This is a genomic window from Bacteroidales bacterium (assembly GCA_016707785.1).
Classification (GTDB): domain Bacteria; phylum Bacteroidota; class Bacteroidia; order Bacteroidales; family UBA4417; genus UBA4417.
Window position 1 is genome coordinate 1 of record JADJGZ010000057.1, and the last position, 57,671, is coordinate 57,671.

The 57,671-nt window shown below is 42.1% G+C and carries 32 protein-coding genes and 1 pseudogene (1 of these 33 running past the window's edge); 13 read left to right on the forward strand and 20 right to left on the reverse strand.

Annotated elements, in window-relative coordinates; translation table 11 throughout:
* Positions 1-1,247: 1,247 nt before the first annotated feature.
* From IPH84_18855 to IPH84_18865, 3 genes and pseudogenes are all read right to left on the reverse strand, one after another.
* Positions 1,248-1,499: a nucleotidyltransferase domain-containing protein gene (locus tag IPH84_18855; protein ID MBK7175224.1), complete on the reverse strand. Its 252-nt coding sequence runs from the start codon at positions 1,497-1,499 to the stop codon at positions 1,248-1,250.
* A gap of 17 nt (positions 1,500-1,516) precedes the next feature.
* A pseudogene (locus tag IPH84_18860) lies at positions 1,517-1,899 on the reverse strand (nucleotidyltransferase substrate binding protein).
* A 205-nt stretch (positions 1,900-2,104) separates the two neighbouring features.
* Positions 2,105-2,986, reverse strand: a complete 882-nt coding sequence (locus IPH84_18865) for a DMT family transporter (protein MBK7175225.1) — start codon at positions 2,984-2,986, stop codon at positions 2,105-2,107.
* A gap of 653 nt (positions 2,987-3,639) precedes the next feature.
* On the opposite strand from IPH84_18865, the gene IPH84_18870 reads away from it, so the two are divergent.
* Genes IPH84_18870 through IPH84_18880 form a run of 3 tightly spaced genes read left to right on the forward strand, consistent with a single transcriptional unit; the run spans position 3,640 to position 4,928 of the window.
* Positions 3,640-3,921, forward strand: a complete 282-nt coding sequence (locus tag IPH84_18870; GenBank protein MBK7175226.1) for a PQQ-dependent sugar dehydrogenase — start codon at positions 3,640-3,642, stop codon at positions 3,919-3,921.
* Between the two features lie 12 nt (positions 3,922-3,933).
* Positions 3,934-4,653, forward strand: coding sequence for a PQQ-dependent sugar dehydrogenase (locus tag IPH84_18875; protein MBK7175227.1), 720 nt, complete (start codon positions 3,934-3,936; stop codon positions 4,651-4,653).
* A 29-nt stretch (positions 4,654-4,682) separates the two neighbouring features.
* Entirely contained in the window at positions 4,683-4,928 is a 246-nt protein-coding gene (locus tag IPH84_18880; protein ID MBK7175228.1) for a T9SS type A sorting domain-containing protein, read from the forward strand.
* 192 nt (positions 4,929-5,120) lie between these two features.
* Here IPH84_18880 and IPH84_18885 read toward each other — a convergent pair whose 3' ends face one another.
* The 12 genes from IPH84_18885 to IPH84_18940 all read right to left on the reverse strand — a co-directional run bounded on the left by IPH84_18885 (position 5,121) and on the right by IPH84_18940 (position 20,890).
* A complete protein-coding gene (locus IPH84_18885) occupies positions 5,121-5,579 on the reverse strand; it encodes a hypothetical protein (protein ID MBK7175229.1) in 459 nt (152 codons plus the stop codon).
* Between the two features lie 168 nt (positions 5,580-5,747).
* Complete coding sequence (locus IPH84_18890) at positions 5,748-6,377, reverse strand: hypothetical protein (protein MBK7175230.1); 630 nt, start codon at positions 6,375-6,377, stop codon at positions 5,748-5,750.
* Positions 6,378-6,797: 420 nt separating this feature from the next.
* Entirely contained in the window at positions 6,798-8,411 is a 1,614-nt protein-coding gene (locus IPH84_18895) for an ATP-binding cassette domain-containing protein (GenBank protein MBK7175231.1), read from the reverse strand.
* A 419-nt stretch (positions 8,412-8,830) separates the two neighbouring features.
* Positions 8,831-10,252, reverse strand: coding sequence for a D-xylose transporter XylE (xylE, locus tag IPH84_18900; GenBank protein MBK7175232.1), 1,422 nt, complete (start codon positions 10,250-10,252; stop codon positions 8,831-8,833).
* A 232-nt stretch (positions 10,253-10,484) separates the two neighbouring features.
* Entirely contained in the window at positions 10,485-11,810 is a 1,326-nt protein-coding gene (gene xylA, locus IPH84_18905) for a xylose isomerase (protein MBK7175233.1), read from the reverse strand.
* A 23-nt stretch (positions 11,811-11,833) separates the two neighbouring features.
* On the reverse strand, positions 11,834-13,324 hold the full coding sequence (locus tag IPH84_18910) for a carbohydrate kinase (GenBank protein MBK7175234.1): 1,491 nt from the start codon (positions 13,322-13,324) through the stop codon (positions 11,834-11,836).
* Positions 13,325-13,352: 28 nt separating this feature from the next.
* Complete coding sequence (locus IPH84_18915; GenBank protein ID MBK7175235.1) at positions 13,353-14,105, reverse strand: NUDIX hydrolase; 753 nt, start codon at positions 14,103-14,105, stop codon at positions 13,353-13,355.
* Positions 14,106-14,591: 486 nt separating this feature from the next.
* Positions 14,592-15,356 (reverse strand): DUF4190 domain-containing protein, encoded by a 765-nt coding sequence (locus IPH84_18920; protein ID MBK7175236.1) that lies wholly within the window; start codon positions 15,354-15,356, stop codon positions 14,592-14,594.
* Between the two features lie 329 nt (positions 15,357-15,685).
* On the reverse strand, positions 15,686-17,224 hold the full coding sequence (locus IPH84_18925) for an acyl-CoA carboxylase subunit beta (protein ID MBK7175237.1): 1,539 nt from the start codon (positions 17,222-17,224) through the stop codon (positions 15,686-15,688).
* A 241-nt stretch (positions 17,225-17,465) separates the two neighbouring features.
* Entirely contained in the window at positions 17,466-17,975 is a 510-nt protein-coding gene (locus IPH84_18930) for an acetyl-CoA carboxylase biotin carboxyl carrier protein subunit (GenBank protein MBK7175238.1), read from the reverse strand.
* Positions 17,976-18,014: 39 nt separating this feature from the next.
* Positions 18,015-19,541: an acetyl-CoA carboxylase biotin carboxylase subunit gene (gene accC, locus IPH84_18935; GenBank protein ID MBK7175239.1), complete on the reverse strand. Its 1,527-nt coding sequence runs from the start codon at positions 19,539-19,541 to the stop codon at positions 18,015-18,017.
* A 161-nt stretch (positions 19,542-19,702) separates the two neighbouring features.
* The gene (locus IPH84_18940) at positions 19,703-20,890 is read right to left on the reverse strand and encodes an MFS transporter (protein MBK7175240.1); all 1,188 of its coding nucleotides are present in this window, start codon (positions 20,888-20,890) and stop codon (positions 19,703-19,705) included.
* A gap of 256 nt (positions 20,891-21,146) precedes the next feature.
* On the opposite strand from IPH84_18940, the gene IPH84_18945 reads away from it, so the two are divergent.
* The 3 genes from IPH84_18945 to IPH84_18955 are packed head-to-tail and all read left to right on the forward strand — an operon-like array spanning position 21,147 to position 25,394.
* Positions 21,147-21,698, forward strand: coding sequence for a YceI family protein (locus tag IPH84_18945; protein MBK7175241.1), 552 nt, complete (start codon positions 21,147-21,149; stop codon positions 21,696-21,698).
* The gene (locus IPH84_18950; protein MBK7175242.1) at positions 21,695-24,625 is read left to right on the forward strand and encodes a histidine kinase; all 2,931 of its coding nucleotides are present in this window, start codon (positions 21,695-21,697) and stop codon (positions 24,623-24,625) included. The genes IPH84_18945 and IPH84_18950 overlap by 4 nt, the downstream gene beginning before the upstream one ends.
* 4 nt (positions 24,626-24,629) lie before the next feature.
* Positions 24,630-25,394, forward strand: coding sequence for a response regulator transcription factor (locus IPH84_18955; protein MBK7175243.1), 765 nt, complete (start codon positions 24,630-24,632; stop codon positions 25,392-25,394).
* A 7-nt stretch (positions 25,395-25,401) separates the two neighbouring features.
* Here IPH84_18955 and IPH84_18960 read toward each other — a convergent pair whose 3' ends face one another.
* A complete protein-coding gene (locus IPH84_18960; GenBank protein ID MBK7175244.1) occupies positions 25,402-27,393 on the reverse strand; it encodes a hypothetical protein in 1,992 nt (663 codons plus the stop codon).
* Between the two features lie 253 nt (positions 27,394-27,646).
* On the opposite strand from IPH84_18960, the gene IPH84_18965 reads away from it, so the two are divergent.
* The 4 genes from IPH84_18965 to IPH84_18980 all read left to right on the forward strand — a co-directional run bounded on the left by IPH84_18965 (position 27,647) and on the right by IPH84_18980 (position 48,774).
* Complete coding sequence (locus IPH84_18965) at positions 27,647-28,099, forward strand: hypothetical protein (protein ID MBK7175245.1); 453 nt, start codon at positions 27,647-27,649, stop codon at positions 28,097-28,099.
* A 282-nt stretch (positions 28,100-28,381) separates the two neighbouring features.
* The gene (locus IPH84_18970; protein ID MBK7175246.1) at positions 28,382-28,936 is read left to right on the forward strand and encodes a YceI family protein; all 555 of its coding nucleotides are present in this window, start codon (positions 28,382-28,384) and stop codon (positions 28,934-28,936) included.
* 591 nt (positions 28,937-29,527) lie between these two features.
* Positions 29,528-37,750, forward strand: coding sequence for a PKD domain-containing protein (locus tag IPH84_18975; protein MBK7175247.1), 8,223 nt, complete (start codon positions 29,528-29,530; stop codon positions 37,748-37,750).
* Positions 37,708-48,774 (forward strand): PKD domain-containing protein, encoded by an 11,067-nt coding sequence (locus IPH84_18980; GenBank protein ID MBK7175248.1) that lies wholly within the window; start codon positions 37,708-37,710, stop codon positions 48,772-48,774. The genes IPH84_18975 and IPH84_18980 overlap by 43 nt, the downstream gene beginning before the upstream one ends.
* A 236-nt stretch (positions 48,775-49,010) precedes the next feature.
* Here the strand turns inward: IPH84_18980 and IPH84_18985 are convergent, their stop codons facing one another.
* The 3 genes from IPH84_18985 to IPH84_18995 are packed head-to-tail and all read right to left on the reverse strand — an operon-like array spanning position 49,011 to position 52,529.
* On the reverse strand, positions 49,011-50,288 hold the full coding sequence (locus IPH84_18985) for a hypothetical protein (protein MBK7175249.1): 1,278 nt from the start codon (positions 50,286-50,288) through the stop codon (positions 49,011-49,013).
* 28 nt (positions 50,289-50,316) lie between these two features.
* The gene (locus tag IPH84_18990) at positions 50,317-52,239 is read right to left on the reverse strand and encodes a cation acetate symporter (protein MBK7175250.1); all 1,923 of its coding nucleotides are present in this window, start codon (positions 52,237-52,239) and stop codon (positions 50,317-50,319) included.
* A gap of 17 nt (positions 52,240-52,256) precedes the next feature.
* Positions 52,257-52,529, reverse strand: coding sequence for a DUF485 domain-containing protein (locus IPH84_18995; GenBank protein MBK7175251.1), 273 nt, complete (start codon positions 52,527-52,529; stop codon positions 52,257-52,259).
* 143 nt (positions 52,530-52,672) lie between these two features.
* Here IPH84_18995 and IPH84_19000 point away from each other — a divergent pair, with 143 nt between their 5' ends.
* Together IPH84_19000 and IPH84_19005 are read left to right on the forward strand one after the other, a co-directional pair.
* Positions 52,673-53,362 carry a Crp/Fnr family transcriptional regulator gene (locus tag IPH84_19000; GenBank protein MBK7175252.1) on the forward strand — a complete coding sequence of 230 codons (690 nt, stop codon included), beginning with the start codon at positions 52,673-52,675 and terminating at the stop codon, positions 53,360-53,362.
* A 20-nt stretch (positions 53,363-53,382) separates the two neighbouring features.
* The gene (locus IPH84_19005) at positions 53,383-54,138 is read left to right on the forward strand and encodes a metallophosphoesterase (GenBank protein ID MBK7175253.1); all 756 of its coding nucleotides are present in this window, start codon (positions 53,383-53,385) and stop codon (positions 54,136-54,138) included.
* 17 nt (positions 54,139-54,155) lie between these two features.
* Here IPH84_19005 and IPH84_19010 read toward each other — a convergent pair whose 3' ends face one another.
* Complete coding sequence (locus IPH84_19010) at positions 54,156-57,017, reverse strand: cache domain-containing protein (protein MBK7175254.1); 2,862 nt, start codon at positions 57,015-57,017, stop codon at positions 54,156-54,158.
* Positions 57,018-57,152: 135 nt separating this feature from the next.
* On the opposite strand from IPH84_19010, the gene IPH84_19015 reads away from it, so the two are divergent.
* On the forward strand, positions 57,153-57,671 hold the 5' portion of the coding sequence (locus tag IPH84_19015; GenBank protein MBK7175255.1) for a carboxypeptidase regulatory-like domain-containing protein. Its footprint extends 3,054 nt past the window's final position; only the first 519 of its 3,573 coding nucleotides appear in the window; it begins with the start codon at positions 57,153-57,155; its stop codon lies off the right edge, out of view.

Here is a 57,671-nt window from a genome sequence, read left to right on the forward strand (position 1 = left end):
TTCTTCCTCCTGCCGCCAGGACGATTCCCTGATCAGGCGGATGATAAAGGCAGATGTGACTTCAAAGTAATTCATATAACAGGTTTTAAAGGATTAAATCCTGTCAACGGCCGGAAAGCAGGTGTATAACATAGGGTACAACAGGATAGATTTCCTGAAAAAGTAAAGAAATGTTGTATGGTGGTACATACGGACTTTTTGGTTGGCTACCCTCATCGTTTTACCACCGTGGCTCCGCGCTCGGTTGGTTCTCTTTTTGAGAATCAGGGACTGATGCAAAGATATTGAAATCCGGAAATGAAATTGAAATCATGTTAGCGAATTTTTGTATCGACTCAATTAGTTGAGATAGTTCGACTTCTGCATGACCAATGCAAAGGATAAATTTACATTGTGAGTGGGTTGTATCTTTATTGAAAGGAAGAAATTACAATTAAAACAATCATCCAATAAATCACAAAAGTCCCCATCTCTTCTGTTGTTTTTTGGACAGGCATACACCCTTCGGTAATACAACTTCCAATCCTCTTGATAACAAGTTCAAATCATATCGGAATAGTTCTTGCTTTTTATTAAAAATCCAGTGTTTATGAGACGTATCATGAATCAGAGTTTTCAGGAGATCGGCACCATCAAAATCACAGTTTATATCTCTTAAGTCTACTTCAAGAACAGACACATTTAATTTTCTGATTTTATGCTTTTTTCCTGATCAATTCGATGTGAAACTGCTATTTCAATGATCATTGGTTTATTGTTCTGATCAAGATAATATCTGGGACAATTTAACCAATTGTTTTTCAAGATATACATGGTCAAAGTAAACTGTTTGATGTTTGTATAGGGCTTCACTCCCTTCCAGTCTCAGATCATCAATACCTACTGCCGAAGCATAATTTTTATTCCGTTTTAGAAATTTCCTTTGCTGCAATATGCAAAGCTGTTTGTAATGCCCCTTGCATACCTGTTTTATTATGATGAGCAAAAGGATGTTGCATTCTTTTACCTTTTCTTGCAATCAAAGGTTTATTGCAGACAGGACAAACACAAGAGCACTTAAGACTCCTTAACATCCGAGACAGAAATATTGTCCCTCCTGAGACCGAAAGAAAGAAGCGGCTCCATAAGAAAAAAATAACTAATGAATATATTAATATCAGTAAAAATAAACTTTAATATGCCTTTGAATAAATCTCAACACTACCCTTTCAATATGTTGTTTAAAGTCCATCCCTCTGTTATACTATTCAAAAGACTAAATCAAAAAAATAGGGTTGATCCAGATCATCTAACCTATTTTGCATCGACAAAATATCCTTTAATTTCAGGTCCTGACCTTTCAATGCAATGTCAATATCTGATCCGGGTTTATTGGTTCCTTTTGCCCGTGAACCAAATAGAAAAGCTTTTTCAATGTGTTCATGCTCTTTGAATATTTGTATTATTTCAACGAACAATTCCTCATTAATTCCAAAAGGTATATTTAACTTACTAGTCATTCTTTTGCATCTCGGCATTAAAGGTTTGCAACAAATAATGCAAAAAGCGGATAATATTCCTTTATCACTGCTTTGGCAATCTCATTGGCTGTTTCCCTCATTATAGGTATGAGAAGATAATCGCCTGCTTTTCACCATTTCCATCCAGGTTTCTCCCGGGAGATCAATCCATTTTGAAAAGACAACGAAATGTGTCTTTTTGAACCTTGTATCCTGTATAACCCTGTTCCTCAAGAAAATCCTTTAATAGATTCCAGGCTAATTCAAATGTATATTCAAAGCGTTGAATTAAACCTTCTCTTTCTATCTCGGAAAGAGATGGCATCCTGACAGCCAATTCCAGCTGCCGGAAAGCTTTTCGATAATTAACTAATCTTTGTTGCCACCTGATGTCTTCCATAAATAACTCAGAAAGTTTTATCTGTTTATTATATACTCAATCGCAATGAATTTGCGGAGCAAGATTCTTGCAGATTGAGTTATGCCGAAGCACAAGTATCCTCCGCCAGCCGGCGGATCGCAAAATGATTTAGCAACGGTATAACAAAGTTAAGTCATTGCGTTGTATTTCCCAACTCATACTCATTCTAAAGGTTCAATCTGGTTCACTTCTTTCTCTTCCAATTGATAATATATACTCCTGCGAGGATAAGAGCCATGCAACCCAGATGGTGCAGGGTTATTTTTTCTCCGTCGATTACACCCCAGAGTATGGCGAATATTGGAATAATATAGGTTACAGAAGATGCTGCAATTGCTGAGGAATAGCGTATCAGGCTGTTCATGAGCAGCATAGCAACAGCAGTACCTACAATAGCCAGGGTAGCAAGGGCAAGAAGGTGCATTGGCCAGTCAGGATTTTCAAGCACCGGTTCAAACCTGGTGGTAAGAAGGTATATCAAAGCAACCGGACCAATAAACAGGAACGATAATGAAGTGATCTGAACTCCGGTAAGATGGGTAAGCTTAGCCTTGATCTGGTTAATATTGATGGCATAAAAGCAAGTAGCCAAAACGATATAAAGAGCATAACTGTTCACTTTTGAAAGCTGCAATTCGCTACCTGCCAGGATTAATCCTGCGGCACCGATCAGTCCAAGTGATAATCCAACAACCTGCAACCACTTGAATGATGACTTATGAAACAACAGCCCGATAATAAGTGTGAATACAGGAGTAAGCGAATTGAGCATTCCAGCTACTGAGCTATCTACCCGGGTTTCAGCTTTCATGAACAGGAATGCAGGGAAAAAGCTACCGATAAAGCCGGCAATCAGCAGGCTTTTCAAGTCTTTACGCTGCAGGTTTTTAAGTTCCCTTATTGATAGAGGAAGCAGGAAAAGAGAAGCAATCACAATACGGATAGCTCCTGCCTGGTCGCTGCTGAAGCTCTTCAATCCGATTTTCATCAGGATAAAAGAACTGCCCCATACGAAGGCCAGTAATAGTAAAATGCTAAGCTGGAACCAGCGTTTTTCCCAGATCATTGAAAGTGCATTTGAGGGGTGAAAGGGCGGGATGGGGTGAGGGGGTGATGAGGGGATGGGGTGAGGGCGGGACGGGGTGAGGGCGGGATGGGGTGAGGGCGGGATGGGGCGAGGGGGGGGATGAGGTGAGGGGCGGGATGGGGTGAGGGCGGGATGGGGTGAGGGCGGGTGAGAGGGATGGGGTGAGGGCGGGAGGGGAGGGCGGGATGGGGTGGGGCGGGATGGGTGAGGGGGGGGGAGGGGGTGAGGGGAGGGATGGGGTGAGGGGGGGATGGGCGGGGGGGGGGGGGAGGGGGAGGGCGGAGGGGAGGGGGGGGGGGGGGGGGGGAGGGCGGATGGGGTGATGAGGAGATGCCCCTAAGGGGAAGTATTTGGATGAGGATTTTCCAGTCCTCCTAACAATGATGTTAGGTAACTAATAGAACTCGAATGACTTAACGGGTTGAGAGGGGTTCAAACGGATGCATTGCCAACATATTCTTTTCCCGGTTGTTTTAAATATGAATGGATACTTCACTTCATTCCTCTAAAACTGCTACTATGAAAACTTACCATACTTTCTTATTGCCTTTGCTTCTTTTACTCACTCAAGCACCTGCTTTTTGCCAGGAATCTACCCCTTCTAACCTTCTGACCCTTTTGCTACTGGCCTCATCGAACCTGTTTGCATTGCAAATGCCGGTGACAGCCGACTCTTTGTAGTAGATCAGCATGGAATTATCCAGATTGTAGATTCGAATGGCATTGTTCTTCCACAACCATTCCTCGATATTCACGAGAGGGTATCATATGGTGGTGAAAGGGGGTTGCTCGGACTTGCCTTTCACCCGGAATTCAGTTCAAATGGGTATTTCTTTGTCAATTTTACAGGCAACGGCGACAGTACTCGTATTTCCCAATTCAGCATGAGCAGAGACAATCCCGGATCTCGCTGACCTGAAAGCGAAATGAACCTGATGACCATCTTCCAGCCCTTTCGCAACCACAATGCTGGTCACCTGAACTTTGGTCCGGATGGATATTTATATCTTGGCCTGCGCGACGGTGGTTCTTCCGGAGATCCAGGGAACCGGGCCCAAAACCCAATGGAATACCTGGGGAAAATGCTACGCATCGACGTGGATAGCGAGAGTCCCTATGGAATTCCTCCCACCAATCCTTTCAATGGGAGCCTGAATACACTCAATGAAATCTGGGCACTGGGATTGCGAAATCCATGGCGATTTAGTTTCGATCGTTTAACAGGAGATTTATGGATTGCAGATGTGGGGCAAAACGCTTTTGAAGAGGTTAATTATCAACCGGCAAGGAGCGCTGGGGTGAAAACTACGGATGGAGATGCTATGAAGGGAAATCAACCCTATAATACCACCGGATGTGCTGCATCAACTGAATACACTTCCCCGTACACACTTATCCCCATGATGATGGCTGTTCTGTTACTGGTGGTTATGTTTACCGTGGCTCAACATCCTCTCAATATTATGGCAGGTACTTTTTCGCCGATTATTGCTCCGACCGAATCTGGACACTCCATAATGTTGGTGGTACCTGGCAAAAGGAAGACTTCGGACAATATACCGGAAATAACTTCAGCACTTTTGGTGAAGATGCAGAAGGTCAGCTTTATATTGCAGGTGTTACCAGCGGGACTATATTCCGCATAACCACTGACTTTACAGGCCTATCAGATGAATTGTCAAGCCAGGTCACAATAATACGGGATCCTCTTACTGGAAATGTAAAGATTGAAACCTTGCAGGATCAGACCGGTGAAATGAAGATTTCCCTTACTGATATCAAAGGTATTCCCCTTTTTGCAAAAATATCAAAGGAGAAAAGCATAACAGTAGATACCCGTCTCCTACCGGCCGGTATGTATTTCATCAGGGTGTCAATAGGCTACAAAGTGCTGGATTACAAGTTTGTTAAAGTAAATTAGGGAATAATTTGTGTTTCCATCGACAGGCTTAATTTGATTTAAGCCTTTCTAATTAGAATTGTTACAAATGGTTACAACTGCTCAGTGAGTTGTCATTGGGTATTAAATCAAACGTTCTTTAGAGAAGCCCCATTCTTTGATAAGATTGCTATCCTTTCATTTCAAAGGAAATCATCTGTTGCACTGAAGCTTTTATACATGAGCAAGACCAGTAATGGTCTCATACGATTGAAGTCCTGCCTTCGCGGATTCGAGAGTTTTATACTTGTTAATTTCAAAAATCTCATGCTGTTCTGCATCGTACAGAGCAATCCTGAAATCGTGTTGTTGAGTGTCGAGTTGACGGTTTCCTGCACTAAATGCGCTCCAAACAACCCTGGATTCCTTGACACCTAGTTTCATTGAGGAGTCAAATGAAAGCCATTTCCCGATCGGGATAAATCCAAAAATATAATTCGAAAACCTTATCCGATGTTTTTCAGCGTCAATGAGGGTGCCGGTGGATGAGAACCCGACAAATGCCCCCAGGATCAAAAGGAGGAGGCCAAACCATGAAGATAAGAGAAGAATCAATCCGGCAACCACTAACACACTTCCAGCTGTAGCTCCAACCGGCCCAAAGGATTTGTCTAATCTATTCTTAGTAAGCATAGAAGATGATTTCACAAAAACCACATAAATAACTAATATTCAACAAGTAAAATTAGTTACAAATGCCTAATTCTGTCCTCTTCTTCTCCAATTAAACATACTCTTAGTTTCTGCCCTCATCAAAAGCAGCTATCAAGAAGATTACTCACGAAAGTTGGAGGAGGTAATCTAAAAATTCACCCCTAAAGAAATGTTGGTCACAGGAAGTTTGATAGCCCTTTCTTCCACCAGTGTTGCTGAACGGGAAGCATCGGGAAGAGATACCTCAAAATCATAGTTGTTAGATGTGAATTCACAGCCGATCATAAGGGCTTTCCAACGGATATTCAGCCCAAAAGAGGTGCCCAGTTTGAATTGATTTTCTGCAGTATATTTTACATCCTTCTGACCAACGATAAAGTAGTTGGGAAACACCTTGAAATAGAGGTCGGTAATAAATTCACCACCGGGATTATAAGAAAGGCATGGCCCTAGTTTAGCTCCAACTGCGAAGAAACTTACCGTTTCATTGTTTTCAGAGGCAGATTTTTTGTTAAAAAGTCCATTAAGACTTAGATAGGTTACATCCACTCCGAGTTTCAACTGATCGGGAAGTTTTAATGCATTAATATAGAAAAGTGTTCCTACTTCCAATTGCCCTCCAGCATTGATGACTTCATCAGTTTTCAAGGTTCCTCCGGGTATGGCATAGCCTAACCTGACGTAAGGAGCGTTATCGAATACGTTGTTATTACTATTCTGGCTGAATGCTGACAGGGTTATAAACAGGGTTACAGCGATAGAGAAGAATGTTTTCATAGAAGGATGATTGTTTTGGTTTTTGCAAATATATGGATGTATTTATTAAAAGCAAATTTGAGGGGGAAATGCAGGGTGAAGAATGAAAAATGAAAAATGAAAAACGTAAAATGAAAAATGAGCCGATAGGCTCCCCTTTGGGGCAAAATGAGCCGAAGGCTCCCCTTTGGGGAAAAATGAAAATTAGCTAAAGGCTCTACTTTAGGTTGCTGGCGATTATCAATGGAACGCAGATCCACCAGCTGGCGGACGGATTGCCTTACAGATTAAACCGAATTAGATTTTCTATGAAGCACAATTGAATTTGTGAATAAAAAAATGAAAAAGTAAAATGAGCGCAATACTCCCTTTCAGGGCACCCTGCACGGCAAGGCTCCGGGGCCAAAGGCTCCCCTTCGGGGCACTGGCACCCGGCACTGACTAAGCGTACATCGACTCCCGTTGTTCCTTGAGTTTAGGATCAGTGATATAATGGTCATAGTCCATCTTTTTGTCGATGATACCCTTCGGGGTGAGTTCAATAACCCGGTTACACACTGTTTCAATGAATTCATGGTCATGCGACGACATCAGGATATTGCCTTTGAAACCTGTGAGGGAATTGTTGAATGCCTGGATGGATTCGAGGTCCAGGTGGTTGGTGGGAGAGTCAAGTACCATAGCATTGGCATTGCGGAGCATCATGCGTGAGATCATGCAGCGGATCTTCTCCCCTCCTGAAAGGACTGAAGTTTTTTTGAACACCTCTTCTCCGGAGAAAAGCATCTTGCCAAGGTATCCCCTGAGGAAATTCTCGTGGGTATCACTGGAATACTGCCCTAACCAGTCGAGCAGTGTCATCTCCTTCTCAAAGAAACCAGCATTTTCGAGGGGAAGATAGGCATGGGTAATAGTGATACCCCATTCAAAACTACCCTTATCTGCTTCAGCATTACCGGTAAGAATGTCAAACAGTGCCGTCATAGCCCTGGCATCGCGGGACAGGAAAACAATCTTGTCGTCCTTATCAACAGTAAAATCCACTTTTTTAAACAACAGGGTTCCGTCGAGGGTTTTCTGCAGACCCTTCACTTCAAGGATAGAGTTACCAGGTTCCCTTTCAGGGGTGAAGATAATTCCAGGATACTTACGGGTTGACGGTGCAATTTCATCTACATTCAGCTTTTCCAACACCTTCTTCCTGCTTGTAGCCTGGCGCGATTTGGAAGCATTGGCACTGAAACGTGCAATAAATTCCTGGAGCTCCTTTTTCCTGTCTTCAATCTTTTTATTCTGCATTTGCTGCAACGACAAGGCCAGCTGGCTCGACTGGTACCAGAAGCTATAGTTCCCGGCCATCATCTGCATCCGGTTGTGGTCAATATCGACGATATGGGTGGCAATTGAATCAAGAAAGTGCCTGTCGTGAGAGACAACCAGGATGGTATGTTCAAAATTGGCAAGATATTCTTCGAGCCACATAACTGTTTCCAGGTCGAGATCATTGGTCGGCTCATCCAAAAGGAGGTTGTCCGGTTGTCCAAATAAAGCCTGGGCAAGCAGCACTTTCACTTTCTCTTTACCGCTGAGTTCTTTCATTGGCCGGTAATGGGATACTTCTGCAATCCCCAATCCTGACAGCAGGTTGGCTGCATCACTTTCTGCATTCCAGCCGTTCATATGGGAGAACTTCTCTTCGAGTTCTGAAACGCGTATCCCATCAGCATCAGAGAAATCGGGTTTGGCATACAAAGCATCTTTCTCCTGCATGATGGCCCAAAGGGTATCATAACCCATCAGCACAGTATCCAGGACAGAGTATTCATCGAATTCATTATGGTCCTGACGCAGCACGGAAAGCCTTTCCCCATGGCCCAGACTAATATTGCCTCTTGTGGAGTCCACTTCCCCGGTAAGGACTTTTAAAAAAGTTGATTTCCCGGCTCCGTTGGCACCAATAATTCCATAACAATTGCCATTGGCAAATTTCATGTTTACATCCTGGAATAAAACCCGCTTACCAAATTGCACTGCCAAATCAGATACTATGATCATTTTCTATTATTTATCTTGCTAATAATTATTGAGTTAATCCTTTTCCAAAAGGCCGGCAAAGGTACTCAATATGAAAATGAAAAATGAAAAATGAAAAATGAAAAATGAAAAACCTGTCTTACCGGGGAATCTCAGAAATAAATGAATGAATATTTATTCTAAAAGGCAGGTGAGCCAAAGGCTTCCCTTTGGGGTAAAATGAACCATAAGATTTAATTCGGGCTGTTGACTGTTTCAAATGGAACGCGGATGAAACAGATTATTCCGCGGATAAAAACAGGATAAATTTGCTAAAAAAAGCACAATTTATCACGTAGATATAGAAATGAATAAAGTAAAAGGACCACAGACTTCCCTTCGGGAAATTGCCGAATTGCCGAATTACCGAATTGCCAAATTTCTAAATTTCTAAATTATAACTACTTCTTCCAAAGCCCTTCCATCTGTTCGAGGGTTTTATTACGGGTTTCGGGGACTATCTTCCACATGAACCAGGCAGCAAGGAGACCCATGATTCCATAGATCCAATAGGAGAACCCCTGGTGGAAGATGGCATTGAGGGCGCTGCTCTTATCCATCATAGGGAAGGTCCAGGAGACGAGATAATTGGAAATCCATTGTGCAGCAACTGCTACAGCCATTGCTCGGCCACGGATTCGGTTAGGGAATATTTCGGAGAGGAGGACCCAGGTAACTGGTCCCCAACTTACTGCGAATGATGCAACATAGGTAAGCATGAAAATAAGGGCCGCAAAACCGACTTTTTCAAGGAAGAAAAAGAAGCCCAGGGCAATCATACTAACAGCCATTCCAATTGCACCAATAATCATTAATGGCTTTCTGCCGTATCGGTCAACTGTAAAGATGGCAACAACAGTGAAAGTCAAGTTGATAATCCCGACGATAATGGTTTGAAGAAGAGAGGCATCGGTATTATTACCCAGGTTTTTGAAGATTTCCGGAGCATAATACAGCACAACATTAATTCCGACAAATTGCTGGAAAATTGAGAGTAAAATACCTATGATTACCACCAGGAATCCGTAGGAGAAAAGCTTTGAACTGCCAACAGCATTTACAGAAGTTCTGATTTCTTCCATAACCTCCCGCGCCAGTTTTTCGCCATTGATCTTCGACAGAATACGGTTTGCCTTTTCTTCCTTGTTCTGCATTACTAGCCATCTCGGACTTTCAGGAACAAAGAACAGAAGAATAAGAAAAATAACTCCCGGGATAGTCTCTGAGAAGAACATCCAGCGCCAGCCAAAGGAATGAAGCCATTCTTCACTTCCCTGGAGAGAGATGGCATAATTAACGAAATAAACTACCAACATTCCGAAAATGATGGCAAACTGATTCCATGAAACCAGGTTGCCTCTTTTAGAAGCCGGCGATATTTCAGCAATATACATAGGGGAAAGCATAGAGGCGAGTCCGACCCCTACCCCACCAATGATGCGATAAATGATGAATGCTGTGAGGAATCCGGAAACATCATTACCAACAGGAGCCAACAATAATTCGGGGAATCCTGAACCTATGGCAGAGATAATCAATAAGACTGCCGCTACAATCAGGCCGTTTCGTCTTCCCATCTTCAGAGCAATCCAACCACCTAAAAGTCCACCGATGATGCAACCTACCAACGCTGCTGAGACGGTAAATCCCAGCAGGGAGTTTGCCGCGGTTTCCTGCAGGCCACGGGGGTCGATGAAATTGATTTTCAATGAACTTACTGTCCCGGAAATCACGGCTGTGTCATATCCAAACAGGAGTCCGCCAAGGGTTGCCACCAGGGTAAGGCTCCAGAGGTAAGTGGTGTTGATGGATGTTTTATTCATGATGTTTCTTATTAAATTCGGTATATATTTTTCTGGGATATTGCCATTGAGTTTAAAAATGCGACTGAGTAATTAAAACCACCACAAATTACACAAATGAACCACAAATGAGCTCAAATGCACCCATTATCCCGACATCACTCAGAGCCAAAGGCTCCCCATCGGACACTCAGCACTCAGCACCCGGCACCCGGCACTCAGAGCCAAAGGCTCCCCTTCGGGGCACCCGGCACTAAATAAAGGAATTGAGCAATTGTTCGTACAACTCCTGTTTCCCGCTGATCATCGAAGGTTCCCCGGTAGCTTTGGCAATATTCCTTAGGTCCTCAAGGTTCAACAATCCGTTTTCAAAGGATTTTCCTATACCTGAGTCAAAAGATGCATAACGCTGGCGACGAAGTTCAAGGTAATTCGATTCTCTGAGAATGGCATCAGCAATGATAAGGCTGCGTGCGAAAGTATCCATTGCAGCTACATGGGCAATAAAGATATCCTCAAGATCGGTTGAATTCCTGCGGGTTTTGGCATCGAAATTTATTCCTCCTGTTGTGAAACCTCCTGCTTGCAGAATCACTAGCAGAGACTCCACTGTTTCATAAAGATTGATCGGGAACTGATCGGTATCCCATCCATTCTGATAATCACCCCGGTTCGCATCTATGCTTCCCAGCAATCCGGCATCTGCAGCCATTTGCAGTTCATGCTGGAATGTGTGGCCGGCAAGGGTAGCATGATTTACCTCAATGTTCAGTTTGAAATCCTTATCCAATCCGAAATGCCTGAGGAAGCCAATTACAGTTTCAGTATCAAAATCATATTGGTGTTTTGTAGGCTCCATGGGTTTTGGTTCAATAAGGAAAGTCCCTTTGAACCCTTTACTCCTGGCATAATCGCGTGCCATGGTGAGGAAAGTGGCCAGGTGCTCTTTCTCTCTCTTTGTATCTGTGTTCAGCAGACTCATATAACCTTCCCGTCCACCCCAGAACACATAATTTTCACCCCCTAATGCAATAGTTGCATCCAGGGCATTTTTCACCTGGGTACCGGCATGGGCTATTACCTGGAAATCAGGATTGGTTGAGGCTCCATTCATGTACCGAGGATTAGAGAACACATTGGCTGTTCCCCATAATAGTCGGATTCCTGATTGTGTTTGCTTTGTTTTGGCATATTGCACCATTTCACCCAGGCGCTCTTCTATTTCAAAAACACTGCCATCACCGGCAACATCAGTATCATGAAAACACCAGAATGGAATTCCTATTTTGCTCATGAATTCGAAAGCGGCATCCATTCGGTCATAGTTGCGCTGCATAATGTTCTCCGATTGTTCCCATGGAAATTCTTTGGTGCCCGGACCAAACGGATCGCCACCACTTCCAAGCAGGGTATGCCAATAAGCCATTGAAAAACGGAAATGTTCTTTCATCGTTTTTCCTGCTATAACCCGGTTTTCATCATACCATTTGAATGCCAGGGGCGTCCTGGATTCCTTACCTTCGAAAATGATTTTCCCTATTCCAGGGAAAAATTCTTTATTGGAACTAGAATGATTCATGAATCAGATGTTGTTTTATATTGTTAAGATTGTTCAAGTTGTTTATTTAATAAGCCTGACCAATGGCTGTAAACTTCTTTAATTCTTTCAGCATTTTGGGTGCAGGGTTCAATAGTTTCCAGTTTTTCCAGTTTTTTAAAAGCCTCGCTGAATGAGCTGTAGAATCCGGCCCCGATCGCAGCACCCCTGGCTGCACCTAAAGCGCCATCGGTATCATACAATTCAATGACAACCCCGGAAAGATCAGCCAGGGTTTGACGAAAGACCGGGCTCAGGAACATATTGGCTTTCCCCGCACGTATCACCTTTGAATGAATCCCGACTTCTTCCATAATATTCATCCCGTAATAAAAGGAAAAAGCGACACCTTCCTGGGCAGCCCGCAACAGGTGATTCGTGGAATGGATGTTGAAATTAAGTCCGGTAACAGAGCATCCTTGTTCTTTATTCTGAAGCATCCTCTCTGCACCATTTCCAAAAGGAAGAATTAAAATTCCATCAGATCCGGGGGGAATAGAATCAGCCAGGCTATTTATCTCATGGTAGCTCATTCCCGGGGCAGCAATTTTCTTCATCCAGGAATTCATGATCCCGGTTCCATTTATGCAGAGCAACACTCCCAGTCGCGGAGCTTCAGCAGTATGATTCACATGAGCAAACGTATTTACCCTGGACAAAGGATCATACCTTACCACATCGGTTACACCATAAACCACCCCGGAAGTACCCGCTGTTGCTGCAATTTCTCCGGGTTCCAGCACATTGAGGGAGAAAGCATTATTGGGTTGGTCACCGGCACGATAGGTAACAGGAGTCCCCATAATAAGCCCGGTAGATTTTGCAGCCTCTGCACTCAGATTCCCCTGAAATCCAAAAACGGGTACCTGTTCAGACAGAATCTGCCGGTCGAAACCAAAAGTATCCAGCATGAATTGTGCCGGGCGGTTTTCGATGAAATCCCAAAGCATTCCTTCTGATAATCCCGTGAGGGTAGTAGTAGCTTCACCGGTAAGTTTTAAAGCAATGAAGTCGCCGGGAAGCATTATTTTAAAGGTTTTTTGATAGAGTGCTTCCTCATTGGCCTTGATCCATGCCAGTTTGGATGCTGTAAAGTTCCCGGGGGAATTTAACAGGTGTGAAAGGCACGCCTCATGTCCGGCTTCTTGAAAAGCCCGGTCTCCATATGGAACAGCCCGGCTATCGCACCAGATGATTGAGTTCCTGACAGGTTTCATATTGCTGTCAACACAGACCAGCCCATGCATCTGGTAAGAGATTCCAATGGCTTTGATCTCATCTGCAGCAGTTTGGGACTTCTCCATAACCAGAGGTATTGCCTTCAGCACATAATCCCACCACATCAGGGGATCCTGTTCTGCCCATCCGGACCTGATTGCGAGAATCGGCATCTCGATGGAAGGCAACTGAATACTGGACGAGCAGCTTCCTGATTCTACATCTAAAATTGATACTTTGATGGATGAACTGCCGATGTCTATTCCAAGAGTTTTCATTATGATGAGCTTTTTCTTTTATAAATACTCAGAAGAACCGGATGAAATTCATGGGCAGCTTACTTTTTTTGATCTCACGTTCATAGGCTGTATGGTCAAATTTATAGAGGCGGGCAGGCTTATGGGCAACATTTTTCTCTTTCTCCTCAAGGAGCTTCAGGAATGGAAATTTCAATACTTTCTTCCTGAAATTCCTGTTATCGATTTCAAACCCAAGTATCGCCTCATAAAGATTCTGGAGTTGCCTGATAGAAAATCTCTTTTGAAGTAACTCAAAAGCAATCGGCTCATTCAGCAATTGACGGGTAAGAACTTCCATGGCTTTCAGGAGTATGTATTTATGGTCGAAAGCCAGGCTGCGGATATCCTGAACCCTGTGCCATCCCACTTCACCTTCGGCCGTTGGCTGCAAGATACTTTTACCAATCTTCACCAGGGCATAATAAGTAATGGTAACAATCCTTGATACTTTGACATTATAAGTGGATTCGATCCATTTGAGGTCTTCATCCTTCCGAATACGGCCCGGATCGGAAAAAACACCAAATTGTCTCAAATATACATCTGATAAACCTGTCAATTCATAGAGTGTTCGGTTAGCAGCTGCATCAAGTTCTTCATTATCAAGGATAAGACTACCCGGTAGTTTTCTATCGGTCACCGGAGTCACTCCATCTGGCTGTTTTCGTTTGAAATCGATCAGCAATACCATAAGGTCGTTACCATCAAAACCGAAAACCACACAATCAACTGAAATGGAAGGATTAATCGGTGCAGGCATAAAGGAAGGATTAAAGAGTGAAATTACTGCATTAGAAAAGAGAATGCAAACATAACGTATAAATTACGCTAAGATATGTTTCAAAGAATAAAATTCACCGGATAAATACGTATATCCCATTGTTTTATAGCTGTTTAAATATAATAATCTCAATAATAGGCATCTTTACTACAGGCAGGCTTAGTGCCATTAGTACGCTATCAATATACAGAATGATATGGATAAAAAAAGAAAGTGGCAGCCTTCCTACTGCCACTCTTGTCCACCTATTATCTCTCTTATAAAGTTGCCGGCTAGAACAATCAAAAGTGCCGGGACTCTCCAAACCAAATCGTATCCAAGACTATAGAGAGAAAATCACTTCGGATGAATACCGGGCAAAGATAAAACAATGAATTCAGGGAGTTCAGGATTCGGTTTTACAGGCTACGTTCTGTCCATACGAATTCTGATAATTGAAGCTTTGTCATGGTAAATCTGTTCCCGCTAAATGAATATTATTGGGGTCCAGTTTGCAAGGATTACAATAATCAAAATGATTAGCAGAATAAGTAAGATAAGTTCGATAATCCCGATGATTAAACCAGCCATTGCCATTTTTCTTTTCGATGACCTGAGACCCAGTGCTCCAAATACAATAGCGGCAATCGGGAACAATATAATGCCGAATGTGACTCCCATTGCAGCAAAAATCAAACAAAGTAAAGCACTCACGAGTGATGCAATTGCCCAATACTCAGGATGTTTCTCGGGAGGGATCGTTTTTGCCTGCGTTTTTGCTTCATTATTGCCGATGTTAGAGGCTTTTGGTTCTTTAAGGCTATCGGGAACAGATACTGTAGTATCAGGAAGTGCACTATATGGAAACAGACAAGGCTGGTTATCAATGGATGCTGTAAGGGTGACCGGGGGATTTATGCCAGTTGTTCCTGCAGTAATTTCTTTGCTGGTGTTTACCTGTTCGCCATCCGGGAATACAATGTTACCGGCTTTCCCAGGCTCAAGCTTTCCTGCTTCCAAAAGGGAAGATTCCTGTTCAATTGAACCATGTGGCATGGAAATGTTGGTAACAGGATGATTGTTCTTCGAAACAGATGAGTTTTCCCAGGGGAGGGATAACTTATTCTTATGGAGATTGGTGATTCTGGGGTTCTCTGTGTAAGACCGCTCTGATACACAGGAAAGGAATACATTTGAAAGCAAGGATAACAAAGTAAAAACCAACAATAATAAACTTCTGGATGCTTTCATAGCTAACCATTTACAGTTGATCATATTTAACGGCGATACAATACAGAATAAAACCCCGGATAGTTGAACAATCCATTAAAAGATTGTTTCCCTTGAGATGTGCTTATTAAAGATACGAATATATTTCGATAAACCGAACGACTGATTAGTAAAAATGCACAGAAAAACTGAGACTTCAGGAACCCTCAACATGGCTAAATTTAAAGCCCAACATTGGAATCAATTCAAAGGATATTGTACGCTGAATTGGGATTTTAGGGGCAATTGCCGGAATCAGTGGACCTTCCCCGGGGATGATACTAAATCACAGCAGTAGGATTATTTTAAATCTACAGGGGTATATTCCCGTGTTTCTTCGGAGGATTGGTTTTCCTTTTATTCTGGGTCATTTCAAGTGCCTGTATGAGTTTGAAACGAGTTTGCTTTGGATAGATGATTTCATCAATATAGCCTTGTTCGGCTGCTTTATAAGGATTAGCGAATGTTTCGCGGTAATCATCTACAGTGTTTTTGCGCTCTTCTTCCGTCATTTTCTCACGGAAAATGATATTAACAGCCCCATCAGCTCCCATAACAGCGATCTCGGCAGATGGATAGGCAAAGTTTATATCGGCACCAATATGTTTGCTGCTCATCACATCATAAGCTCCACCATATGCTTTTCGGGTAATCAGTGTAATCTTGGGGACAGTAGCTTCGGCGAATGCGTACAATAGTTTTGCTCCGTGCTTGATAATACCGCCAAATTCCTGGGTTGTGCCCGGAAGGAATCCAGGGACATCCACAAAAGTGATGAGCGGAATATTGAATGCATCGCAAAAACGAACAAATCGTGCAGCTTTGATAGAAGAATTAATATCCAGAACTCCCGCAAGCATTGCCGGCTGATTGGCAACAATTCCCACACTGCGTCCGGCTAGCCTGGCAAACCCGACGATAATATTCTGGGCATAATAAGGCTGTATCTCAAAGAAATTATGGTTATCGACCACAATTTTGATGAGTTCCTTCATATCATAGGGTTTATTAGGATCATCAGGTACAATGGTTTGTAGCTTCTCATCTTCCCTGTTCAGATCATCCGTGCATGGCACTACCGGTGCATCTTCCATATTATTGGAAGGAAGGTAGCCAATGAGCTCCCTCATCATCATCATTGCATGCTCATCGTTATCGGCAGTAAGGTGGGCGACCCCGCTCTTACTGTTATGGGTCATTGCACCACCAAGCTCTTCTTTTGTAACCTCTTCATGGGTAACCGTTTTGATTACTTCAGGGCCTGTTACGAACATGTAACTGGAATCCTTTACCATGATGATGAAATCAGTGATAGCTGGTGAATATACTGCTCCACCGGCACAAGGGCCAAGGATAGCTGAAATCTGAGGAACCACTCCGGAACTCATTACATTCCGGTAAAAAATATCAGCATAACCAGCCAGGCTTTCCACACCTTCCTGTATACGAGCTCCACCGGAATCATTCAGTCCGATTACCGGGGCACCCATTTTAACGGCCATATCCATGATCTTAACGATCTTGTCGGCATTGGCCCGGCTCATCGTACCGCCAAATACTGTAAAATCCTGGGCAAACACATAAATCAGACGGCCATCTATCTTTCCATAACCTGTAACAACCCCATCTCCCGGGATCAGGTTTTTCTCCATTCCGAAATCACGGGAACGATGAACTACGAATTTGTCTAATTCAACAAAAGTTCCGGGATCTAACAGGTCATTCAACCTCTCACGGGCGGTTTTTCGTCCGGCTGCATGCTGACGGTCAATACGATCTTGTCCGCCACCTAGTTCAGCCTGGCGACTTTTTTCTTCAAGTTTTTGAAATTTGTCCTTCAATGTTGACATGAGGTATCTTGTGTATTTATTAATCGAGGTTATAGTTTCAGGAGAATATTAAATGATGAGTTATTGCTGAAGTCATTAGAGGAGAGAGAATTTAAAAGCCAAAAAAGCATCCACAAATTACACAAATCCGTCAGCTGACGGACAAATAATCACAAATATGATTGAGGTGTTGGGGTCACATTCATAATTTCCGGATTGCTTACCATACGTTTCCAATCTCTGTTAGCTGACATGCGATTCATTATTCAATCACTACCATCACCTGGTTACCATCAATGGTATCGCCTTCCTTTACAGGAATTTCAACAACGGTTCCATCTTTCCCTGCTTTGAATTCACTTTCCATTTTCATGGCTGAAACAACGATCACGGTTTGGCCTTTTTCAACTGAATCCCCAATATTAACAGGTATCCTGACCACCTTTCCAGGCATTGGGGAACGTATAATATTCCCGCCATGATGATCACCGGCATCTTCCCGGCTTCTCATGTAGCGTGTTTCTGCATCAATCACTTCTATATCATAGGAAAAGTAGAAAGTGTTGACAGCATAATGCTTGGGTTCTGCTGATTCTATCACTTCTATATTGTAGGATTTCCCTTTATAAAGTGCAGAATATTCCCCTTTGCCCAATTTCACCAGGTCAACTTCGTAAATCTTATCATCTACGGAAATTGTCAAAATGTTACCCTCTCGTTTGAGTTCTTTGACAATCGCATTCCTGTCGTTTACTGTTAATTCTAATTCCATGGGTACTTTGATGATGTTTCTTGAATGAATATCAGGTTCTTAGAGGCGATAGGCTGATTGACGGCGGCCGAATTGTTTCCAATCGGATCCATGACGGGCAGTAGCATTGTCGATAGTTATTCTAACTTTCTCCAATTTATCAGTATAATCAACAAACGTAGCGATTAATGCCAGGTCTTCGCAGTACATATCACATTCAGTCTGGGCCATCAGGAACTTCTGGTTCTTTTCGATGAAATGAGTGTTGTATTTCCCCTTTCTGAAATCATCAGCTTCCATAATCCGCTCCAGGAACCGAATGGAGGTTTTTACACCTGTGATCTTATATTCATATAGTGCCCGACGCATTCGCTGTATAGCTTCTTCTCTTGTTTGTGCCCATACAATCAGCTTACTGATCATCGGATCATAATAGATGGGGATTGTATATCCGGTATAAACATATCCATCACACCTGACACCCAGTCCGAGAGGCTCTGTAATATGCGTAATGGTACCAGGGTTCGGCATGAAGTTATTATCTGTATCTTCTGCATAAATCCTGCATTCGATAGCATGTCCTGATTGTTTCAGGTCTTCCTGCCTGAATGGCAGCGGATGACCTTCAGCAACCCTGATTTGTTCCTTAACCAGGTCGACACCAACAACGCGCTCAGTAATGGGGTGTTCTACCTGTAGGCGGGTATTCATTTCAAGGAAATAGAAATTCAGGTTATCATCCATGATAAACTCAATGGTTCCCGCACCTTCATAATTCACTGCTTTGGCAGCTGCAACAGCGTATTCCCCCATCCTGGAACGAACCTCAGGGTTCATGATTGGGGAAGGCGTTTCTTCTACCACTTTTTGATGGCGGCGCTGAACCGAGCATTCCCTTTCAAAAAGATGGACAGTGTTCCCCTGTTGATCAGCAAGAACCTGGAATTCAATATGATGAGGTGATTCAATATATTTTTCAATGTAAACAGAATCATCCCCGAAGGCTGTTTTGGCTTCAGACCGGGCAGAACGTAAAGAACTGATGATCTGTGATTCTTCCTTAACCAGGCGCATCCCTTTTCCTCCTCCACCTGCTGAAGCTTTGATCATTACAGGAAGGCCTATTTGCTGAATGATGGTCATGGCCTCATTTTCATCGGTTACCTTATCGGTAGTACCAGGAACAACCGGAACCCCTGCCGCAATCATTGATCTGCGGGCAGTAATTTTGTCACCCATCCCTTCAATAGCTTCAGGGGACGGTCCTATAAATTTGATTCCTTCCTGCTGGCACCTTCTTGAAAAAGAGGCATTTTCTGATAAAAATCCGTAACCGGGATGAATGGCATCAGCCTTGCACATCTTCGCAACTTCAATTATCTTATCCATGTTCAGATAACTCTCTGAAGAGGGTGAAGGACCTATATGATAAGCCTCCCCGGCATAACGAACATGCATGGCTGAACGGTCAGCATCTGAAAAGACTGCCACGGTATGAATTCCCATTTCACGGCATGAACGGATGATCCTGACAGCTATTTCACCACGATTAGCAATAAGAACTTTCTTGATTTTCCTTTGATCCATAGAATAATTATCTCAAATATTGCTTGTTGAATGAGCTTGTTAAAGGAAAGCTATTTTTTTTGCGGCTGCGAATATACATATTTTTCAGATATACATTCATAGATATGTAGATGAACATACTATGTTAAGGAGTGTAAAACGCAGGGAAATCTTATGAAGGTTTAGGTAATTCTGTATTTCGAATAATGCCTGATGGTAAAACCAATGAACAATGCCAGCGCCAGGATATTGAGCCCGGAACAAATGAGGAAGGCAATTCCAAGGCCTGTTTTGCCGGCAAGGTATCCTGTGATCATCATCCCTGCACCAATGCCAAGGTCAAGGACTGTAAAAAGGGTAGAATTAGCAGCGCCTCTCCTATTTGGGGTAACCATGTTATTGATCATAGCCTGGAAGGTCGGGAATAAGACTCCACCTCCAATACCCATGGCAAAAGCAGCTCCATAAAATCCGGGAGTATGATGATTGAGGGCTAATATTATGAACCCTGCAATGATCAGAATAAAAGCAATAATGGTAATCTGCACAGGCCCTTTCCGGTCAAAAATTTTGCCTGATGTTAATCGTGTAACTGCAATTCCTACAGCATATACCAGGAAAAAATAACCTGCATCACCCACTCCTGTCTCCTTCACATATATTGAAATGAAGGTTACTACCCCACCATAGGTGATCATATTGATGAATAAAATGATGGCCACTGGCAACGCAGATTTTTCCATGAGGTTCTTCAGTGCAAAACCTGATGTATGCTTGGGTATTTCCGGGTGCCTGATGCTTAAAGCAAACAGAAATCCGACGAGGCCCAGAATGACCGAAGCGAGAAACATCCGGTCGTAATTTCCATCCGACATAAGCTGCAATCCAAGAAATGGCCCGATAGCCATAGGAATAGTGCTTGCCAGTCCGAAATAGCCTAATCCTTCACCCCTTCTGTTAGCCGGGACAAGATCAACAGCAATGGTACTTCCTGTTGTGGTAGTAATTCCCCATAACAATCCGTGAAGAAACCTCAGCATTAATAAGCCTGCCAGTGTTATGGCCACCATGTATCCGGCAAATACCAAAGCAAAGAAGAATAAACCGGCAAGGTAAATCCATTTCCGGCCATGAATGTCAATGAGGTAGCCTGTTGCAGGGCGGATAATGAGGGCAGCGAACGTATAAATAGCCAGGATGATCCCAATTTGTCCGGGACCGGCTTTAAGCATTTTGGCCAGGTATAGCGGAAGAGTAGGTAGAAGGAGATAAAAAGCAGTAAAAACCAGGAGGCTTGCCATAAATATAGAAATGAAACTTCTGGTCCAGATAGGTTGTTGCGGATGGTTCATTTCTATGTTTGGGTTCACAAGGGCAAAATTAGTGTTATTCGGGAATTTTTGTATTTTCGTAATAGCTGAAATTCATAACAATCATTCTGTTTAACTGTTTTTCTGAAGATACAAACCTTAAAAACTTAGCAAATCACAGGAATCGCAAGGAAACTTTGAGATGCATCTGTCATCAGCTTAACCCGGCAAACAGACAATAGTATGCAATGTAAGGAAATTTCCAATTTATCTACCCAAACTTATGACTAAACCAAAGCATAGTAGTCTTTTTCCTATGAGCAAGCATTCCTTCCTGTTTATTATTGCCCTGAGTATATCATTGGCAGCTATGTCGCAGAAAGGACTTTTTGAAGCACGGAAAAGCCTTGTCAACTTTGTTTCAGATGCGCCTTTAGAATTGATAAAAGCATCTTCAAAGGAACTCAAAGGATTCCTGGATCCGGAGAAAAGAACATTTGCTTTTATTATTCCCAGTAAATCATTCGAAGGATTCAACAGTCCATTACAACAGGTTCATTTTTCAGAAAACTATATTGAAGCATCCAAATACCCTGATGCATCCTTTAAAGGGAAAATCATTGAACAGGTAGATCTTAATAATGATGGGGAATACCAGGTACGTGCCAAAGGAGCATTAAAAATTCATGGTGTTGAACAGGAGAGAATCATTCGTGTTAAAATAAAGATCGTAAAAGGGATTATGGTAGTAAGTTCTGAGTTTTCCATTTTACTTCAGGAACACAATATTACCATACCAAAAGTTGTCTATCAGAAAATTGCCGAGGAAATATTCATCAAGGTCAGTATGGAGATGGTGAGAAAATGAATTTAGCTATTAAAAATGATAAAATTTACCGGATTGCCATTCTAACCGGTATTCTTTTGTTCCAGGCATTTCAAGGGCTTTTTGCCCAATCCCCCTATTTCCGTAATGTCAGAATGCCTGAATCGTTAAAGGAAACTATTATCAATTGCTTGTACCAGGATCCTGAGGGCCCGCTTCTTATAGGCACCAACCATGGATTATACCGTTATGATGGCCGCAATTTCACCCTGGCCGCAAATGCTGCTGAAGGCCTCAAACTCCAGGTGAGTGCCATCTATCGTGACCCCAGTCAGACATTATGGGTAGGAACCAGGAGCGGGAATATTTATAGAGCCATGGGTGATAGCCTGGTTAAGTTCGATCCCCAGGAGGGTTTACCCCAAAAAGCGATTACCGGATTTGTAACAGATAAAGGGGGCAACCTCTGGTTCTCAACATACGGGGAAGGCCTTTATTACTATAATGGCCGATATCTTTATAACCTGAATGCTGAGGACGGACTTACAGATGACTACTGTTATGGACTTATTGCCGATGATTATGGCCGCATCTGGTCAGGGACCGACAATGGAATCTCTGTTTGTTTTGTGAAAGAAAAATTGAAAAAAATTGAAAAAATAACTACAGATCAAGGTTTGCCGGATAATATTGCATTGAAACTGGCATTGGGGAAGAATGGTTTGGTATGGGTAGGCATGCAGGATGGTGGGATTTGTTCCGTCAATAGCAATTCCATGAAGGTTTATTACCCTGATATTGCTAAAAACTGGAAATATGGTCCGGTGGAAGATATCCTTATCTTTAATCAGACCTTATGGTTAAGCAGTAATAATCATGGGATACTGGAGATTGACCTGGCAATCAATGGAGCCCCCGTTTCTTTTACGCGGGGTGAGAAATTCAGTTTTAATAAAGTTAACCATCTATTGGCTGATAACCAAGGGAATAGCTGGATCACCACCAATAGTGAGCTGATATTCTCAGCAGGGCCGGGATTTAAAAGAATCAGCAATCCTGATATTCCAGCCCATTCAAATGTACAATCCATCCTTGCTGATCGAACGGGTAATGTATGGTTTAGTTGCGAAAACAGGCTTTGCAGGTTTTCACCCGGGGAAACTGGCAGTAATCGCCTCAAAGATTATCATGTACCGGTAAATCGTAAAATACATATTATCAGTCTCTATGAGGATTCGGCAGGATTCATCTGGGCCGGCACTTTTGGAGGGGGGCTCTTCAGAATTAATCCTTCTTCTGGCCGGGTGAGAATGATCAATGAAAAAGATGGCCTCACCAATGGTAATATCCTTTCCATCGCCGGGAAAGGAAATGAGATATGGCTGGCAACACTTGGTGGAGCATATCGATGCAGTATCCTTGGCCATCCGGATGTCGAAGATGTCAAACTCAAATTCGAAAATTTCGATCAAAAGTATGGCCCGGGAAACAATTATATATACAAGGTTTTTATCGATTCGAAAGGGAGAGTTTGGTTTGGAACTGATGGGAAAGGAATCGCTGTTTATGAAAAGGGTGTTTTTAAAGGCTTTGATGAAAAGGATGGGATACGAAGCAAAGTAGTTTATTCTATTTCGGAAGATGCTTCAGGGAACATTTGGTTTACTACTTCAAATGCGGGTGTTTACCGCTTCGATGGGAAAAAATTCAAGAACTATACAACTGCAGAGGGCCTAAGTGATATGCAAATCAGCTGCCTTCTTGCCGATCGGGAACATCATGTTTTCTTTGCCCATGATCGCGGAGTGGATATACTGGATATCAGGAATGGCTCTTTTATTTATTATGGAGAAGAACTGGGACTGGAAGCTATCAATCCAAACCTGAATGTTGTTACAATTTCCAGTTCAAAACTGGTATGGCTGGGAACTCAGGAAGGAATTTTGCGGATTGAAATGCCGGATGATAAAAGGCCTCAACGGCCGGAGGTTGTTCTTAACAAAGTTTCTGTTTTCCTTGGCGCGGAAAATTTCATGGGTATCCACAAATTCACAGCAACACAGAATCACCTCTCTTTCTTCTTTAATGCCATCTGGTTTAGTTCACCGGAGCTGGTTACTTACCAGGTGAAACTTGAGGGCTATGACCTTGATTGGATCAATACAAGAGAGAACCTGGTTACTTACTCCAGTCTGCAACCCGGGACATACGTATTCAAGGTTCGTGCTTCCTTAAAAGGAAATTATGCAAATTCAGAAATCCTGAGTTATAAGTTCACCATTGAGAAACCACTCTGGCGAAAAACATGGTTTATATTGCTGGTAATATTGGTTGGGACAGCCCTGGCTATTGCAATGGTCCGCATCCGGGAACTTAGGTTCAAACAAAAAGAAGCTTCAGAGCGGGAAAAATTACTTTTTCAATTGCAGACACTCCGAAGCCAGGTAAACCCGCATTTTCTTTTTAACAGTTTTAGCACACTTATTTCTGTAATCGATGAGAACAAAGACCTGGCCATTGATTATGTGCAGAAACTTTCCCAGTTTTTCAGGAATATCCTGGAGTACCGCGACCGCGACCTCATCACACTCAGAGAAGAGCTCAAACTCATCGAAACATACATATACCTGCAAAGGCAACGTTATGGGGATCATTTCAGGATTGAGCTGCAAATCGACACTGAATATCAGTCTACATTAATACCCCCAATGACGCTGCAGATGTTGGTTGAAAATGCCATTAAACATAATGTGGTTTCACCCGAGAAACCGCTAACAGTAAGGATTTATGCTGATCAAAATTCCCTGTTTATCAGGAATAACCTTCAACGTAAAAAGATTGTTGAATCCTCTACCGGTGTTGGACTGATGATCATCAAAAACCGTTATAACCTGTTGGGTTTAGATGAAATTAATATTTCGGAAACCAAGGATGAGTATATACTTCAACTTCCTCTAATAAAACCATGATGTCATGAATGTATTGATCATTGAAGATGAAGCCGCAATTGCCCGTCGTATGCAGAAACTACTGCTCGAAATTGATCCTGCGATTACTGTAATTGAAACACTGGGTAGTGTTGAGACTTCAGTTGCATGGTTTAAATCACATACGGAACCGGACCTGGCTATTATGGATATTCAATTAGCTGACGGTTCCAGTTTTGAAATATTCGGGGAGGTACAAATCAATTGCCCTGTAATTTTCGCCACGGCATATGATCAATATGCTATACAGGCTTTCAAAGTCAACAGCATCGACTACCTGTTAAAGCCTGTTCAAAAAGAAGAACTGGCCGAAAGTCTTAAAAAATTTAAACGTTTACAGACACCATCCGGGCCCCAAGGTCTCGATTATTCAGTTATTGCCCAGATCCTGGGAGCGAAAAAGGCGGATTATCTGAAACGCCTGGTAATACGGTTCGGCGATGTTATCAAAGCGGTAGAAGTAAAGGATGTAGCCTACTTTTATACGGATGAAAAGATCGTTTATGCAACCCTGACAGAAGGAAAAACTTATCCTATCGATTTTACCCTTGACCAATTAGAGAAAAAACTTGACCCTGAACGTTTTTTCAGGATTAACAGGAAGTTTCTGATCAGCTACGAATCGATCACTAAGATGATTTCCTACAGTAAGTCACGGGTAAAGATTACTCTTGCCCCGGTAACAGAGTTGGAGGTAATCTCCAGTACTGAAAGATCAGGTGATTTCAAAGAGTGGCTGGCCGGAAAATAACTACAGATTACTTGTTTGCGGCAACTTTCGACATCACACTCTCAACTCCGGTTGCGTTACATGAGGAAATATAGTATTGAGCCCCTGTTGATGACGGGTCAAAAAATTCTGTTGCCGTAGCCGGAAGAGTAATTACGAGTATTGGTGACAACCCTTCTTGTGCCTTATAGATTTTATAGGTCTGAATTCCTTTATAAACAATGGGTATCCAGGTTAGCAGATTCCCACCCTTTTGAACCTCGCATTCCAGGCCAAAAGGAGGCAATGGCGTGTTACCCTGAAGCGAGACCGTAATCTGCTTTCCGTCTGAAACCATTAAACTGTCGGTTCCCCTTGACTGAAGACGATAGGTATAGATCTTACCATACATGGATGTCTGATCCAGGAAGTAATTGGAAACATATAACTCATTGTTTCCAGCCAGTGTAAAGAAGGGTGAGAGATCCGTTCCTGCACCGGCTTCCGTTCTGCGTGAAACAAGATATCCTTTAACCAGTGAATCCGACTTTTTTGTATCCTCCCAGAAGATATTGATTTCAATACTGTCGATAGCCGCTCTAAGAGCCCCCGGGGCTGAGATTTTAGAGCCTTTTATTGTGCCGGTGGCTACCTGGTTAGAGAGGTCACTGATTCCGTAGCCAGGTTTCTCTGTTCGAACAGCATAAACATATTGAGTGCCCCCCGATAAATCAGTCCCTGCATCAATAAAAGATGCCTTAGTGCCTGAAGTGGGAATAAAATCAGAGATGGCTTGAAAGCCTTCCTGAGCCTTTTTCCTGAAAACCCTGATTCCGGTTCCCTGTAGATCGATTGAATCAATATCGAGTTGTATTCCGCGGGCTGAACCAAATACTCCGGTAATATAAGGAGCTTGCAGCCTGCGGATATTAAAGGAACTTGCCATAACCTTGTTACTTTGTTTATAACGCGATCCGTTTGATGCGTTTGCCTGGATAAAATAATAGTAGTCTTTATCAGGTTTGATGCGGTCGTCGATAAAAGTGGTATCATTATTCCCAAGGGTTACCAGTTGAACAAAGCCTTTATCGGGCCATTCGCTGCGAAATACTGCCATTGACCTGGTGCCCTTTGGATCACTGAACTGCCAGTTCAGGGTATTCCCAAAGCGTTCAGTTAGTTTATTGACTTTCACTGAGTGAAAAACAGCCTTATTAAAGTGATCATATGTAATGGCTGATACCTGGGAGTGATTCCCGGCATTCCCCAGAAGATCAAATGGAACATAATAGTACTGGAGTTCCTTCTCCGACTGTGATGGTTTGATTGAATCGGTAAAAGTAAAATAAGTAGTATCATTGATCGTATATCGGCCAGTGGTTCCTCCGGCATTGAATGCTTTCCCGTTATCGATCCCGTGCACCATGAAAAGTGGGGAGGGATTCTTACCTGCAGTCATCCATTTGATAAAGACAGATTTTTCTGACCTGGAACTTTCAGATAACCTGACTTCATCAAACACAGCCTTAAAAGGCATGCTAATCCGCTCTGAAACCCCGGTAGACAGAGCCTTCCCATTTATATCCAATGCCTGGATCCTGTATTGAAAGGAACCTGTTCGTGCAGTTGAGTCGTGATACATTAACCCTAATGCCATTCGCACCGGGTAATGCAATATCATCCCTTTAAGAGAATCGACAGTGCCGGCCTGGCGGGCTTTATCGAACAACTGCTGCAATTTTTGCTGAGAAGGCAGCGGTTGTGATGGTAATAATTTCTTTGCCTTATCAATTGAGTTGAGAAAGTTTTTAAAGGTAACCGGGCAAGTGATTTCAGCCAGACTTTTCCAACTACTGTCAGTTTCCCTTCGTTCAATTTTGTAAATACTTACCATTTTCCCGGAAGGAATGAACTTCCCCGGGAAAAGAAAAATGCCTTCAGGGCCCGGTTTTGCAAGCTCTTCGGTTTGTGCATGAAGAGTGGCATTGCCAATGGCAAAAAAGAAGAATATAGTGAATGGCAAAAAAGTTCGAAGGTTCATAATGGTAGAATTTCGGCTCAAAATTACGTTTTTCAGCTTTCAGAATGTGAATTTCTATTTCCAGAGCTGCTGATAAGTGAATATGAAACCATAATCAGGTAATAATTCCAGTTCATCCCTTCCAAATGCCTGTTCATCAAACATTGTTTTATTGAGTTAACCGATTGAATTTACTTTGCTTCATCAAACGAAATATATCGAATCAGCGAAACCTGCCAAGATCATTTAATAACCCACTAAAAACTCAAGTACTATGAAAACACTAGTTTTATTGCCCTTACTCCTGGCCACACTTTTCATTATTTCATGCTCCAAAAGTGAAACTTCAGACCCGGCTGCTGATTTAACCGCTAACAATAACATGGTATCATCCGGCGAATGGAAAGTAACTCAATATCTTGATAGCGGCAAAGATGAAACATCGGATTTTTCGCAACTCAATGTGGTTTTTAACACTGATGGCTCAATTATTGCTACTAATGGCTCTAATACCTATACCGGAACCTGGCTTTTATCAAGCAGCAATAGTTCTTCCGACGACACACTTTATGATGACAAATCACATCGTTTCACAATAACAATTGCCGGCGACAAATTGATGCAAAAACTCAGCAAGAAATGGTTGTCGGTGAAAGTTACAGAAAATGAGATCTGGCTTAGCGATGACAATCCGTCTTCCAATGAACACCTTCATTTTGGAAGATAAGTTGAAAAGTTGTTAATAAAAACTTGTATGACAAAATGACCCAAGTTTCATTAACTAATACTGTTCCGAATCAGTTCATCCTAAAGGTATAACTCATTCAAAGCAGCTTAGCTTTCACAACCTTACTATGAGTGCTTCTCTAATGATTAATAATCAAGCCTCCTGATGCTCAGACTACAGAATAACTAAATCTTTACTACAATAGCTTCGTTTACAGGTTTTTATTGAATAAAACAGAGAGATTTTAAAAGTTAACGAACTAATTTAAAATAAAAGAGAAAAATGAAAAGAATAATTATCATCCTGTCTATTATAATTGCATCAGGAACTATTGCTGCAGCACAAAAATATATGACAAAAAATGGTACCATCAGGTTTTTTTCTGATGGACAAATGGAAAAGATTGAAGCTTTTAATCATCAGGTTAACAGTGCTTTGGATATCTCTACAGGTAGCTTTGTATTTAAGGTTTTGATTAAATCTTTTGAATTTGAAAAAGCGTTGATGCAGGAACATTTTAATGAAAACTATATGCAATCGGATCAATTTCCAACCTCTACTTTCAATGGAAAGGTTACCAATCTGAAGGACATCAATTTCGCTAAAGACGGGACCTATAAAGCAGTTGTAGAAGGAGACCTTACAATGCATGGAATCACCAATAAAATCAAGACGAATGGCACCTTTGAAATCAAGGGAGGAAAAGTGACCGGTAAATCAACATTAAAGGTGTTACTTAAGGATTACAACATCTCCATACCAAAAGCTGTGATGAATAATATTGCCGAATCCATCCAGATTGATGTAACAGTGGCAATGGATAAACTAAGTAAATAACCGTCTTTTTAAAAAAGCTTGAGTTCAATACTATCGGTGAACAGTTGCCGGGCCTCCAGTACTACAGAACTCCTTCTTAACCACTAAACCTCAAGCTTTTCAATACTCGTTTACTCCTCTGCTTGTAATCTCAACGGTGAAAACCGAATCTCCTCCCCGCTTCTAAAAAAGAAGCGGGGAGTTTTTGTATATCCAGTTATCAAATTTAACTTCCACTTTTGAACATTCTCATAATGAATGTTTTTATCTTCAAATTACCACTCATTCTCGTTTGTTTTATTACATTTGATTCATATTTAAACATACCACAAACAACACTTGTAAGCTATTGATATTTAATTGATTGCACTTGTATACAAAATTTTTTTCATTGGGAATTTAAAACCACATTATAGATAAAACCCAAACGTTCATCAGAAAATCAGAATTTAATCGCAATAATTTGAGAGATTTCTACAATTAATATTCCCTTTTTGCTTTCAAAGTGTGTTATTCCGGGCAATTCCCAGGAATAACATTCTGAATTTCTAAGTTCCGGTGTTTTTTCTATAGTACAGTGTAAACTTACATTGATGTAATTTTTCATTTGCTATGAAAAGAATCCTCTACCTCCTGCTGCTGACCTCATTTTCTCTTTCCGGTAAAGTTCTGATGGCTCAGCCTCCAACACTTTTTGCATCACCTTCAGCCTCTTATTGTGCAGGTACAAGTGGAGTTACATTGGGAATTACTAATACTATTGCCGGGAGTAACTATACATTACAAAAACAGTCTGGATCCTGGAATACTGTAGCAACAATTAATTCCGTATCAGGAGGTACCATATTTTTTCCTGGTAATTTTACATTGGGGAATTATAAGTTGACTAATCCACCTCAAACTGTGCTTACTGTTTCATTAACTCCTCTTCCAGAAACAGTATACAATATCACCCTAAGTATCGCATCTGGCGGCACATTAACCGCTAATGGTGCTGGATTCTGCAATGGATCAGCCAGTTTCCCAACGATCGGGTTAAGCGGAAGCCAGCTACCTTCCTCCGGGGTGATCTATAAACTCTATAAGGATGGTATTTGGTACAATTCGATGCAATTGGCGGGAACAGGTAGTGCCCTTTCCTTTGGTCCGATACCTGATCCTGGTGTTTATACTATCAGGGCTGAAAGAAATGGATGCGAACGTAATATGAATGGTAGCAAAACCATTTCTGTTTTCCCATTGCCAAATGTTTCATTCACACCGAATTATCTAAGTCCTCCAAATGGATGTGGCACTGTTGATTTTACCCCGGTAATCACCTATTCACCGCCAGGTTCAGGTTCACCGTATACTTATAGTTGGGATTTTGGAGCTGGAAGCAATCCCCCAACTTCTACATTATCGAATCCAACCTCTCAGTTTCCAGCATATGGTACAGGGACTCAAAACTTTCCTGTTTCCCTGCTGGTTACTGATAAAAATGGATGCCAGGGTACCTATTCAAACTCAGTATCAGTGACTCAAAGACCGGATGCACTGCTGGAGGCTTCCCCGTTTTGGAATAATTGCAGTAATAGCTCTACTTTTACGATAACCATCATCAATAAATCAACAACAGCAAGTACTAACACTGCCTACATTATTGATTGGGATGATCCCAATGATCCGGTTGATCTAAATCTGACACCCGTTCAATTTCCATTCGACGGAACAAGGATCCATACATATACGAGTACTGGTTCATTTCATCTCACTATAACAGCCGTAGGTCCTGCACCTAATAACTGTGTTGACACAAGGGTGTTTCCTGTTTTCAATGGATCTACTCCAACGGGTGGTATAACCTATAATGCCGGAATTCTGCAAGGATGTAAACCACATACAATTACATTCTATTTGAGTGGAGATGCTCAAAATAATGCACCAACCACCAATTATTTCTTTGATTTTGGCGATGGTACACCTCCATATACATTTACTCAGGAAACCATGCCAACCTTATTTCCTGATGGGAAATACCATATTAATCATACGTATCTAACGTCCTCTTGTTCCGCTCCGGGGAATTCTTTTACTCTCACGCATTATATTGAAAATCCCTGTTCTACCGTACCCAATAATGTTGGTGGAATTAAAATTTCAGAGAAATCCATTTCCGATTTTCTAAGGGACGAATTTCCGGATGATCCGATTTATGTTTGCGCCGGTGTTCCGAAGACTTACACAAATAATACTGTTGTAGGCTGTATTATTTATGCAGGAAACGTGTATAACAACACCAACTATTATTGGGATTTTTTCAACGATGGAACCATCGAGAGTACTGATTTAAATCCTGTTTTTACCTTCCCCACGCCTGGCACTTATGAAGTAAAACTTACTTCAATAACTGCTGAATCCATACCGAATAATTGTGGTGATAGCATTGTTATTCGTGAAGTATGTGTCCAGGGACAGCCAGTGGCTGATTTTGTTTTCACAGATCCCCTTCCTTATTGCATAAATACACCCTATACCCCTGTAAATAACAGCACATTCGAACCGGCTTGTTCACTACCCCAATATGTCTGGACTGTCACACCCAATTCAGGTTATACCTTCGAATCAGGGTCTAACGCTAATAGCTTTGAACCGACATTTAGTTTCTCGGTTCCTGGTGTTTATACCATTCAGTTGGCAGTCAATGTATTTTCGGGAAGTACAATTTGTAATACTTCAACCTATCAGCAGATTGTAACCATTTTGGGCCCTCCAACAGTCACAGTTAATCAGGCGAATATTGAATTATGCGGGCCTGGGGATGTTGACCTGAGCACAGCCATCAGTTATAATGCAAATGGTGGAATTATCAGCAATTACCAGTGGACTATCAATCCAACCGGGCCTACCATTACAATGCCATCTGATCCATTTCCAATTGTTACGATAACAAATGATGTAACTCAAGTCTACACCCTCACCATTGTTGCTGATAACGAATGTGGTTCTTCAACGCCTGTTCAGCTTACTATCAGCGTAACTCAAACGCTGGATAACAATGTAATTTCTTATGCAGGGAACACGAACCTATGCAGCGGAATGACACTTTCTGATGATATCATTGGTAGCTTACCTACAGGAGGCACTAATACCTATACCTATCAATGGTATATCCAGGAGTCGTCGGGTTGGGTATTATTGCCTGCCTCATCGCAAACATTAGATTATAACCAACCACTTACAATAAGCCCCACAAGTTTCAAGCGAATTGTAGTTTCCGGCAGTTGCGAATTAGAATCAAATATCATTGACATTACATTGTATCCCGGGATTCAGAATAATTCCATCCTTTCACCGCAGAGCATATGCCTCGGTGACCCTGTATCACCTATTACAGGCAGCAATCCAACCCAGGGGAATGGTACTTATACATACCTGTGGGAGGAAAGTACCAATAGTCCGTTATTTGATAACTGGGTAAGTGCGCCTGTACCAAATGACCAGTTGGGATATAATCCGGTTAGTGTTTCACAAACCACCCATTTCAGAAGGATTGTTTATTCAGGACTTTGCAATTCGACAAGCAATGAAATAGAAATCACTGTTTATCAAATACCTGTCATCAACAGCCCTGCCACTATTTCCGTTTGTTCGGGCGATGTATTAAATTATGCAATCACAAGTACAGTTCCCGGGTCGAGTTATCAGTGGAATGTTACAGATCTATCCGGAGGTACTGTTACCGGATGGAGTAATTATCCGGGAGGAAGTTTGAATGTTATACCCGATGCACTTATCAATACCTCATCAACACCTCAAAATATCCAGTATAGTATCACTCCAATTGGCCCGGCACCGACTCAGTGCACAGGATCTGCATTTACCCTCACAGTTACTGTTCGACCAGCTTTTATAAGTACTTATGCTGATAAAAGTATCAATGTTGGAACCAGCACCATTATCAATGGATTACTCACTGGTGGTACTCCCGGGTATACTTACTCCTGGGCTCCTGTTTCTATGCTTGCCTCGCCTGCCCAGGCTACCCTTGCCAATCCTCTAACTGATATCCTATATGCAAATCAGAACATTACTTTAACTGCTACTGATGGAGCTGGTTGTCAATATATTCAAACCGTTTTAATCTCAACCGGAGGTGTTTTGCTCCAGGTTGGACTTGCTGCTGATGATGCTGACCTGACTGTTTGCCAGGGAAATCCAATAACTCTTACTGCAACAGCAAGTGGAGGTTCAGGAAACGGGATTCCTGCAAATTACACATATACCTGGAGTGGTCTGCCTGTTGGTACAATCTATGTCCAACCATGGGTCGTTCAATTTATACCTTCAAGTATAGGTTCAAATACATATTCTGTTGAAGTGGATGATACTTTTACAACAGCTGATGCGAATATTTCAGTGACTGTTAATGCACATCCATCGGTCACCAGTCCACTTAGTCAGCAAATTTGTTCAGGTGAAAACATCAACTACACTCCAACCTCCGATGTAACAGGGACAACATTTACCTGGCTCCGCAATACCAATGCATGTATAACACCCCTGCCAGGAGCAAATTCCGGAAATAATACAATCAGTAACACTTTAACAAATAGTTGCAATACAGTTCAAAGCATCAGCTATACGATAACACCAACCGGACCTGCCCCAACGTTTTGCTCTGGAACTCCTCAAACGCTGGTTGTAGATGTTATGCCTGTTGCCTCTATCATTACAACACCAAATAATCAAACCATTAATTCGGGATTTTCAACATCTGCTGTTACATTAGATTCCGATGTTGCAGGTGCAAATTACCATTGGCAGTTTTATAGTGTTGATTGTCCATCCTATTTTGGAAGTTACCTCGCTGGAGGTAATACATCGACCTTGCCTGTTCAAACCTTTACTATCCTTCCCGGTGGACCAAGTTCCTGTGAAATTTGTTACGAAGCCAATGCATATGTTACACTTGGCAATGGAACACAATGTGAAGGCCCTCCTTACTACTACTGTTATACGGTGAACCTTGAGCCGGCCAAATACAATCTTGAATGCCCAAGTCCTGTATGTGAAGGCGGTACAGCATCTATCACTCTTGAATACTCTGATGTAGGAATCGAGTATCAACTATACCAGGATGGTAATCCTTATGATATCCCCCAACCGGGTTGCGATTGTCCGATAGTCTGGTCAGGCATCACCCAGGGTGGGAATTATATGGTGATTGCAACCAATACCAGTAATGGGGTTTCTGTCCCAATGAATAATAATTGCAATGTTATCTTTTATCCTAACCCGATCTCGAATTTCATTCTATCCTCAACCACCAATTGTCCGGGTGCCATTATAGCATTGAATTGGTGTGAGTCTGATGTTAGTTATCAATTATGGAGAAACGGAATTATTCCTGTAGGACCACCCCAGATCGGTCCAACTCCTCCATCTCCTCTAAATTTTGGCCCTGTTACCGATGCAGGAATATATACTATTATCGCTACTGCCAGCTATCCAGGCACTACATGTGAGTCAACAATCAATGGAAATATTGTTATTACAGCCAATCCCCAGGAATTTAGCTTCGATCCTTCAGGACCCCAGTGTGCCGGGGACGACTTTGGACTCATTGATTCTGAAACCGGAATTACCTATGAACTCTGGTGTACTCCTTTGGCAACAGGTAGCCCGATTTATATTGCAGCTTATGCGGGGACGGGGTCTGCTATTAGTTTCGGGATTCAAACCATACCCGGACCCTATTTTGTTCATGCCATAAATCCTTTTACCGGCTGTGATATTTATTTCACTGAGACCAAATTGCTTTGGCCAAACCCTGAGCCTTATAATATCTCTCCTCAGGGTCCCAATATATGCGGCCTGACAACTATTGGACTGGATGATTCACAAGTCGGTTATACCTATGAAGTTCACTTGCTTGATATAAACGGAATTCCATATCCCACACCATCACCTGATTTCACGATACAAACCGGTACAGGTTCTGCACTTGTATTTGGCACTTCCGATGCTCCCGGGACATATGTAATTATAGCTTTTGACCAGAACAATATCTGCTCAACCCAAATGTATGGCAGTGTTACGATCCTGCCCGAACCAACACAATACTGGATCTATCCTACAGGCAACATTTATTGTGTTGATCAGGCTATAGGGACAGAGATTTTCCTGGAAGACTCGGAGATAGGTGTTGATTATACCCTTAGTAACGGAGGTTCCGTTTTAATTACCCTTGCAGGCACAGGAAACCAACTGAGCTTTGGATTCCAGAACCAACCTGGAACTTATTCCATCACTGCTTTAAATCCATCAAATACCTGCACAAGTGATATGCTTGGAGATGTTACCCTATATCTTCGTCCCCAGGTTTATACTATGAATCCTGTAAACGATATTTGTCCGGGTGATGAGGAAATATGGCTGAGTAGTTCTCAAACAGGTGTTATTTATACCCTTAACACTCCCGGTGGACCTATTCCTCTGCCCGGCACAGGGGATCCATTGTATTGGGGTTATTTTCACACTCCGGGTACTTACACTATTGAAGCCACTCTGACTACAATTCCTGACTGCCCGACCTTAATGGATGGCGATGTGATAATACATCCGAATCCTGGCATTTTTGATGTGCTGCACCAGGGAATCAACTGTATCAGCACAACCATAGGCCTAAGCGGGTCAGAATTGAATACAACCTATGAACTTATTCATGAAGACGGAAGCAGCCTGACGCCTCCAGAAATATACACACCAATAGTGACAGGACTCTTCTGGTTTCCAACGCCGCAACCTGTTGGAAACTATACTGTTAAAGCTACCAATAGTTTTGGCTGTGATACTTTAATGAATGGTGTTGTAATTATTGACCTTGGGCCCACTGTTGACGCAGGCCCCACAGATCTGACCATCTGCAATACCCCACCATTCTCTGTCTCCTTAACAGGTAATGCTACAAACTTTTCATCTGTAACCTGGACAAGTTCATCGAGCGGGAGTTTCTCCGACCCGAATAACCTGTTAACTACTTATATTTTAGCCCCGGAAGATATCAGTTCCCAGATGGTCGTTCTCACCCTGACAGCCTTTGGGACAGGAGGATGCCTTGGAACACAGGTTACTGACCAGATTACCATTCATATCTTATCCCCTTTTGCTGATGCGGGGCCTGATCAGGTTATCTGTGAAGGCGCATCTGTATTGCTCGACGGAACCATTAACGGCGGAACAACCACAGGCCTTTGGTCCAGTAGCGGAGATGGAACCTTTTTGCCGGATCCTGCGACTATTGATGCTGAATATGTCCCTGGAATTGCCGATATCACCTTAGGAACTGTGACTCTTACGCTTACTACAACCAATGCTGCACCATGCCCCGATATCTCTGATGATCTTTTAGTGACGATAAATCCTATTCCGGTGGTCACTGATCCTGTTGACCAGGTACTCTGCAATGGTTCATTATCTCTACCCGTAATTTTCAATGGCTCTGTCCCGGGAACTGTTTTCACCTGGACCAATACCCTTCCTGCTATTGGCCTTGCAGGCAGCGGAACAGGGGATATCCCGGCTTTCACGGCAGTGAATAATGGCAGCACTCCTGTTGTGGCCAGCATAACTGTAACGCCAACCTTTACATTTGGAGGCGTTAGCTGTACCGGTAATCAGCAAACCTTCACCATCACTGTAAATCCAAATGGACAACTTAACGATCCACTTGACCAGGTAGTTTGTAATGGGGATTTGACGGATGCTGTTGCCTTTTCCACTATTAATACCATTGGAACAACAACCTATAACTGGACCAACGACCTTACCTCCATTGGCCTTGCTGCCAGTGGTTCCGGGGATATTGCAGCTTTTACAGCTATTAATACCGGGACTGCGCCGGTTATTGCAACAATCACAGTTACACCTACCTTCTCAAACGGGAGTGTGGATTGCATCGGAACAGCTCAAACATTTACCATTACTGTGAATCCAAACGGACAGGTGAATGATCCTGCCGACCAGGTGGTATGCAATGGAGATCTGACGAATCCAGTCATTTTCACCACCAATAATACCGTTGGAACAACCACTTACAACTGGACCAATGACCTGACTTCCATCGGCCTGCCTGCCAGTGGTACCGGGGATATTGCAGCTTTTACAGCTATTAATACCGGGACTGCGCCGGTTGTTGCAACGATCACAGTTACACCTACCTTCTCAAACGGGAGTGTGGATTGCATCGGAACAGCTCAAACATTTACCATTACCGTGAATCCGAACGGACAGGTGAATGATCCGATTGATCAGGTGGTTTGTAATGGAGATCTGACGAATCCTGTCATTTTCACCACCAATAATACCGTTGGAACAACTACTTACAACTGGACCAATGACCTGACCTCCATCGGTCTGGCTGCCAGTGGTACCGGGGATATTGCAGCTTTTACAGCTATTAATACCGGGACTGCGCCGGTTATTGCAACAATCACGGTTACCCCTACCTTCTCAAACGGGAGTGTGGATTGTATCGGAACAGCTCAAACATTTACCATTACCGTGAATCCGAACGGACAGGTGAATGATCCTGCCGACCAGGTGGTATGCGATGGAGATCTGACGAATGCGGTCATTTTCACCACCAATAATACCGTTGGAACAACTACCTACAACTGGACCAATGACCTGACCTCCATCGGTCTGGCTGCCAGTGGAACAGGGGATATTGCAGCTTTTACAGCTATTAAAACCGGGACTGCGCCGGTTGTTGCAACAATCACGGTTACCCTACCTTCTCTAACGGGAGTGTGGATTGCATCGGAACAGCTCAAACATTTACCATTACCGTGAATCCGAACGGACAGGTGAATGATCCTGCCGACCAGGTGGTATGCAATGGAGATCTGACGAATGCGGTCATTTTCACCACCAATAATACCGTTGGAACAACCACCTACAACTGGACCAATGACCTGACCTCCATCGGCCTGGCTGCAAGCGGAACAGGGGATATTGCAGCTTTTACAGCTATTAATACCGGGACTGCGCCGGTTGTTGCAACGATCACAGTTACCCCTACCTTCTCAAACGGGAGTGTGGATTGCATCGGTACAGCTCAAACATTTACCATTACAGTGAATCCGAACGGACAGGTGAATGATCCTGCTGACCAGGTGGTTTGTAATGGAGACCTGACGAATCCAGTCATTTTCACCACCAATAATACCGTTGGAACAACTACTTACAACTGGACCAATGACCTGACCTCCATCGGCCTGGCTGCCAGCGGAACAGGGGATATTGCAGCTTTTACAGCTATTAATACCGGGACTGCGCCGGTTGTTGCAACAATCACTGTTACACCTACCTTCTCAAACGGGAGTGTGGATTGCATCGGAACAGCTCAAACATTTACCATTACCGTGAATCCGAACGGACAGGTGAATGATCCTGCCGACCAGGTGGTTTGTAATGGAGACCTGACGAATCCAGTCATTTTCACCACCAATAATACCGTTGGAACAACCACCTACAACTGGACCAATGACCTGACTTCCATCGGCCTTGCTGCCAGTGGAACAGGGGATATTGCAGCTTTTACAGCTATTAATACCGGGACTGCGCCGGTTGTTGCAACAATCACCGTTACCCCTACCTTCTCAAACGGGAGTGTGGATTGTATCGGAACAGCTCAAACATTTACCATTACTGTGAATCCAAACGGACAGGTGAATGATCCTGCCGACCAGGTGGTTTGCGATGGAGATCTGACGAATGCGGTCATTTTCAGCACCAATAATACCGTTGGAACAACTACCTACAACTGGACCAATGACCTGACTTCCATCGGTCTGGCTGCCAGCGGAACAGGGGATATTGCAGCTTTTACAGCTATTAATACCGGGACTGCGCCGGTTGTTGCAACGATCACAGTTACACCTACCTTCTCAAACGGGAGTGTGGATTGCATCGGAACAGCTCAAACATTTACCATTACCGTGAATCCTAACGGACAGGTGAATGATCCTGCCGACCAGGTGGTTTGTAATGGAGACCTGACGAATCCAGTCATTTTCACCACCAATAATACCGTTGGAACAACTACTTACAACTGGACCAATGACCTGACTTCCATCGGCCTGGCTGCAAGCGGAACAGGGGATATTGCAGCTTTTACAGCTATTAATACCGGGACTGCACCGGTTGTTGCAACAATCACTGTTACCCCTACCTTCTCAAACGGGAGTGTGGATTGCATCGGAACAGCTCAAACATTTACCATTACCGTGAATCCGAACGGACAGGTGAATGATCCTGCCGACCAGGTGGTATGCGATGGAGATCTGACGAATGCAGTCATTTTCACCACCAATAATACCGTTGGAACAACCACCTACAACTGGACCAATGACCTGACTTCCATCGGCCTGGCTGCCAGCGGAACAGGGGATATTGCAGCTTTTACAGCTATTAATACCGGGACTGCGCCGGTTGTTGCAACGATCACAGTTACACCTACCTTCTCAAACGGGAGTGTGGATTGTATCGGAACAGCTCAAACATTTACCATTACCGTGAATCCGAACGGACAGGTGAATGATCCGATTGATCAGGTGGTTTGTAATGGAGACCTGACGAATCCAGTCATTTTCACCACTAATAATACCGTTGGAACAACCACCTACAACTGGACCAATGACCTGACTTCCATCGGTCTGGCTGCCAGCGGAACAGGGGATATTGCAGCTTTTACAGCTATTAATACCGGGACTGCGCCGGTTGTTGCAACGATTACAGTTACTCCTACCTTCTCAAACGGGAGTGTGGATTGCATCGGAACAGCTCAAACCTTTACCATTACTGTGAATCCGAACGGACAGGTGAATGATCCTACTGACCAGGTGGTTTGTAATGGAGACCTGACGAATGCGGTCATTTTCACCACCAATAATACCGTTGGAACAACCACCTACAACTGGACCAATGACCTGACCTCCATCGGCCTGGCTGCAAGCGGAACAGGGGATATTGCAGCTTTTACAGCTATTAATACCGGGACTGCGCCGGTTGTTGCAACGATCACTGTTACACCTACCTTCTCAAACGGGAGTGTGGATTGTATCGGAACAGCTCAAACATTTACCATTACTGTGAATCCGAACGGACAGGTGAATGATCCTGCCGACCAGGTGGTATGCAATGGAGATCTCACGAATGCGGTCATTTTCACCACCAATAATACCGTTGGAACAACTACTTACAACTGGACCAATGACCTGACTTCCATCGGCCTGGCTGCAAGCGGAACAGGGGATATTGCAGCTTTTACAGCTATTAATACCGGGACTGCGCCGGTTGTTGCAACGATCACTGTCACCCCTACCTTCTCAAACGGGAGTGTGGATTGCATCGGAACAGCTCAAACATTTACCATTACCGTGAATCCGAACGGACAGGTGAATGATCCAACTGACCAGGTAGTATGTAGCGGGGACCTGACAAGTAATGTTGTCTTTACCACTATTAATACAGGTGGAACCACTACTTACAACTGGACCAATGATTTACCATCCATAGGCCTTGCGGCAAGCGGAACAGGTAATATTCCAGCATTTAATGCAATGAATACAACCACAGCACCCGTTGTTGCTACCATCACAGTAACTCCAACTTATACTTATGGAGGAGAAGATTGTATCGGAATCTCGCAAACTTTTACCATCCGGGTAAATCCGAGCGGATTGATTACCAATCTTGCCGACCAGGTGGTTTGTAATGGAAGCCTCACCAATGCGGTTGTGTTTGCTACCAACAATACCGGAGGAACTACTACCTATACCTGGACCAATACTGAACCAGGCATTGGACTACCCTCATCCGGGACAGGTAACATCCCTTCATTTACTGCAATAAATAACGGAACTACCCCGGTTGTTGCAATGATAACAGTGACCCCTACCTTTACCAGCGGAAGCTATAATTGTCCGGGGACTCCACAAACCTTCACCATTACAGTGAATCCACTTGGCCAGGTAAATGTTCCGGTTGATTATGTGGTTTGTAATGGTAATCTGACCGCTGCTGTTATCTTTTCAACTAACAACACAGGAGGAACAACCACGTACAACTGGACAAATAATCAGCCCTCTATTGGCTTGCCGGCTAATGGAACTGGTAATCTACCTATCTTTTTAGCTGTAAATACTGGCACCTCACCACTTGTAGCCATTATTACAGTTACTCCGGTGTTCTCAAATGGAGGAATTGATTGCCAGGGGGCACTTCAAACCTTCACAATTACAATAAATCCGACTGCCCAGGTAATTGACCCTGTTGACCAGGTGGTGTGTAATGGAAGCAATACCACTACAGTAATCTTCGGGACCAATAATACCGGGGGAACAACTACCTACAATTGGATAAACACCGATCCTGGTATTGGTCTGGCCGTAAGCGGAACCGGTGATATTGCTGCCTTTACTGCAATAAACACAGGTTTACTCCCAGTTGTGGCAACAATTACCGTAACACCGACTTTCACGAATGGTGGTGTTGGTTGTACCGGTCCTTCCCAAACATTTACCATTACTGTGAATCCGGCGGGGCAGGTGATTGACCCTGCAGACCAGGTGGTTTGCCAGGGAGGCCTTACCAATGCTGTCGTTTTTAGTAGCAATAATACTGGTGGAACAGTGATCTATAACTGGACTAACAGCCAGCCCGGGATTGGACTTCCATCTTCCGGAACCGGTAATATCAATGCTTTTACTGCCATCAACAATGGCCTTTCTCCAATAATAGCCACTATAACAGTAACCCCAATTTTTTCAAGCGGATCAGTAAGTTGTCCGGGCAACCCACAAGTATTCACAATTACAGTGAATCCGGCAGGACATGTAAACGCTCCGATTGACCAGGTAGTTTGTAATAATACCCTCACAAGTTCAGTAGTGCTTTCAACCAATAATTCAGGTGGAGTTACCACTTATAACTGGATTAATGATCAGCCATCAATTGGATTGCCTGCCAGTGGAACCGGAGATATTCCAATTTTCAATGCAACCAATTCAGGATTCAGTCCGGTCATAGCAACCATTACCATCACTCCAGTATTCTCAAATGGCGGGGTTTCATGTTCCGGGAATACTGAAGCCTTCACAATTACTGTGAATCCATCAGGTAATGTAGTTGATCCCGTCGACCAGGTTGTCTGCAATGGAAATCTCACCTCAAGTGTGATCTTTACCACCAATAATAGTGGTGGAATCACCACTTTCAACTGGACGAATAATACGACTTCTATTGGTCTTCCGGCAAGCGGAACCGGCGACATTTTCGCATTTGCAGCAATAAATACAACCTCCACTCCCATTACAGCAAGTATCATTGTAATACCCACTTTCTCAAACGGAGGGGTAAGCTGTAATGGTCCGGCAGAGACTTTTACCATTACAGTGAATCCAACAGGCCAGGTTAATGATCCTGTTGATCAAACCAAGTGTCATGGTGAATTAACAGATCCTGTTGTATTCAACACTGTAAATTCAGGAGGTGTAACAACTTATACCTGGACCAATAGTAATCCTGCCATAGGACTTCCTGCCAGCGGAACAGGCAATATTTCTTCCTTTGCGCCGATAAATGCCGGAGGAGCCATTGCAGTTGCTGTTATTACAGTTACCCCGCATTTTACGAACGGGGGCATTACCTGTGATGGTCCGGCTCAAACATTTTCGATTACTGTATTTCCAATCTTTTTGGTAGGGTCTGTTGAAAATGATCAGAGTATCTGCTACAACGCGGTTCCTGCAGAACTCATCGGAACACCTCCCACCGGTGGGAATACCCCTTACTCCTATCAGTGGCAATATTCCATTGATTATGGTATCAACTGGTACGATGTTTCACCCAATGGAACCGGTCTGAATTATCAACCCGGTGCTTTGACCCAGACTACTATGTACAGGCAGGTTCAGAGCTCATTTAGCGGATGTGGTTCCCTTACAACCAATGAGATCACCATTGAGGTTCGTATTCCAACAGCTTATGCAGGGCCAAATGATACTATTTGCGGCATGCAACCCTATACATTGTCATATGCCACAGCAAATCATGCTTTGAACTACACCTGGACAACTTCAGGTACGGGTACTTTCACAGGGCAATACTCCCTTATTGCCACCTATTTCCCAACACCTGCTGATATGGCTAATGGGAGTGTAATTCTCACTTTGACTATAGAGGACATTTGCGGGAATACTGTGGAAGATCATATGACACTTACCCTTGGACAAGAGCCTGCATCATTCTTTTCATACAGCACTCCAACTTGTAACAATTACGCGATTCAATTCATGGATCAGTCGAGTGTGAGCAATGGATATATCCGAACCTGGATCTGGGATTTTGGCGATGGAACCACGGATACCATACATTTCCCGAATAGTCCGAATATTGGCCATGTTTTTGCTAATCCCGGCCCTTCATTCTTCGTAAAACTTAAAGTGATCACCTCCCTGGGGTGTACTGATGAATTCCAACAGGTTGTAACCCTGCTGCAAGCCCCGGTAGCCAATTTCTATTTTTCGAATATCGGTTGTGAAAACGAACCCGTTCAATTTACCAATGCCTCACAGATTAACGGTTCAGTAGGACTTCAACCTTTCTCATGGAATTTTGGGGATCCAACAACAGGGGTTAGCAATGTGTCGAACCTGGAAGATCCGACCCACCTGTTTTCTGATTCAGGAACCTATATTGTCAGGCTCATCGTAGTCAATTATAACAATTGCCTTGATACAATCATCAAAGAGGTTCATATTGATCCGGCCCCGGCAGTTGAATATACGTATGACATCAGTTGTATGAATGAGCCTGTTTATTTCAATCCCGATACCAATGTGATGAATGTGAACAGCATTTCAACCTGGCTCTGGGATTTTGGAGACGGGATTACTTCACATATCAGGAATATTGCACATGTTTTTCTATCACCCGGGAATTACCAGGTATCGCTAACAGTAACGGATACTGCAGGATGTAGTAATGAAATCGTTCATGAAGTAGTGATTGATCCATTACCGATTGCTCATTTTGATGCCGGTAGCACCAATTGCGCGGATTCTACTGTACACTTCAATGAGTTATCTTCCACTTCATCAGGATACATTGTGAGATGGGAATGGGATTTTGGTGATGGAACAACGGCTGTGGTTCTTCATCCAAATGACCCCAATGTAAGTCATACCTATGCCCTTCAGGGATCCTACCCTGTTTCTCTGACGGTAATTCAATCCGACAGTTGCACCAATACTGAAACACAGACTATTATCATCTATCCTCACCCTGTTTCAAACTTCGATTTCGTAAGCCCGGCCTGTGATAACAACCCGGTATCCTTCCTTGATCTGTCGCAAAGCAATGGAGGAGGGAATATTGTACAATGGCAATGGAATTTCGGTGATCCCAACTCGGGAGTTTCTAATACCTCACCTTTACAGAATCCTGAGCATGACTTCACTACTGCAGGGCAATTTGTGGTTACACTTACCACAACAACCTCTAACGGATGTATAGATACCTACTTTGATACAGTTGTTATTAAATCAAGGCCCAATGTTGATTTTACCTATGAAAGCAATTGCCAGAATTCAGAGGTTCAGTTTCACCCGGATCCGATAGTAATGAATGTTGGAGCCATTGCTAACTGGAGCTGGAATTTCGGAGATGGCGGAACATCAACACTACAATCACCGGCTCATACCTTCAGTACCACCGGTCAGTTTATCATTACCCTAACCGTTGAGGATACAGCAGGATGCACGAATACCATTATTAAGCCTATCCAGGTTGTTCCACAACCCTATTCTGATTTCACAACCAGTCAACCTACCTGCAATGAAACCGCCATTCAGTTTACCAGCCTGGCAAGCACTCCTTCGGGCTATATTGTACGCTGGACCTGGAATTTCGGAGATGGAAATATTGTAACCGTAAATAATATTGGCAACCCCAATGTTTCACATACCTATACCAATTACGGGACATTCAATGCATCCCTAACGATAAAGACCAGTGACAGTTGCACACAAATCATGGTGAAACCCATTGTGGTATCGCCTGTACCATTGGCTAATTTTTCCTTTACTGCAGGATGTGTGAATCAACCGGTTACTTTCAATGATCTCTCACAGAGTGGAACCGGAAGTATGGCATCATGGTTCTGGAATTTCGGAGATCCTACTACAGGAAATGCTAACTTTTCAACCCAGCAAAACCCGACCCATACTTTTTCAACCGCCAGTTCTTCTTTCACCGTTAGCCTGATGGTTACCAATAGTGTCGGATGTTATGATACAGTAATTCATGTAGTGAATACAACTCCTGTTCCCGGCGTTGATTTCTCTTATTCTGAGGGCTGCTCGAATGATACAACCTCCTTCATCAGTTCAACATTTGTAAATACTGCAACTACAACTGAATGGCTTTGGAGTTTCGGAGATGGGATCACCTCAACAGAGATGGATCCAATCCATGTTTATGTCGCCACAGGCACATATATCGTTCAATTAACTATTACCGATAACAATGGCTGCCAGAACACAAAAACACATACACTGATCATAACAGCCCCACCGGTTGCCTTATTCCAGCCTTCCGCTGAGCGTTGTGCCGGAAGTCCTATTTCATTCAGCGACCTGACGAATCCAATGGGAGGAGACCTTTCCACGTGGTTCTGGGATTTTGGAGATGGTACCACAATAATGGTTAATGATCCTGCCAGCGCTTCCGTTGAACATACCTATTCAGCCCCCGGCAATTTTATTGTAATACTGCGTGTTACAACCACCCAGGGATGTGAAGATGATACACAACAGACATTAACCATTGCACCCAATCCATTAGCCTTCTTTACTTATACAAATTTATGTGAAGATACAGCTGTGAGTTTTACCGGGGTACCCGGACAAAATGGAGGATCAGCCATTATTGGATATGTGTGGAATTTTGGGGATCCGGCATCCGGAATAAGCAATACATCCACACTACAGAATCCTTATCATGTCTATATCAATCCTGGACTATACCAGGTCAGCCTGATTGAAATCAATGCCGAAGGATGCACTGACAGTATAACTCAGCCTGTTATCATTCGGGCCCAGCCACAGGTGGATTATTCGTGGAATAGTACTTGCCTTGGAACAGAGACCTATTTCACTGTCAATCCTACTACCACGCAAATCCCGGCAGTTGCCGTTTTCCACTGGGATTTTGGAGATGGTTCCTATTCGAATATCCAGGATCCGGTGCACCTCTTTTCCTCAGCCACTACATACATTGTAACCCTTACCATTACTGACACTACAGGTTGTGTGAACTCCAGGACCTATCCTGTAAATATCAGTCCGAAACCTAACGCCCTCTTCAGTTTCAATAGTGGCTGCCTGAATTCAATGGTTCAGTTTGAAGATGAATCGTTCACACCAAACGGAGAGCCAATTACAGCCTGGAGATGGGATTTCGGTGTAACAACAGCTACAAACGATACCTCAAGCCTGCAAAATCCTGTATGGATATATACATCAGCCGGATTTTATAATGTAAGCCTGATCGTCTCAACCGGAGGAATTTGCATGGATACTATCATATCCACCATCCAGGTGTTTGGAGTACCTACTGCTGCCTTCCAGTATACAGCAGCTCCCTGTAATAATGGAACTGTATATTTCCAGGATTCCTCTTACAGTCAACAGGCTACTATCACCAGTTGGTACTGGGTGTTTGAACCGGGACAGTTTTCAACCCTGCAGGATCCTGTTTATCATTTCACTTCTCAGGATACCTGTCATACTGTGATGCTTGTAGTAACCGATATGAGGGGATGTATTGACACCCTTGTAAAACAGGTTTGCACACCAACCACTCTTCTTGCAACCTTTACCTATACCCCGACCTGTGAACTTGATACCACCTATTTCAGCCCTGTATTGTTAAGTCCGGCAGGTGATTCACTGGTTTCATTCAACTGGAACTTTGGGGAACCCTCTTCTGGAATCAATAATACCTCCACTTTGAGAAATCCGTCACATTATTACAGTGAAGCCGGAACTTATACTGTGATCCTTCAGACAAAAGATAAATTTGACTGTGAAGCCCAGAAAATTTTGTTTGTAGTCGTGAAGCCATTACCCATTGCAGCATTTACTCATATTGAAGGAATTTGTGACAGCATTATCATCTTCAATAAACCTACCGGAAGCAGTAATATCAATAAATGGCACTGGGATTTCGGGGATGGCACTACCAGAGATTTGTCGGGAATCCATCCTGATACCATTCAGCATAAATTTCCCGACATAGGACCCTTCTCTGTGAAACTTACAGTAACCAATTCCAATTTCTGTTCAAATGATGTTGAAAATCCCGTATTTGTCAAACCTTGTCTGCAGGCTCATTTGAGCAGTCTGGGTGACACCATTTGCCAGTATCAGGTCAATGAGTTCATTGATCAGAGCACAAGCGGGATTGGAATCACTTCCTGGAGGTGGACCTTTGGTGATGGGGATACACTTACTTACACCACGTTACAGAATCCGATCAGGCATCAGTATGACTCCACCGGTTTATTCAATGTAAGGTTGTTGGTTTCCACTCAAATTGATGGAGTGATGGTGCAGGATTCTGCGGATTTTTCAGTGCTGGTTCAACCGACACCTACTGCAGCATTTACAACAAAGAATGAGTGTTTTGGTGTTCCCATTCAGTTTAACAATTCATCCCTGAATAATAATACCTTAATCACCTCATATTCATGGCAGTTTGGTGATAATAGCCCTTCAGATACCGCGTTCCATTCGTTACATTTATATGCTCAGCCTGGCAACTTCAATGTGAAGCTGATCATTGAAAACAACCTGGGATGTTCTGATACAGCAACATTGCCAGTAAGCGTTTATTCCATTCCAAAGCCTGATTTCAGCATTACAAATGCCTGTTTAAATAAGCTGGCTCATTTTGAAAACCTGACCCCGGTGGAATTTGCAATTCTAGACTCTGTGAGATGGGAATTCAATAATGGTAATATCCTGGTTGAATCTTTTGAAACAGACCCGAACCTGATTTTTACTGAAAAAGGTACCTACCTGGTGAACTTGTATGTTAAAGATATCAATGGCTGTGAAGCATCCATCGATACAACTATGCAGATTTATCCCGGCCCGAGGAGTGGTTTCACCTATTCGGAAACCATGGAAAATAACGAGGTTTACCTTACCATGATCAATGAATCCCGAGGGGCTCAATTTGATACACTTAACTACCACTGGGATTTGATCAATGCCAACTACAGTCAGTATGTATACCAATCAGAAGCAGAAAATGCGGTATTCCGTTTACCGGATTATCCTATTAATGTAAACGATTACTATGATAATGATGAGTACTATACCTTAAGCCTTATTACAACAAATAAATATGGTTGTATGGATACCCTGACCAGGGATTATTTATATAAAGGCTTGTTTGTCCCTACTGCAATTGCGCCTGCAAACTTTAATTCCGCACTCAGGGTATTCCAGCCCCAGGGAAAAGGATTGAAGAGTTACCAGATTGAAGTATTCGATCGCTGGGGTAACCTTTTATGGTCAAGTACTGATCTGCAGAATGGGATGGGTGATATCGGCGTTGGAGAGGAATACTCACACCCGGGACCCGGATGGGATGGCAGGTATAATGATGAATTTGTTGAAATTGGCGTATATGTTTGGAAAGTGCATGCTGTCTTTAAAGATGGAAGTGTGTGGCAGGGTGTAAATGCCGGTGAAGACAAAGATCTTTCAGGTTTTGTTTATGGGACTTTGATGGTGATTCGTTAGCAGGAAAGGAGGATAGTTCTTCAATAGAATTCTTTTGACAAGGGAAAGGAATTGGAGAAAAATGTCTGAACTGAGATTGAAGCAGATTTAGCAGATGAATCGTATTAATTGTGGGAAATACCAATAAAATCCAATCATAAACAAGCATGGGGTTCATAAGAATGAACCCCATGCTTGTTTTATTGAAACTCAATGTCTTGCTGGCTAGCTGAGAGTCACTTATCTCATGATCCCGATTAAAAGAAGTAGTAAAATGCCAACAGTAATCTAAGATTAGTGACTGTTTGCAAATTAGTGTCGACAACGCCTGAAGTATTTACCTTTCCATACTGGGCTGTGGTATACTCCAGCTCTGTGGCAAACCTCATTTTTTCAAAATTGGCAATGATACGGGGCGAAACTCTGTACACATAGTCAATATTGGATCCCCTGCTATAATAGATTCCGATATTATCCTTTGCACTTCCCAGGTTTTTAGTGAACCCTCCAAAGATGCCAGCCTGGATTTTTCCATTGGTTGCTATTTCAGTCCAGACAGACATGATTTTTACCGGTGAATAATCATATTTCAGCATTGCGTTATCGGTGACAGAAGCAACAGAATAACCTCCCAGCATAACCATATCAAACAGGTTGCTGCCGGTAAGAGCGTGTACCTTAATTGTGACTGGTTTCAGTTTTAGTTTTGAATAGACGGATATAGCATTTGATGTCACTTTCTCGTCACCCACATAATAAACACTATCCAACTTGGTATTTTTATCCACCTGCGAAAAAAGGCGAGGGACAAGACTCTTGTATTCTCCGCCAACACCAATCATCCATTCGGATTGATCATTCCATTTATGCGAAAATTGCAGGTGTAGGTTCATGTCAGGAAGCACAGCATTTCTTAAGTATTTTGAGTTAGCCCCATCCGGGCCCGTACTTGTGAAATCCCTTTGTTCAGCTGCTGCCAGGATCAATTTGAAGCCTTTTATTTTGTGCGACACCCTGATCTGCGGATTGCGGGAAAATGGTTGAAAAGGAGCGCCTGTATTGAACGAAACCACATCAGGAAAGCACTCCGGAACAAAGAGCGGATGCCAGTACTGCCCAACCAGTAATTCCGTAGAAGTCCAATTCATTTTCAGGAATGCATGACGAAGCCTGAATCCGTTTACATCGGCAAAACCAGCATTCTCATTTCCAAAAAAATCAGCTTCCAGTAACGCAGATGTTTTGGCTTTTAAGACATCAGGTCCTGTGATCTTCCCTGTTAACCTGCTTTGAATGGACAGAATCCCAAACTGATCCTTTTCATTGATATCCTTACCATTAAGGTCCGCTTTAATATTATCGGGGTACAACAGGAAGTGACCTTCGCGGATATTTACTGTTTGCCTTGAGTCATAGTACATATCGGTTTTAACAAATCCCGAAAAACTGATCCCGAATTTAGGTTCTTCCTTCTTTTCCTGTGCCTTGATGCTTAGTGAAGCAAAAAACAATAACACTAAAAGTACTTTCTTCATCTTAGTAGACTTTATAAAAAGAGAATCATTATTTACTGAAATCTTTTGTCGAATTTTCTTGCTGTGTTAGCAGTGAAATAACCACTAAGGTAATTACAGCCAAAGGAATAGAAATGATTCCCGGATTATCCAGGGGTATAGGAGCATCTTTTGGTACCAGTCCATACTTATCATACATGGTTGGAGAGAAAAGTATTATCCCAATTGATGAGACAATCCCAACAATGATTGACCATGCAATACCTTTAGCTGTTGTTTTCTTCCAGAAGAGAAGAAAAAGAATTGCGGGAAGGTTAGCTGATGCAGCTACTGCAAAAGCAAGTCCAACCAAAAATGAAACGTTCATTCCTTTAAACAGTATTCCGAGAATGATTGCAAAAACTCCAACACCCACGGCGGCCAGCTTTCCGGCTTTAACCTTGCTCTTATCAGTCATGGGCACCTGGAGATACTTATCGATAAAATCATGGGCTATAGCTCCTGAAGAAGCAACTATTAATCCGCTTACTGTTCCGAGAACCGTGGCAAAAGCAATTGCAGAAATGATTGAGAATAATCCAATACCAAATGTTTTAGCTAACAGAGGTGCCGACATATTACTGCTTTCCACATCAAGTGCTCCGCTAATCATAGAACCGAGACCCATATAAAGCGTTAATACATAGAAAAATCCGATGGCAGCGATCGCTACAATAGTGGATTTCCTGGCAGCACGCTGACTGGGTACCGTATAATAACGTATCAAAATGTGAGGAAGGGCTGATGTACCAAGGAATAAAGCCAGCATCAGGGAAAGAAAGTTTAATTTATCCCAAAAGGTAGCTCCTGCTGCTTTTGTAAGTTTATAGAGTAGTCCGGGCTTCATTACGTCTTCACCCTTCGTATTGTTCTGGTACCACACTGTTACTTTTTCATCCCCATCAGAAAAAGCTTTTTTAGAAAAGCGAACGATTTCACTTTTTTCAATGGTTTTAATAAATTCGAAAGGCCCTACCGGACCGGTTTTATCCACTTCTTTTCCATCCACAACTATTTTACTGAGATGCCCAACCTGGTAGAATTTTTTCTCAGATTTCGGAGCTCCGTTATATAGCTTTTCACCACCAGGAAGTACAGTGATGTAAAGCATTTCCTTGAGTTCAGACTTATTATCCTTAGTATTTAACTTATACCAGCAACTTGATCCATTTTTTTCAAGCATCACAAACACTAATTTGTCGACAACCCTGGTCTTTTTAACAATATAGGTTGAATCCGGAACATTTATAATTGTATCATTTGTGACAATCGCTGCTGTTTTATCGAATTTATGATAGTTATCAGAAGGGGTTAATGATAACCCATTTCTTAAAATATAAATGGTTAATATGGTCGAAAAAATGACTAATAGTGCTCCTTTTATAAACTGAACATAGGTTGTTGATGTCATTCCGGCTGTTGCCACAATAAAGATCACTATTGAACCCACAATCAGAACGCCCATCCAATGAGGAAGTCCAAGTAAAGGCACCACAAGATCCCCGGCTCCAACCATCTGAGGGATCAGATAGAAAATAGAAACAATAAGGGTGCTTATGGATGCCGCTAATTTGATGTGTTTGGAATTGAATTTTGAGTCGAGTGCATCGGTAAATGTATATTTCCCAAGCTTTTTTAAAGGTTCTGCAACCAGGAAAAGTGCTACGACCCATCCAGCAAGGTAACCGATAGAATACAAAAATCCATCGAAACCTGAATAGGCAATCATACCGCATATTCCCAGGAATGAGGCCGCTGATAGATAATCACCTGCGAAAGCGATACCATTAACAGCCCAATGAATATTTCCACCAGCTGCATAATAGCTTGAAGCTGATTTTGTTTTTCTGGCAAAGTAGAATGAGAGTCCCAGGACTAACCCAACGATAAACAGAAAAATAATAATTGCCAAATTTGAAACTTCGTAAATCATATTTTTTACAATTAGAATTAGTGCTTATTCATTTGATTTTCCATTCTGGTGCAGAAATAATTATAGATAAACCCCATAATGATAGCCAGGAGGATCAATCCGAACCCATATATTATTGCAATATTCTGCCCGCCGATCAGTTCCAGCCCCATCCATTCAGGCTTTGTCAATCCAATAAAAACAAAGCCGGCATAAACGAATGTGTAACAAAAAAACATAATTACACCGAGTTTTGCCTTTTTCCTGGCGGCCTTATCAATTCCAATTTCGACTGCTGGTTTATGTAGCATAAATCCTCCTTTTTAAGATTTCATGAATAGTTCATTCGGCCAAAGATATTGATTAATGATCATAAAATCTTTTCATACAAGTTGCTATCTAACATTGTTTTATAACAACTATTTTTTATATTTGAAATCTAATTGTCTCCAATATGAAGTTTAGCAAAAAACAAAATTGTGAGTCATGCCTGCTAAAATGTGATATTTATTCAACACTTGATAAAACAGGTAAAAGCATTGAAAAAATTGGACCTCTGCATGCCAGTATTAAAAAGCATGAAATTATCTGCAAACAAGGGACTGTGGTTTCACATGCTTTATTTTTAGTAAAGGGCTCGGCAAAGCTCTATATTGAAGGCTTGAATAACAGGAATATTATTCTATACATATTAAAACCTCCGGCCTATATTGGGCTGCTTTGCTTTTTTGATAATCCGAATTATTCCTATTCTGTTGCTGCTTTGGAGGATTCAGAAGTCTGTTTCATTGAACTTGACTTAGTAAAAAAACTCTATATCGAGAATCATGAACTACTTTTAACTTTGAATAAGGCTTTTGGCAAATCCGTTACCAATATTATGAATAAGATCATTTCATTAAATCAAAAACAGATCAGGGGACGGTTTGCTGAGAACCTGATTTATCTTTCAGAGATTAACAATAGTCATAAATTTCATTTGGGAATGTCGAGAAAAGAAATAGGTGAAATGATTGCCATCTCTGAGGAAAATGCAGTCAGACTTTTTACAGAATTTTCAAAAGAGAAAATAATTAATATTAACGGCAGAGAAATTGAAATACTGGACTTGCCACTATTAAATAAGATCAGCGAAGTTTGTTAGATAGTTCTTATCCCTTCCAAATGAAAATTCAGTATTGTTCGGATCTTCACCTTGAATCAGAGCCAAATAGCAGGTTTCTTGAAGCAAATCCTTTAATTGTTGCCGGTGACATCCTCATTTTAGCAGGAGACGTGGTTCCTTTACTTGATGAGTACTTAAACAATCCCTTTTTTCATTTTATTTCCGAAAACTATAAACAAGTTTTTTGGATTCCAGGAAATCACGAGTTTTATCACAGGGACCTGTCAAATTACAGTACATCATTTTCCATTCAGTTAGCCGGAAATATTCAGATTGTTAATAATATCGAATTGAACTATGAAGGCGTCAATTTCCTGTTTAGTACTATGTGGTCAAAAATAGGCAGTGATAACATGAAAACTGTAGAAAAAAATGTACCTGATTTTAGCAATATTACTCTAAATGATAAACCATTTAAAGCTACTGATTTTAACAGGCTCCATGCTGAAAGCATTGCCTTTATAGTACAGTCTTTAAATCATAAAAAAGGTAAAACAGTAGTTATAACCCATCATTTACCGTCGGTTTTATGCAATTCAGAATTACATAATTCAAGTTCCATAAATGAAGCCTATTGTATTGACCTGACTGAATATATTACTGGTTGTGATGCCAATTTCTGGATTCATGGACATAGTCATGTAAACCACAATCCTTTATACCTCGGGAATACCATTATGCTCACCAATCAGCTTGGGTATGTCCATTCCAATGAACACGCGGGGTTCCGGCATAATGCCTATATATCAATATAATCAAGCCCTTCTCTCAGTTAGGTTGAAATTTTGAAATCCGTTTTTATTTTAATTTGATAATCAGGAATGTTTGTCAGAACTTTCTTTAATAAATTCAACTCAATAGTGCTGAGCTTTTTTGTATTCAGAATATTTGTAACGGCTTCATGAGAATCTAAAAGTTCAACCTGATTTCTGAATCGCATTTTCATTAAAAAATTGTACCCAAAAACAATATCATCCACAGTTTTTTCAGCAATAATTTGATTTTCCTTAAGAGAATTTAGGCGTTCAACAGTATTTGTTTTCCATATATTATTCTGTAGCGCATACGTCCTGGCTAACATAATAATTGGAATAACAGCTTGTTTCAGGTCTATGCTATCTATGTGTTTATCAGAAAGGATATTTCCCGACGATAGTTGCTGACACCTGGTAACAGAAGTGTTATAAGCAAGATGATATAAAAATAACGGACTTTCCTTAATTGCTCCTGATATTAATGCTCTTAGTCTGTCAACAAGAATTTCATCACCATACACACCCCTGAAGTCAAAAAATACAGATGCATCCAGGAGATTCTGCGCCTCTGGTGTTGCAATCCAACTAATAAAATGTTTTTGCCAAACACTTACTGGTGCACACCATTTAGGATTCTTTGCCATGATGTTTCCCAAACAAAAGGAATAACCTATCTGATTTAATGTGTTGCAAACCCTCTCCCCAAGTTTCAGAAAATAAGCCCTGGCAATCTCTTCCTTTTCAATTTGTACGTCTTCATATATAATGGCATTATCCTGGTCAGTAAGAAACGTTTCTTCCTTGCGTCCTTCACTTCCCAGACAAATAAACGAAAATTTTGCAGGTGGTTCTCCCTGGTCAATTATAGCTAATTCAATAATCCTTTTAATAGCAGCATCCGAAAATGCAGAAATGATTTTGGTAATGTATTGCACAGGAAAATCATTTCTGATAAGAGGTTTCGTTAATAATTGCAGACTTTTAAAGCATTGCTGCAAATCATCAACGGTTTCTGCTTTCGAGAGATTTGTCAGATAAAACGACTGTGAATTCACAACTGAATGAAAGGCATCATTGATACTGAAAACGCCCTTCAATACACCGGTTTCATTTCTTACAATAAGATGATTTATGCCATTGAGCCTGCAAATTCTAATCGCTTCGAGGACAATTTCATTCTCTGAAATAAAATGAATAGGTGAACTCATGATCAGATAGGCCGGATTGTCTAATTTGAGATTGAGAGCAAAAATTCGTTTTTGAATATCCGATTTGGTAATAATACCCAGATAATCAATCTCATTCCTGGTCAGTAAAAGGGCTTCTGTTTTTTTTCTTAACAGGAACTCAACTGCATCTTGTATTGTTGAATCCGCATCCAGCGTATGGATTGAATTTAAATATTCTTTTACCGGCCGTTCCAGGATGAAATCCTTGGCTTTAAGTTCAGTAATTAAATTATTAAACTGACTTTTTTCATTCTGTTGCAAGGTGATATCTTCAACAATCCCATCACAAATCAAATCTTCAGAATCCTCACCTGTCATTAATACCAGTGAAAAAGCAACTATTGAAGTTTGATCTTTACCATTAAGGATTTTCACTATTTTATTTTTGATAAAACCCTTGTCTAATAAATCATTATGAAGAGCTTTTCTTTCTTCATGATCTGATATCAACCCTAGCAGGTGAACTTCTGAAAGTTGCTTAAAGTCTTCAAATCCAAATATCCTGATGGCTGTTTCATTAGCAAAAAGAAACCTGCCTTTTTGATCAATCCGGGCTTTAAAAAATCCAATATTTAGGGTGTTAATTAACTTTTGATAATCTAATGTTGTGACATTTATACCTTTATCGATAGAAATATCCTTAATAACTAATATGTTAACTGTCTGGCCATAAAAAACAGTCGTTGAGCAGGTTACTAAAGCCTCCGTCAATCCGCCATTCTTTTTACCAATATTTAATTCATACTGCCCTTCTTTAATGGTATTCTGTGAAAATGTCTGCAAAATATTCTCATTATTACTTCTGCTGATGATTTCAATTAACGAACGCCCCGCTAATTCCTGTGAATCATACCCTGTCATTTTATTTATCACATTATTTGAGAAGCTTATTTTCCCGTCAATGAGCATGAGAATGCCTTCAGTAGCGGCTTCCACAAGAGTCCGGAATTTCTCTTTTGATTCATGTAAATCATTTTCTGCTGAAATTCTTTTCTTTTCAACATTAAGACTCTGTTTCAAAATATACATAAGCAGGAAGGCGATAAGTATTGATATACCTACCGAAATCCATAACATGCTTTTCGTTAACGTTGAGATTTCCCTTTTTACGTCTTCTATATAAATACCTGTACCAATAACCCAGTTCCAGGGTTTGAATACCTTAACATATGATAATTTGGGAACAATATGCAGCAAATCATCTTTCCATTGCCACATATAATCCACATATCCCTGCTGTGATTTTTTTACCGTGTTCACAAATTCAACAAAGAGTCTTTTCCCATGCGGATCCTTAAAATCAGTCAGATCCTTGCCATCAAGATCTTTTCTGAAAGGATGCATGATCATATTGGGTGTCATGTCAGTAATCCAGAAATAATCCTTGTTCTCTTCTCCGTATCTTAAATACTGTATTCTTGAAATGGCTGTCTTTTGAGCTTCCTCTCTCGTCAGTATGCCTTCTCTTTCATCATTTTCATATTTTGCAAGTATACTCCATGCCGAATTGGTAAGTTCTTTGATCATTTCTCTCTTCCCATTCATTATATTTTCCTGAAAACGAGGAATCACAATGAAGAAAATGGTGAGAATAAACAATAGAACAGAAAGGATTGAAGGAAGAATAATCCTTAATGAAAACTTTCTCATAATCAGCTATTATTATGTTGCATCTAGGATTATACTGTAGCCGTTTTTTTGACCCTCTGATGGTCTGAGGATGCAGTGGCATACTCAATGTAAATATATTACTATATTTGTTAACCACTACCAAAAACCCAAATGATGAAAAGCATTACACTGGCTATTTTCGGCCTATTACTTGTCATTTCCCTCCAGGCACAGGAACGATTCGTTGCACGTATCTCCTCTCCAAAAATTGCCGACCTCAGCCAATTCCTTAAACAAGGTTATGATATTGCTGCTTTTTATCCCGATAAATATATTGACCTTGTAATTAATCAGTCGCAGAAGCAATTGCTCGAAAACGAGGGATTTATCCTGAAGATTACCCAAACTGAAAGCCAGATGAGGGAAAATATGGTCACCGGAAAAGCCCTGGCCGGTTACCGCACCTATTCCGATCTCTATACCGAATTATTAAATCTTCAGACAGCGCATCCTGACATCTGCAAATTGTATGATATTGGTGAAAGCCGCGGTAAAGAGTATACCCAATCGGCTTACAATAATTATAAACATGAAATATGGGCCTTGAAAATATCAGATAATGTTGCTGTTGAAGAAGACGAACCGGGTGTTTTCTATATGGGAACTCACCATGCCCGGGAACCCATCAGTCTC

Excerpts from the sequence above, each read along its gene's own strand:
- IPH84_18915 (MBK7175235.1), bottom strand. The coding sequence starts at position 14,105 with ATGCCTGCACCGATTAATCCTTCCATTTCAGTTGATTGTGTGGTTTTC.
- IPH84_19000 (MBK7175252.1), top strand. The coding sequence starts at position 52,673 with ATGAAGTTTAGCAAAAAACAAAATTGTGAGTCATGCCTGCTAAAATGT.
- IPH84_18970 (MBK7175246.1), top strand. The coding sequence starts at position 28,382 with ATGAAAAGAATAATTATCATCCTGTCTATTATAATTGCATCAGGAACT.
- IPH84_18875 (MBK7175227.1), top strand. The coding sequence starts at position 3,934 with ATGAACCTGATGACCATCTTCCAGCCCTTTCGCAACCACAATGCTGGT.
- IPH84_18895 (MBK7175231.1), bottom strand. The coding sequence starts at position 8,411 with ATGATCATAGTATCTGATTTGGCAGTGCAATTTGGTAAGCGGGTTTTA.
- IPH84_18865 (MBK7175225.1), bottom strand. The coding sequence starts at position 2,986 with ATGATCTGGGAAAAACGCTGGTTCCAGCTTAGCATTTTACTATTACTG.
- IPH84_18920 (MBK7175236.1), bottom strand. The coding sequence starts at position 15,356 with ATGAAAGCATCCAGAAGTTTATTATTGTTGGTTTTTACTTTGTTATCC.
- IPH84_18985 (MBK7175249.1), bottom strand. The coding sequence starts at position 50,288 with ATGAAGAAAGTACTTTTAGTGTTATTGTTTTTTGCTTCACTAAGCATC.
- IPH84_18910 (MBK7175234.1), bottom strand. The coding sequence starts at position 13,324 with ATGAAAACTCTTGGAATAGACATCGGCAGTTCATCCATCAAAGTATCA.
- accC (MBK7175239.1), bottom strand. The coding sequence starts at position 19,541 with ATGGATCAAAGGAAAATCAAGAAAGTTCTTATTGCTAATCGTGGTGAA.
- xylE (MBK7175232.1), bottom strand. The coding sequence starts at position 10,252 with ATGAATAAAACATCCATCAACACCACTTACCTCTGGAGCCTTACCCTG.
- IPH84_18975 (MBK7175247.1), top strand. The coding sequence starts at position 29,528 with ATGAAAAGAATCCTCTACCTCCTGCTGCTGACCTCATTTTCTCTTTCC.
- IPH84_18925 (MBK7175237.1), bottom strand. The coding sequence starts at position 17,224 with ATGTCAACATTGAAGGACAAATTTCAAAAACTTGAAGAAAAAAGTCGC.
- IPH84_18995 (MBK7175251.1), bottom strand. The coding sequence starts at position 52,529 with ATGCTACATAAACCAGCAGTCGAAATTGGAATTGATAAGGCCGCCAGG.
- IPH84_18965 (MBK7175245.1), top strand. The coding sequence starts at position 27,647 with ATGAAAACACTAGTTTTATTGCCCTTACTCCTGGCCACACTTTTCATT.
- IPH84_18855 (MBK7175224.1), bottom strand. The coding sequence starts at position 1,499 with ATGACTAGTAAGTTAAATATACCTTTTGGAATTAATGAGGAATTGTTC.
- IPH84_18950 (MBK7175242.1), top strand. The coding sequence starts at position 21,695 with ATGAATTTAGCTATTAAAAATGATAAAATTTACCGGATTGCCATTCTA.
- IPH84_18990 (MBK7175250.1), bottom strand. The coding sequence starts at position 52,239 with ATGATTTACGAAGTTTCAAATTTGGCAATTATTATTTTTCTGTTTATC.
- IPH84_19010 (MBK7175254.1), bottom strand. The coding sequence starts at position 57,017 with ATGAGAAAGTTTTCATTAAGGATTATTCTTCCTTCAATCCTTTCTGTT.
- IPH84_18885 (MBK7175229.1), bottom strand. The coding sequence starts at position 5,579 with ATGCTTACTAAGAATAGATTAGACAAATCCTTTGGGCCGGTTGGAGCT.
- IPH84_18960 (MBK7175244.1), bottom strand. The coding sequence starts at position 27,393 with ATGAACCTTCGAACTTTTTTGCCATTCACTATATTCTTCTTTTTTGCC.
- IPH84_18955 (MBK7175243.1), top strand. The coding sequence starts at position 24,630 with ATGAATGTATTGATCATTGAAGATGAAGCCGCAATTGCCCGTCGTATG.
- IPH84_18890 (MBK7175230.1), bottom strand. The coding sequence starts at position 6,377 with ATGAAAACATTCTTCTCTATCGCTGTAACCCTGTTTATAACCCTGTCA.
- IPH84_18945 (MBK7175241.1), top strand. The coding sequence starts at position 21,147 with ATGAGCAAGCATTCCTTCCTGTTTATTATTGCCCTGAGTATATCATTG.
- xylA (MBK7175233.1), bottom strand. The coding sequence starts at position 11,810 with ATGAATCATTCTAGTTCCAATAAAGAATTTTTCCCTGGAATAGGGAAA.
- IPH84_19005 (MBK7175253.1), top strand. The coding sequence starts at position 53,383 with ATGAAAATTCAGTATTGTTCGGATCTTCACCTTGAATCAGAGCCAAAT.
- IPH84_18930 (MBK7175238.1), bottom strand. The coding sequence starts at position 17,975 with ATGGAATTAGAATTAACAGTAAACGACAGGAATGCGATTGTCAAAGAA.